At 60.5% G+C, this 57,104-nt stretch carries 54 protein-coding genes and 1 tRNA gene (1 of these 55 running past the window's edge); 26 read left to right on the top strand and 29 right to left on the bottom strand.

What is annotated here, in order from left to right:
• The 3 genes in view from A6U87_RS10940 to A6U87_RS10930 are tightly spaced (at most 33 nt apart) and all read left to right on the top strand, a layout consistent with a single transcriptional unit that may run on beyond the window.
• Positions 1-1,536 carry the 3' portion of a DEAD/DEAH box helicase gene (locus A6U87_RS10940; RefSeq protein ID WP_065691297.1) on the top strand. The gene continues 384 nt to the left of window position 1, outside the view, so 1,536 of the gene's 1,920 nt are visible here — the last part of the coding sequence; its start codon lies off the left edge, out of view; the stop codon is at positions 1,534-1,536.
• Positions 1,537-1,569: 33 nt separating this feature from the next.
• Complete coding sequence (locus A6U87_RS10935) at positions 1,570-2,004, top strand: GNAT family N-acetyltransferase (RefSeq protein ID WP_198928695.1); 435 nt, start codon at positions 1,570-1,572, stop codon at positions 2,002-2,004.
• A gap of 4 nt (positions 2,005-2,008) precedes the next feature.
• Positions 2,009-2,662, top strand: coding sequence for a methyltransferase (locus tag A6U87_RS10930; protein WP_065691295.1), 654 nt, complete (start codon positions 2,009-2,011; stop codon positions 2,660-2,662).
• Here A6U87_RS10930 and A6U87_RS10925 read toward each other — a convergent pair.
• The 6 genes from A6U87_RS10925 to A6U87_RS10900 form a co-directional block, all read right to left on the bottom strand.
• A complete protein-coding gene (locus A6U87_RS10925) occupies positions 2,659-3,096 on the bottom strand; it encodes an ACT domain-containing protein (RefSeq protein ID WP_065691294.1) in 438 nt (145 codons plus the stop codon). The two genes, A6U87_RS10930 and A6U87_RS10925, sit on opposite strands and share 4 nt — an antisense overlap.
• 61 nt (positions 3,097-3,157) lie before the next feature.
• Positions 3,158-4,381, bottom strand: a complete 1,224-nt coding sequence (gene glp, locus A6U87_RS10920; protein ID WP_065691293.1) for a gephyrin-like molybdotransferase Glp — start codon at positions 4,379-4,381, stop codon at positions 3,158-3,160.
• A complete protein-coding gene (moaC, locus tag A6U87_RS10915; protein WP_065691292.1) occupies positions 4,378-4,878 on the bottom strand; it encodes a cyclic pyranopterin monophosphate synthase MoaC in 501 nt (166 codons plus the stop codon). Before moaC ends, glp begins: the two co-directional genes overlap by 4 nt.
• A gap of 1 nt (position 4,879) precedes the next feature.
• Positions 4,880-5,692, bottom strand: coding sequence for an indole-3-glycerol phosphate synthase TrpC (gene trpC / locus A6U87_RS10910; RefSeq protein ID WP_065691291.1), 813 nt, complete (start codon positions 5,690-5,692; stop codon positions 4,880-4,882).
• Positions 5,693-5,701: 9 nt separating this feature from the next.
• A complete protein-coding gene (gene trpD / locus A6U87_RS10905) occupies positions 5,702-6,718 on the bottom strand; it encodes an anthranilate phosphoribosyltransferase (protein WP_065691290.1) in 1,017 nt (338 codons plus the stop codon).
• Between the two features lie 14 nt (positions 6,719-6,732).
• Positions 6,733-8,625, bottom strand: a complete 1,893-nt coding sequence (locus A6U87_RS10900; protein WP_065691289.1) for a peptidylprolyl isomerase — start codon at positions 8,623-8,625, stop codon at positions 6,733-6,735.
• 219 nt (positions 8,626-8,844) lie between these two features.
• Here A6U87_RS10900 and A6U87_RS10895 point away from each other — a divergent pair, with 219 nt between their 5' ends.
• Complete coding sequence (locus A6U87_RS10895) at positions 8,845-9,126, top strand: hypothetical protein (RefSeq protein WP_065691288.1); 282 nt, start codon at positions 8,845-8,847, stop codon at positions 9,124-9,126.
• Between the two features lie 71 nt (positions 9,127-9,197).
• Here the strand turns inward: A6U87_RS10895 and A6U87_RS10890 are convergent, their stop codons facing one another.
• Positions 9,198-9,449 (bottom strand): GlsB/YeaQ/YmgE family stress response membrane protein, encoded by a 252-nt coding sequence (locus A6U87_RS10890; RefSeq protein ID WP_065691287.1) that lies wholly within the window; start codon positions 9,447-9,449, stop codon positions 9,198-9,200.
• A gap of 715 nt (positions 9,450-10,164) precedes the next feature.
• Between A6U87_RS10890 and A6U87_RS10885 the strand changes: the two genes are divergently transcribed.
• Both A6U87_RS10885 and A6U87_RS10880 read left to right on the top strand, forming a co-directional pair.
• Positions 10,165-10,371 (top strand): hypothetical protein, encoded by a 207-nt coding sequence (locus tag A6U87_RS10885; protein ID WP_065691286.1) that lies wholly within the window; start codon positions 10,165-10,167, stop codon positions 10,369-10,371.
• A 213-nt stretch (positions 10,372-10,584) separates the two neighbouring features.
• A tRNA-Ser gene (locus tag A6U87_RS10880) sits at positions 10,585-10,674 on the top strand.
• A 180-nt stretch (positions 10,675-10,854) separates the two neighbouring features.
• Here the strand turns inward: A6U87_RS10880 and A6U87_RS10875 are convergent.
• Both A6U87_RS10875 and A6U87_RS30430 read right to left on the bottom strand, forming a co-directional pair.
• The gene (locus A6U87_RS10875) at positions 10,855-11,256 is read right to left on the bottom strand and encodes a DUF6428 family protein (protein WP_244499470.1); all 402 of its coding nucleotides are present in this window, start codon (positions 11,254-11,256) and stop codon (positions 10,855-10,857) included.
• A complete protein-coding gene (locus A6U87_RS30430; RefSeq protein ID WP_244499467.1) occupies positions 11,228-11,389 on the bottom strand; it encodes a hypothetical protein in 162 nt (53 codons plus the stop codon). The genes A6U87_RS10875 and A6U87_RS30430 overlap by 29 nt, the downstream gene beginning before the upstream one ends.
• A 42-nt stretch (positions 11,390-11,431) precedes the next feature.
• On the opposite strand from A6U87_RS30430, the gene A6U87_RS10870 reads away from it, so the two are divergent.
• Genes A6U87_RS10870 through arsH form a run of 4 tightly spaced genes read left to right on the top strand, consistent with a single transcriptional unit; the run spans position 11,432 to position 13,610 of the window.
• The gene (locus tag A6U87_RS10870; protein ID WP_065691285.1) at positions 11,432-11,806 is read left to right on the top strand and encodes a helix-turn-helix transcriptional regulator; all 375 of its coding nucleotides are present in this window, start codon (positions 11,432-11,434) and stop codon (positions 11,804-11,806) included.
• Positions 11,806-12,513 (top strand): MIP/aquaporin family protein, encoded by a 708-nt coding sequence (locus tag A6U87_RS10865; protein ID WP_065691284.1) that lies wholly within the window; start codon positions 11,806-11,808, stop codon positions 12,511-12,513. The genes A6U87_RS10870 and A6U87_RS10865 overlap by 1 nt, the downstream gene beginning before the upstream one ends.
• Positions 12,485-12,907, top strand: coding sequence for an arsenate reductase (glutaredoxin) (gene arsC / locus A6U87_RS10860; RefSeq protein WP_065691283.1), 423 nt, complete (start codon positions 12,485-12,487; stop codon positions 12,905-12,907). The genes A6U87_RS10865 and arsC overlap by 29 nt, the downstream gene beginning before the upstream one ends.
• Positions 12,882-13,610, top strand: coding sequence for an arsenical resistance protein ArsH (gene arsH, locus A6U87_RS10855; RefSeq protein WP_065691282.1), 729 nt, complete (start codon positions 12,882-12,884; stop codon positions 13,608-13,610). The genes arsC and arsH overlap by 26 nt, the downstream gene beginning before the upstream one ends.
• 440 nt (positions 13,611-14,050) lie before the next feature.
• Here the strand turns inward: arsH and A6U87_RS10850 are convergent, their stop codons facing one another.
• The 3 genes from A6U87_RS10850 to A6U87_RS10840 form a co-directional block, all read right to left on the bottom strand.
• On the bottom strand, positions 14,051-15,277 hold the full coding sequence (locus A6U87_RS10850) for an HlyD family secretion protein (protein ID WP_065691281.1): 1,227 nt from the start codon (positions 15,275-15,277) through the stop codon (positions 14,051-14,053).
• 2 nt (positions 15,278-15,279) lie between these two features.
• Positions 15,280-15,738, bottom strand: coding sequence for a hypothetical protein (locus A6U87_RS10845; protein WP_065691280.1), 459 nt, complete (start codon positions 15,736-15,738; stop codon positions 15,280-15,282).
• Positions 15,739-16,309: 571 nt separating this feature from the next.
• Positions 16,310-16,984, bottom strand: coding sequence for a VIT family protein (locus tag A6U87_RS10840; protein ID WP_065691279.1), 675 nt, complete (start codon positions 16,982-16,984; stop codon positions 16,310-16,312).
• A gap of 48 nt (positions 16,985-17,032) precedes the next feature.
• Between A6U87_RS10840 and A6U87_RS10835 the strand changes: the two genes are divergently transcribed.
• Complete coding sequence (locus A6U87_RS10835; protein ID WP_342587885.1) at positions 17,033-17,353, top strand: hypothetical protein; 321 nt, start codon at positions 17,033-17,035, stop codon at positions 17,351-17,353.
• Between the two features lie 19 nt (positions 17,354-17,372).
• Here the strand turns inward: A6U87_RS10835 and A6U87_RS10830 are convergent, their stop codons facing one another.
• The 3 genes from A6U87_RS10830 to A6U87_RS10815 all read right to left on the bottom strand — a co-directional run bounded on the left by A6U87_RS10830 (position 17,373) and on the right by A6U87_RS10815 (position 21,089).
• Positions 17,373-18,530 (bottom strand): AI-2E family transporter, encoded by a 1,158-nt coding sequence (locus A6U87_RS10830; RefSeq protein ID WP_065691277.1) that lies wholly within the window; start codon positions 18,528-18,530, stop codon positions 17,373-17,375.
• Positions 18,531-18,590: 60 nt separating this feature from the next.
• Complete coding sequence (ppk2, locus tag A6U87_RS10825) at positions 18,591-19,421, bottom strand: polyphosphate kinase 2 (protein ID WP_065691276.1); 831 nt, start codon at positions 19,419-19,421, stop codon at positions 18,591-18,593.
• Positions 19,422-20,618: 1,197 nt separating this feature from the next.
• Complete coding sequence (locus A6U87_RS10815) at positions 20,619-21,089, bottom strand: hypothetical protein (protein ID WP_065691274.1); 471 nt, start codon at positions 21,087-21,089, stop codon at positions 20,619-20,621.
• Positions 21,090-21,354: 265 nt separating this feature from the next.
• Between A6U87_RS10815 and aspT (A6U87_RS10810) the strand changes: the two genes are divergently transcribed.
• The 4 genes from aspT (A6U87_RS10810) (at position 21,355) to A6U87_RS10795 (ending at position 29,564) form a co-directional block, all read left to right on the top strand.
• Complete coding sequence (gene aspT / locus A6U87_RS10810) at positions 21,355-23,046, top strand: aspartate-alanine antiporter (RefSeq protein WP_065691273.1); 1,692 nt, start codon at positions 21,355-21,357, stop codon at positions 23,044-23,046.
• A gap of 144 nt (positions 23,047-23,190) precedes the next feature.
• Entirely contained in the window at positions 23,191-25,902 is a 2,712-nt protein-coding gene (locus tag A6U87_RS10805; protein WP_065691272.1) for a decarboxylase, read from the top strand.
• Between the two features lie 133 nt (positions 25,903-26,035).
• On the top strand, positions 26,036-27,727 hold the full coding sequence (gene aspT / locus A6U87_RS10800; RefSeq protein ID WP_065691271.1) for an aspartate-alanine antiporter: 1,692 nt from the start codon (positions 26,036-26,038) through the stop codon (positions 27,725-27,727).
• Positions 27,728-27,845: 118 nt separating this feature from the next.
• Positions 27,846-29,564: a SulP family inorganic anion transporter gene (locus A6U87_RS10795; protein ID WP_065691270.1), complete on the top strand. Its 1,719-nt coding sequence runs from the start codon at positions 27,846-27,848 to the stop codon at positions 29,562-29,564.
• Positions 29,565-29,636: 72 nt separating this feature from the next.
• Here A6U87_RS10795 and A6U87_RS10790 read toward each other — a convergent pair whose 3' ends face one another.
• The 3 genes from A6U87_RS10790 to A6U87_RS10780 all read right to left on the bottom strand — a co-directional run bounded on the left by A6U87_RS10790 (position 29,637) and on the right by A6U87_RS10780 (position 34,611).
• Positions 29,637-31,238 carry a bifunctional aspartate transaminase/aspartate 4-decarboxylase gene (locus A6U87_RS10790; protein WP_065691269.1) on the bottom strand — a complete coding sequence of 534 codons (1,602 nt, stop codon included), beginning with the start codon at positions 31,236-31,238 and terminating at the stop codon, positions 29,637-29,639.
• Positions 31,239-31,344: 106 nt separating this feature from the next.
• Positions 31,345-32,538, bottom strand: a complete 1,194-nt coding sequence (locus A6U87_RS10785) for a porin (RefSeq protein ID WP_244499466.1) — start codon at positions 32,536-32,538, stop codon at positions 31,345-31,347.
• Between the two features lie 264 nt (positions 32,539-32,802).
• Positions 32,803-34,611, bottom strand: a complete 1,809-nt coding sequence (locus A6U87_RS10780) for a hypothetical protein (protein ID WP_065691268.1) — start codon at positions 34,609-34,611, stop codon at positions 32,803-32,805.
• Positions 34,612-34,723: 112 nt separating this feature from the next.
• Here A6U87_RS10780 and A6U87_RS10775 point away from each other — a divergent pair, with 112 nt between their 5' ends.
• From A6U87_RS10775 to A6U87_RS10750, 6 genes are all read left to right on the top strand, one after another.
• Complete coding sequence (locus A6U87_RS10775; RefSeq protein ID WP_065691267.1) at positions 34,724-35,170, top strand: potassium channel family protein; 447 nt, start codon at positions 34,724-34,726, stop codon at positions 35,168-35,170.
• Between the two features lie 201 nt (positions 35,171-35,371).
• Positions 35,372-35,734 carry a hypothetical protein gene (locus tag A6U87_RS10770; RefSeq protein ID WP_083199345.1) on the top strand — a complete coding sequence of 121 codons (363 nt, stop codon included), beginning with the start codon at positions 35,372-35,374 and terminating at the stop codon, positions 35,732-35,734.
• Positions 35,735-36,057: 323 nt separating this feature from the next.
• Positions 36,058-37,113, top strand: a complete 1,056-nt coding sequence (locus tag A6U87_RS10765) for a septal ring lytic transglycosylase RlpA family protein (protein ID WP_065691266.1) — start codon at positions 36,058-36,060, stop codon at positions 37,111-37,113.
• 81 nt (positions 37,114-37,194) lie between these two features.
• Positions 37,195-38,391, top strand: a complete 1,197-nt coding sequence (locus A6U87_RS10760; protein WP_065691265.1) for a D-alanyl-D-alanine carboxypeptidase family protein — start codon at positions 37,195-37,197, stop codon at positions 38,389-38,391.
• Between the two features lie 126 nt (positions 38,392-38,517).
• Complete coding sequence (gene tmk / locus A6U87_RS10755; protein WP_065691264.1) at positions 38,518-39,198, top strand: dTMP kinase; 681 nt, start codon at positions 38,518-38,520, stop codon at positions 39,196-39,198.
• Positions 39,195-40,220: a DNA polymerase III subunit delta' gene (locus A6U87_RS10750; protein WP_065691263.1), complete on the top strand. Its 1,026-nt coding sequence runs from the start codon at positions 39,195-39,197 to the stop codon at positions 40,218-40,220. The genes tmk and A6U87_RS10750 overlap by 4 nt, the downstream gene beginning before the upstream one ends.
• Positions 40,221-40,230: 10 nt before the next feature.
• Here the strand turns inward: A6U87_RS10750 and A6U87_RS10745 are convergent, their stop codons facing one another.
• Positions 40,231-41,028, bottom strand: a complete 798-nt coding sequence (locus A6U87_RS10745; protein WP_065691262.1) for a sulfite exporter TauE/SafE family protein — start codon at positions 41,026-41,028, stop codon at positions 40,231-40,233.
• Positions 41,029-41,264: 236 nt separating this feature from the next.
• Between A6U87_RS10745 and metG the strand changes: the two genes are divergently transcribed.
• Genes metG through A6U87_RS10730 form a run of 3 tightly spaced genes read left to right on the top strand, consistent with a single transcriptional unit; the run spans position 41,265 to position 44,440 of the window.
• On the top strand, positions 41,265-42,815 hold the full coding sequence (metG, locus tag A6U87_RS10740) for a methionine--tRNA ligase (RefSeq protein WP_065691352.1): 1,551 nt from the start codon (positions 41,265-41,267) through the stop codon (positions 42,813-42,815).
• Positions 42,816-42,822: 7 nt separating this feature from the next.
• Positions 42,823-43,605, top strand: coding sequence for a TatD family hydrolase (locus A6U87_RS10735; RefSeq protein WP_065691261.1), 783 nt, complete (start codon positions 42,823-42,825; stop codon positions 43,603-43,605).
• A gap of 4 nt (positions 43,606-43,609) precedes the next feature.
• Positions 43,610-44,440 (top strand): MBL fold metallo-hydrolase, encoded by an 831-nt coding sequence (locus tag A6U87_RS10730; protein ID WP_065691260.1) that lies wholly within the window; start codon positions 43,610-43,612, stop codon positions 44,438-44,440.
• Between the two features lie 34 nt (positions 44,441-44,474).
• Here the strand turns inward: A6U87_RS10730 and atzF are convergent, their stop codons facing one another.
• The 10 genes from atzF to A6U87_RS10680 are packed head-to-tail and all read right to left on the bottom strand — an operon-like array spanning position 44,475 to position 54,897.
• Positions 44,475-46,301: an allophanate hydrolase gene (gene atzF, locus A6U87_RS10725; RefSeq protein WP_065691259.1), complete on the bottom strand. Its 1,827-nt coding sequence runs from the start codon at positions 46,299-46,301 to the stop codon at positions 44,475-44,477.
• Complete coding sequence (locus A6U87_RS10720; protein WP_065691258.1) at positions 46,298-46,651, bottom strand: cupin domain-containing protein; 354 nt, start codon at positions 46,649-46,651, stop codon at positions 46,298-46,300. The genes atzF and A6U87_RS10720 overlap by 4 nt, the downstream gene beginning before the upstream one ends.
• Positions 46,644-47,312: a cysteine hydrolase family protein gene (locus tag A6U87_RS10715; RefSeq protein WP_065691257.1), complete on the bottom strand. Its 669-nt coding sequence runs from the start codon at positions 47,310-47,312 to the stop codon at positions 46,644-46,646. The genes A6U87_RS10720 and A6U87_RS10715 overlap by 8 nt, the downstream gene beginning before the upstream one ends.
• Positions 47,312-48,862, bottom strand: a complete 1,551-nt coding sequence (locus tag A6U87_RS10710; RefSeq protein ID WP_065691256.1) for an ABC transporter ATP-binding protein — start codon at positions 48,860-48,862, stop codon at positions 47,312-47,314. The genes A6U87_RS10715 and A6U87_RS10710 overlap by 1 nt, the downstream gene beginning before the upstream one ends.
• Before the next feature lies 1 nt (position 48,863).
• Complete coding sequence (locus tag A6U87_RS10705; protein WP_065691255.1) at positions 48,864-49,916, bottom strand: ring-opening amidohydrolase; 1,053 nt, start codon at positions 49,914-49,916, stop codon at positions 48,864-48,866.
• Complete coding sequence (locus A6U87_RS10700) at positions 49,916-50,617, bottom strand: cysteine hydrolase family protein (RefSeq protein ID WP_065691254.1); 702 nt, start codon at positions 50,615-50,617, stop codon at positions 49,916-49,918. Before A6U87_RS10700 ends, A6U87_RS10705 begins: the two co-directional genes overlap by 1 nt.
• Positions 50,618-50,629: 12 nt before the next feature.
• Entirely contained in the window at positions 50,630-51,646 is a 1,017-nt protein-coding gene (locus A6U87_RS10695) for a formamidase (protein ID WP_065691253.1), read from the bottom strand.
• A gap of 42 nt (positions 51,647-51,688) precedes the next feature.
• Positions 51,689-52,615 carry an ABC transporter permease gene (locus A6U87_RS10690; protein WP_018899850.1) on the bottom strand — a complete coding sequence of 309 codons (927 nt, stop codon included), beginning with the start codon at positions 52,613-52,615 and terminating at the stop codon, positions 51,689-51,691.
• Entirely contained in the window at positions 52,615-53,754 is a 1,140-nt protein-coding gene (locus tag A6U87_RS10685) for an ABC transporter permease (protein ID WP_065691252.1), read from the bottom strand. The genes A6U87_RS10690 and A6U87_RS10685 overlap by 1 nt, the downstream gene beginning before the upstream one ends.
• A gap of 18 nt (positions 53,755-53,772) precedes the next feature.
• Complete coding sequence (locus A6U87_RS10680; RefSeq protein WP_065691251.1) at positions 53,773-54,897, bottom strand: BMP family ABC transporter substrate-binding protein; 1,125 nt, start codon at positions 54,895-54,897, stop codon at positions 53,773-53,775.
• 322 nt (positions 54,898-55,219) lie between these two features.
• Here A6U87_RS10680 and A6U87_RS10675 point away from each other — a divergent pair, with 322 nt between their 5' ends.
• Both A6U87_RS10675 and A6U87_RS10670 read left to right on the top strand, forming a co-directional pair.
• Positions 55,220-55,900: a GntR family transcriptional regulator gene (locus tag A6U87_RS10675; protein WP_244499465.1), complete on the top strand. Its 681-nt coding sequence runs from the start codon at positions 55,220-55,222 to the stop codon at positions 55,898-55,900.
• 446 nt (positions 55,901-56,346) lie between these two features.
• Entirely contained in the window at positions 56,347-56,928 is a 582-nt protein-coding gene (locus A6U87_RS10670; RefSeq protein WP_244499464.1) for an FkbM family methyltransferase, read from the top strand.
• Positions 56,929-57,104: the final 176 nt, after the last annotated feature.

Raw genomic sequence — 57,104 nt, 5'->3', positions numbered from 1 at the left:
GTGGGCACGCCTGGCCGCCTTTGCGACCACATCCGCCGCAGAGCGCTCGACATGTCGTCGCTCAAGGCCGTCGTGCTTGACGAGGCCGACGAAATGCTCGACCTCGGCTTCCGCGAGGATCTGGAGTTCATTCTGGAAGCCTCGCCGGACGATCGGCGCACGCTGATGTTTTCGGCAACCGTCCCGGCCGCGATCGCCAAGCTCGCGAAGAGCTACCAGAAGAACGCCGTTCGGATCGCCACAACCACCGAAGAAAAACAGCACGTCGACATCGAATATCGCGCACTGGTCGTTCATCCGAGCGATCGTGAGAACGCGATCATCAATGCCCTGCGTTTCTATGAAGCAAGCAATGCGATCGTGTTCTGCTCGACGCGTGCGGCGGTCAATCACCTTACGGCGCGCTTTCACAACCGCAATTTCAACGTTGTCGCCCTGTCGGGTGAGTTGACGCAAAACGAGCGAAGCCATGCGCTGCAGGCGATGCGCGATGGCCGTGCCCGCGTCTGCATTGCAACCGACGTTGCCGCACGCGGCATCGACCTTCCCGGCCTCGATCTTGTGATCCATGCCGACCTTCCGACCAATCCGGAAACGCTGCTTCACCGCAGCGGTCGCACCGGTCGCGCCGGGCGTAAGGGTGTAAGCGCTCTGATCGTACCGCTGAACGCTCGTCGCAAGGCCGAGCGGTTGCTCGACAACGCAGGCATTGCTGCGGCCTGGGGTCGCCCGCCGTCGGCAGAAGAGGTGATCGGCCGCGATGAAGAGCGTCTGCTGGCCGACCCGATTTTCGCCGAAGCACCGCGCGAAGAAGAGCAGGAGCTCGTCAAGCGTCTGCTGGACACGCATGGCGCCGAGAAGCTCGCCAACGCCTTCGTCAATCTGTACCGCTCCAATCAGTCCGCACCGGAGGACCTCATCGAGGTGGCCGTGCAGGACGACCGTGGTCGCAAGCGCCGCGACAACGCCGATGGGCCACGCGAGCCCAGCCAGAAAGGCCCACGCGACGATTTCGGCGCCAGCATCTGGTTCTCTGTTTCCGTCGGCCGCAAGCAGAACGCTGAGCCGCGCTGGCTGATCCCAATGCTTTGCCGCAACGGCAACGTGACCAAGCGCGAGATCGGCGCAATCAAGATGCAGCAGGACGAGACCTTCGTGGAGATCGCCGCTGACAGCGCGGATGCCTTCCTGCAGGCGATCGGACCCAACAAGGCTCTCGAGCGCGGCATTCGTGTCACCCAGCTGAACGGCACGCCGGACTTCCACAGCCGGCCTTCCGCGCCGAAGCCCTATGCCGGCAAGAAGACTTTCGATGACCGTCGCGACGAACGTCCGAAGGATGGTTTCAAGAAGGGCCCGCGCAGTGACGCTGCTCCTGCACAGGGACCCAACGACGATCGGCGTGACAGCAAGCCGTGGGCGAAGAAGTCCGGCAAGCCAAAGTTTGAAGGCAAGCCGAAATTCGAAGGTAAACCCAAATTCGAGGGCAAGCCGTCCAACGGTCCGAAGCCGAAATTCACGAAGAAGAAGGGCTGACGTCTGTAACGTCTCACCGGCGCAAAGGAGGATGTGATGAATGACGTAGTGATCCTGACGGTTCCGCTCTTCAGCACCCTCTGCAACGAAGGTTTCAAGCTTCGGCGCGAGGTCTTTATTGCCGAGCAGAAGGTTCCGCCGGACGAAGAGTTCGATACTTACGACCTGACCGCACATCACGTCGTTGCATTGGCAGCGGGCGAGGTGTGCGGCACACTCCGCGTGCTCCACGCGGAGGAACACGTCAAGATCGGGCGCGTGGCCGTTGCGATGGCTTGGCGGGGGCAGGGCATCGCCAGTCGAATGATGGACTATGCGATGACCGAACATCGCGCGGCCCGCGGCAATCGGTTTTACCTGACGGCCCAGAGCGACAAGGTGGGGCTGTACGAGCGGCTCGGCTTTGTTGCCTACGGCGACGAGTTTCTGGACGCCGGGATTCCGCATCTTGCGATGAAGAACTATTGAGCGAATGAAGCCATTCGCCGAGGATGTTCGGGCTTTCATTCAGGCGAACCTGCGCCTCCAGCCGGTGCCAGGCTTGTCTGGCATATCGCTCTACATGGCTCATCCCGGCAGCGGCCTCTCGCGGCTTGCTAAATGTGATGACGATCCAGCGCCCTATTGGGCCTATTGCTGGGCAGGCGGTGCCGTGCTCGCGCATCATATCCTCGCAAATCCGGCACTAGTCCGGGGACGCCGCGTCCTCGATCTTGGGGCGGGCTCCGGAATTGTCGCAATCGCCGCAGCCAGGTGCGGTGCTGTTGCCGTCAAGGCCGTTGACATCGACGCGAATGCCATCGCTGCAATCGCCCTCAATGCCGAGGCAAATGGGCTTTCCATCGAAGCGATACAGACGGATATGCTCTCCGGAGAACCGCCGGACGTCGATTTCATTCTCGCAGGCGATGTGTTCTATGATCGCCGGTTGGCGGATCGTGCATTGCCTTTTTTTGGCAGGTGCGCGTCAGCGGGGATTGATGTGCTTATTGGAGATCCGCGTCGCGCGCCATTGCCCACGAAGCAACTGCGTCTGATCGCCGAGTACGCGGTAGCTGACTTCGGCGATGGTGCACAGAATACCGCAAAAGTTAGCGGCGTGTTCTCCATCGACCAGCGGGTTTAGCGGCCGAACCCTGCCGAGGTGGCGGATTGCTGCAATTCCCGCAGAACATCGATCGCCGTGCCGGCCATGTCCGCGGGCACGAAGACGTGGTCGTGGTGATAGGCGGCCACCATGTTGCAGGGGATTTGATGGGCGGTGAGGGCCGTGGCAACCGCCGCTGTCAATCCAATGCCTTCCAGCGAGGAGAAGACCTCGAGGATGATCCGGCGCATCGGCAGGCTGCAGTCGAAACCCATCTCGGCTGCTTGGTTTCTCTCGATGATGAACGAGATGCCTTCATCTTCGCGAAACCGCGCCATGGCAATATCGCCAATGCGTTCCGCCAGGTGCTCGTCTCTCATGGTGCAGAATATGAACTCTCCCTCGACGAGCTTCGGCCTCATGCCTGATACCATCGACTGTGTATCGCGTACTGGCTGTTGCGTGGTGGTCATCGCCCTCTTCCGGTCGTTGTGCTGAAATCCGATGACAAGACCATACCACGACCTGGAGAGGTCAGCCGATAAGGTCTGGACGCAAGAGTATGACAGGGCAGGGACTGCCAGCCGGAAGTTCAGCCGCATGCGGCGGGCGCACGATCAGGCAATCGGCATAGGCAAAGATCTTCATCATCGAAGAGTCCTGCTTGTTGAAGGGCTCAACGAGCAGCGAGCCGGACGGGGATCGCGTCAGCCGCGCCCGAACATAGTCCTGGCGCTGGTCATTGCCGCGCAATACCACTGCGCTCTCTGCGGTTGCCTCTCGTTTGACTGGAGGCAGGCTTGCCAGCTTGCGGATCAGTGGCTCGAGGAAGAGCAGCCCGCACACGAGGCTGGAGACGGGATTGCCCGGCAAACCGAGGACATGGGTCTCTCCGAGGCTGCCGACCATCAGCGGCTTGCCGGGCCGCATGGCGATGCGCCAGAAATCAAGCTTCATGCCCGCCGCAAGCAGCGTTGCCTGCACCAGATCATGATCACCCACGGATGCGCCGCCGAGTGTTACGATGACGTCCGCTTTTGCATTTCGTGCCCGCGAGACGGCTTCTGTGATCGCTATCGTGTCATCCGGTACAATGCCGAGATCGAGGACCTCCGCGCCCGCCTTGCGGGCGAGCGCCGCGATGCCGAAGGTGCTTGAAGCGATGATCTGCGCGTCCGCAAGCGTGCTTCCCGGAGGCAGCAATTCGTCACCGGTGGCAAGAAGGGCGACCAGCGGCCTGCGCAATACCGGCAACGTCGCGTGGTTCATGCCGGCCGCTACTGTCAGCCTGGAAAAATCGAGCACGGTGCCGGCCGGGAGAACGGTCTCTCCTTCCACGAAGTCCTGTCCGCGTGGTCGGATATGCTGGCCTTCGCGCACCGGATAGTTCGTCCGTATGCCGCCATTGACCTTCTCGGCATCCTCCTGCAACAGCACGCTGTCGACACCTGCTGGAACCGGAGCGCCGGTGAAGATGCGAACCGTCTCGCCTTCGCCGATCGTGCCATCGAAGCCGTGGCCGGCTGACGATGTTCCGATGAGTGCCAGTGCAGCGCCGGGTTCCGCTGCATCCGCATGCCGCAAGGCGTACCCATCCATCGCCGAGGCATCGAAGGGCGGTTGCGTCAGTCTCGCGGCCAAATCCTCCGCAAGCACGCGCCCATCGCCTGCGGCAAGCGCAACAGACTCCGACAGTTGGATCGGTCGAGCCCGCGACAGCAGCCGTTCCTGCGCCTCCGCGACCGGGATCAGGCTCATTTCGAATGCTCCGGATGCAGGAAATCACCGGACTTGCCGCCCGATTTCTCAAGCAGCCGGATGCCGCCGATTTCCATCGTGCGGTCCGCGGCCTTGGCCATGTCGTAGATCGTCAGGCAGGCGACGGAAACAGCCGTCAGCGCTTCCATTTCGACGCCGGTTCGCCCGGTCAGCTTAGCGGTTGCTGTCACGCGCAACCCCGGCAGATTGTCGTCCTCGGTGATGTCGACCGAAACCTTGGTCAACATGAGGGGATGGCAGAGAGGAATAAGGCTACTGGTCTGCTTGGCCGCCATGATGCCCGCAAGACGTGCGGTGCCAATGACGTCGCCTTTCTTGGCGTTGCCTTGGCGGATCAGCGCAAGCGTTTCCGGCGCCATCTTCACGCAGCCCTCGGCGGTCGCGACACGCACCGTCTCGGCCTTGTCACCGACATCGACCATGCGTGCCTCTCCCGAGGCATCGATATGCGTGAGTTCGGCTCGACCGCCGCTCATGTTACTCGGCCGCCATCGTGGCGTTGTCGAAGAGCAGGGCGCGGGTCGCGGCCGTCACATCGTCCTTGCGCATCAGGCTTTCACCCACGAGGAAGGTGTTGATGCCGACAGTGTGCAGCCGCTTGCAATCGGCATTGGTGAAAATGCCGCTTTCGCCGACGAGCAGCCGATCGGCCGGCGCCATGCCAGCAAGCTCTTCGCTTACCGTCAGGCTGACTTCGAAAGTCCGCAGATTGCGGTTGTTGATGCCGACCAGCGGGGAGGAGAGATTCAGGGCGCGTTCCATCTCTTCGGCATCGTGAACTTCGACCAGAACGTCCATGCCGAGGCCAAACGCTTCGTCCTGCAGGCGTTCGGCATCGCTGTCGGAGAGCGAGGCCATGATCAGCAGAATGCAATCAGCGCCCCATGCACGGGCCTCCTGCACCTGGTAGGTGTCGAACATGAAGTCCTTGCGGAGTGCAGGAAGGTCGCAGGCGGCCCGCGCGGCGGTCAGGAGTTCCGGCGCACCCTGAAAGCTTGGGGTATCGGTCAACACCGACAGGCAGGCCGCACCGCCCAGTTCATACGCCTTGGCGAGCGCCGGCGGATCGAAATCGGGGCGGATCAATCCCTTGGAAGGGCTGGCCTTCTTGATTTCCGCGATCAGGCCGAAATTGCCGGCTTCACGCTTGTCCACGAGTGCCTTGTGGAAGCCGCGGGGAGCGGATTGCCCGGCTTGCATCGCCTTGAGGTCTGCGAGCGAAACCTTCGCCTTCGCAGCGGCGATCTCCTCCAGCTTGTAGAGTTCGATCTTCTTGAGAATATCCGTCATATCACGATCCTAGTCGATATCGTTCGACACGGCGATGAGTTTGTCGAGCGCCGCCGCGGTGGCGCCGCTATCCAGCGATTCAGTGGCGAGCCGCATACCGTCGCGCAAGACCTCCGCCTTGCCAGCGATCACGAGGGATGCAGCTGCGTTGGCCAGCGCGATATCGCGATAGGCATTCTTGGCGCCGCTGAGGACCTCACGAAGTGCCGCCGCATTCACAACGCCGTCACCGCCCTTGATCGCTTCCAGCTTGACCGGCTGCAGGCCGAAATCCGCCGGAGACAGCTCGAAGGTACGGATCTTGCCGCCCTCAAGGACTGCAACATTCGTACTGCCGGTCGTGGTGATCTCGTCGAGACCGCTGCCATGGACGACCCAGACGCTTTCCGAGCCGAGATCACGCATGACTTCGGCGATCGGAACCACCCATTGCGGGGCATAGACGCCGAGCAGCTGGCGGCGCACGCCGGCCGGATTGGAGAGCGGACCGAGAAGGTTAAAGATGGTGCGCGTGCCGAGCTCGACGCGCGACGGGCCGACGTGGCGCATCGCGGAGTGGTGCTGCTGGGCGAACATGAAGCCGACGCCGGCTTCATGGATGCAGCGCGAGATCACTTCCGGCGGAATGTCCAGCTTGACGCCGAGTGCGGCGAGGCTGTCGGCGGCGCCGGATTTGGAGCTCAGCGCACGATTACCGTGCTTGGCGACCGGAACACCGGCGCCGGCGACGATCAGCGCCGCCAGCGTCGAGATATTATAGGTACCGCTGGCGTCGCCGCCGGTACCGACGATGTCAATCGCATCGGCAGGTGCCTCCACGGTCAGCATCTTTGAGCGCATGGTGCTGACCGCGCCGACGATCTCGTCGACGGTCTCACCACGCACACGCAGGGCCATCAGAAAGCCGCCGATCTGCGAAGGTGTCGCCTGACCGGACATCAGGATGTCGAACGCCTGGCGCGCTTCCTCGCGTGTCAGCGGTTCGCGGTTCGCAGCCTTGGCCAGAAGCGGCTTCAGATCGGTCATGCGGTTCGCTCTCCCTAGCGGACGGTTGCTTGTTCTGCCAGCTGCTGGTTGATCGATGCGCCGTACTGCGTCTGCAGCAGGTTGACCATCTGATCGAGAATGTCGTCGCCGGCGGCGTTGGCCATTGTGGTGATTTGCTGGTCCTGGTTGTTGAGCACGTCACCAGTCGCTTCCGGATTGACTTCCGTGACCTTCAGCAGGATCTGTGTCGTTGGGTCGGCGCCGACGGCGTTGGCAACGGTATCGATCGGACCAGCGAATGCAGCCGTGACGCCGGCATTGCCGAGCACCGCATCGTCCATGCCGCGGGTAATGCCGCTCTTGCTTTCGACTGTAATGCCGAGGGGAGCGGCGAGATCGGCAAGGGACGTGCCCTTCTGCGCCTGCTGCTTCAACTCATCGGCCTTCTTGGCGAGTTCGGCCTTCTGCTGTTCCGCGGTCCAGTCGGCGACGGCCTTGTCGCGAACTTCGGCAAGCGGACGGTCGCGCTCGGGCGTCACTTCACGGACGTCGAGCCACAGATAGCCATCCGTGCCGATCGACAGTGAGGGTACATCGGCACCAGCCTCGGTCTTGAAGGCGGCAGCAAGAACCTGCTGCTTGGCCGGAATGTCCTTGACCTCGTTGCCGCTCTTGTCGAGGCCCGTCGAATCCACGGCGTCGATCACGACAGCCTTCAGTTTCAGCTGCGTGGCGATCTGTTCGAGCGTGGAGCCGGAGCTACGGAGATCCTCGATCTGGTCATGAATGTTGATGAGTTCCTGCGAGGCGTTGGTGACCGCAAGCTGCTTGCGGATCTCTTCCTTGACCTCGTCCAGGCTCTTCGTGGATTCCGGCTTGATGTTGCTGATGCGCAGGATGACAGGACCAAAGGAACCTTCGACAACAGCCGTGGTTCCGCCGTTCTTGGTCACCGCGAACGCGGCGTCGGCGACGGTCTGATCCGGAACCTTGTCCTTCGAGAACTCGCCGAGGAACACGTCGCTCGCGGTCTTGCCTTGATCGGTGATCAGCTGATCGAAGGTGGTGCCGGTCTTCAGGGCCGTGGCCGCTGCGTTGGCCAAGTCCTTGTTCTGGAAGGTGAGCTGTTCGACGGTACGGAGCTCCGGCGTGCGATAGCTGTCCTTGCGCTTGTCGAAGTCTTCGCGAATCTGGTCGTCGGTGACGGAGCCGACATCGGCGATGTCTTCCGGCTGCAGCTTCAGATAGGCGAACTTGCGATATTCCGGGGCGCGGAAGCGAGGCTTTGCGCCTTCGAACCACTTTGCGAGCACGTCGTCCGCCGGAGCCTTGATCGGTTCAATATTCGCATTCGTCAGGAGAAGATAGTCGATGCCACGGCTTTCCTGGCGGTACTGCCTCAGAGCGTCGACAAGCGTCTTCGGAGCGGTGAAGCCGTTGGAGACGGCATCCACGATCTGGCTGCGGACAGCAACCTTGCTGCGTTCCTTGATATAGTCGTCTTCGCGGATGCCGGCATTGCGCAGGCGCGATGTGAACAGCGACCGGTCGAACTGACCGTTGACAGCCTTGAAAGCCGGGTCATCACCGATCAGCTGTGCCAGCCGATCCTGCGACAGTCCGAGGTTCATGTCGTCGGCCAGCTGATCCAGCGACGCGCCGGCCACCAGTTGCGCCAGAACCTGCTGCTCGACGCCAAAGGCGCGGGCCTGCTCGGGCGTCAGGCGCATGCCGAATTGCTGGCTGAGGTTTGCCACCTGACGCTGGTAGGCGAGACGGAATTCGTTGACGTCGACATGCTGGTTGCCGACGGTGACGACAGTGGTACTGTTCCCACCACTGATCAGCGAGCGGGAAACGCCCCATATGCCGAAGGAGGCGACCAGGAGAAGCATGAGGAGCTTGGCAACCCAAGTCTGGGCGGCTCTTCGCAGAATATCGAACATCGAAACGCAAACCTCGCATTCTATCGCCCGTTCGCGGGCAAAGCATTTGACGTTCCTTAGAGCAAACCCGTACGGAAATGAAGGGTTATCGCGACAAAAGCTCTGCGTTATATCCGGGCCGGTTCAGACCGTCTGACACGCAACAAAAGAGACCAGCCGCGGGAACCTTTGCAGGGGTTATTTCGTTGACCAAGCATCCCGAGAAAAGAGGAGTAGACAATGGCCGATATGAAAACTGCCTCCGCCCAGTCCGCCGCTACGCGAGCTAAGGTAGAGGTGGCAGCTGACGATCTTTCCGCGCAGGTCGCGGCGCTGCGGGAAGACCTTGCCCGCCTGTCCGAAAGCGTTGTGGCGCTGGGGCAGGGCGCAAAGACTGCTGTCGCAGATGAAGCATCGGTCATGACGGAGCGGGTGCGCGATAAGGTGCGCGAGGAACCGATTTTCGCGCTCGCCGTAACCGCCGGTGTCGCTTATCTGTTCGGATTGATGAGCCGTCGATAGAAAGCGGTTCCAGTATCCCAAAAAGACAAGGCCGGACGCCGAGGCGCCCGGCATTTTTAAATACGTGAAACTCAGCGGCGGATGACCCGCCCGACCGCAATGAGGATGCAGGCGCCGACAAAGCCGGCGATGAGATAACCGATCCATCCGCCGAGAACGACGCCGAAAACGGAAAGGATCGCGTTCGCCACGATCGCTCCGACAATCCCCAGAATGATGTTCATGAACACGCCCATGCTGCTGTTCATGAATTTTTCCGCCAGCCAACCGGCAATCCCGCCGATGATGATGGCTGCAACCCAACCAACGCCTGCACTTTCCATGCGCATGTTCCTTTCTGGAAAAACAAAGAATTGAACGCCGAGTCAGAACGAAGTTGAAACGGTTGGCCGCGCGCGGACCCTAGCCGCGGAATCGATTGTAAAACGCATTGACCGCCCCCTCCGTGGAGAAGGATATGCGATCCGCTACGGCGCGCAAGGCCACCCAATATGCGTTGGTGTTACGTGGACCCGACGCCATTCGGTATTCACACGCTATCGTATAGCGCCATTGATCCGACTGGTCGGGCGAGGTCGCAGGAAATACAACCAAGGCGATATTTTCGGCCGGAGGCGAGGGGCGCCGGTCCGCCACGGGATCGCGAAAACCTTTTCCCGCCGAGTATTTCCTTGCCGTCGCGTTGAAGGAGTAGTGCATGCCTAAGATATGGCTTCGTTATGTCCATATATGCAAATTCTCTTAATTAAAGTACCCGGAAGAACGCTAATTAAATCAACGAAAATTGATCTGCGCGGGCGTTCCTTAGATATCCGCCAGCTTCCCTGACGTTGGCACCAGTCACTGCGCGAAAACGCGTCAAGGGACCTGTTCAGTTCGAAATCTGCGCCGAATCAATCCCGTTCTCGGACGAACGCGTTCGTTGTGATGTAATCGAAAAACCTCACATCAAGCCAAATTTCATCTTTCCTTCAGCAATCGCTTGCTCAACCTGCAATCTATGTCATGGTAGAACCCTGAAAATGAGGGGTGCCAGTCATGATCAATCTCCAATCTGTTCGCAGTGATACCACGCATGACCAACGACTTCTCGATTGCCGCGCGGAGGTCGAGCCAGCGCTTCACGAGATCATCCGGGAGGCGCAACGAAAGGGATGGGCGCCTGCGGAAGTCGCGATGGCGATTGCCGACGCAGCGGACGACTACATCCTGCTTCTGGCCAACAGAAAAACGATCGCGCACTGAACCGCTAGGTCGAATTGTTCTGCGGGCACGTCTCGAGCCATTGATGTCTCGGGGCGTTTGCCCGCAGATTGCGTTCAAGAGGGACAGCCGCGCGGAAGCGGTTGACGCTGCGATCCGAACGGCTATAAAGCCTCATTGTCTGATCTGGTCGCAAGCCGATTGTTCCATCGTCACACGATGGGACGTGGCGATTGGCAATCAAATCAATCTGATGGAAGAGTGTCCGAGTGGTTTAAGGAACCGGTCTTGAAAACCGGCGTGCGGGAAACCGTACCGTGGGTTCGAATCCCACCTCTTCCGCCACAACCCTATGATAGTGTTTGGCAATTTTTGTTGACATGTCAGAAAGGCGTCTAGGCCAATCTGCAACATTGTCAGCAATTACCTGCAACAATGCTGCAACTGCATTTCTGTTGCAGGAGGTTCCGATTCGTGTTGCAGCCGGCCTTGTGGTGAGGGGCGGCAGAATCCGTGCCGCTCCCGTCAGTTTTCTCCTGCTTGGAACTGCCTGCAACAACTGCTGTTGGAAGCAGCCGGCGCGTAGTAAGCAGCCGCCTCCGCAGTGCTCTCGGACAACCAGCGGTCACGTGGCTTGCAGCTTGCCGAACGCGGGAGAAGTTCGACATCGATGCCTCCCGATCGGCATCGATGGCAACGACGCGCAGTAGAGCTGCATTGGTGGATGCCGTCGCTGACCTCGAAGGTCACCCGGGCTGTCCTTGGTAGGCCTACACGTTCGGAGACCTTCCGGATTATCGCGCAGAACTTCCCGGCAGGCATGTGAGTTCTGCCTTCCTCGTCGACGTCCCAGAGCTGAATGAATATCTCTGTCCAACTCTCCGTGTTCGCGCGGCAGTCAAGGGTGTCGAATCGCCCGCTCTTCACCTCCGTCACATGCGGGCCTGACGCTGCGGCCGTCGTATCGGAAGACGAGAGGCAGCGCCTCGATACCGTCCAGCGACCCAAGCAGCGTGCCCAGATCGATGTCCATCGAAAGTGTCTTGTCGATCGTGTCCATTTCGGATATCTCCTGATTCAACATTTCAAGGAATATTGAAATATGGAAGAACGTCAAGCTCTCATGTCCTTTGCGGCCCTCTCACAGGAAACCCGCCTGCAGATCGTGCGCATGCTCGTCGTCGCCGGTCCCGATGGCCTTGCTGCGGGGGCGCTCGCAGAGAAGGCGCGCGTCTCGCCGTCGAACATCTCTTTCCACTTGAAGGAACTTGAACGCTCGGGGCTCGTACTGCAGAAGCGCGAGGCCCGGTCGATCATCTACAGCGCAAGCTACAACGCGCTCGGCGCGCTTGTTCGGTTCCTGCTGGAGGATTGCTGCGCCGGCCATCCGGAGATATGCGCTCCGGCCGCCGACGTCGCGGCCTGCTGCGCGCGCCCCATGGACCGGGCGACGTCGGTGTCTAAGAAAGCGATCTGATGCAGTCGTTTGATCTTCCACGACGGCTGGCTGCCGAAGCCATAGGGACCGCTCTCCTGGTCGCGACCGTCGTCGGTTCCGGCATCATGGCTTCCTCGCTCACGCAGGACACGGCGCTGGCGCTCCTTGGAAATACGCTAGCGACGGGTGCGATCCTCGTGGTTCTCGTCACGGTGCTGGGCCCGATATCCGGGGCGCACTTCAATCCGGTCGTGTCGCTGGTATTTGCCCTGTCGCGTACGCTGACCAAGCGCGATCTGCCTGCCTACGTCGCGGTTCAGATCGTCGGCGGCATCGCGGGCACGGTGCTGGCTCACACGATGTTCGCGCACCCATTTCTCGAATGGTCAACGAAGGAGCGCTCCGGAGCGAGCCAATGGCTCGCGGAAGGGGTTGCCACCGTTGGCCTCGTCTCGACTATTCTCCTCGGCGTGCGCTTCGATCGGAAGTCAGTTCCGTGGTTGGTCGGCCTCTATATCACGGCTGCCTACTGGTTCACGTCTTCGACGTCATTTGCGAATCCTGCCGTCGCCGTCGCGCGTGCGTTCACGAACACTTTCTCCGGAATTCGCCCTGTCGACCTTCCGGGGTTCGTGGCGGCGGAACTCATCGGCGCACTGTGCGCCTTCCTTCTGATCACCTGGCTGCTTCGGACGCCCCCACCGTGGAGACTGCATCATGAACGTCACGATCTACCACAACCCTGACTGCGGCACCTCCCGCAACACGCTGGCTATGATCCGCAATACGGGGATCGAGCCGACCGTCATCGAGTATCTGAAGACGACGCCGTCGCGGGAAGAGATGGTGAAGATGATCGCGGACGCCGGACTGACTGTCCGGGAAGCGATCCGGGAAAAGGGTACACCCTACGCGGCGCTCGGGCTCGACAACGCTGACCTGACGGACGATCAGCTTCTGGATGCGATGTTGCAGTATCCGATCTTGATCAATAGACCATTCGTCATCACGCCTATGGGGACGCGTCTTGCGCGCCCTTCGGAAGTCGTTCTCGACATCCTTCCGGACACTCACCAAGGAGCGTTCAGCAAAGAGGACGGTGAGAAGGTCATTGATGCCGAGGGGAAGCGCGTTGTCTGAAACCATCCCAGTTTTGGAAGAAGCTCACTTCCGGATGCCCGACGCCGAATCCATGCGGCCTGTCTTCGCCACTCATAAGCCGCGCATCCTCATACTCTACGGGTCGCTGCGTGAGGTCTCGTACAGCCGGCTCCTTGCTCACGAATCCCGGCTCCTGCTGGAGCGCATGGGATGTGAGGTCCGCATCTTCGATCCAAAAGGACTTCCGCTTCCAGACGAGCAGCCCGCCACCCATCCCAAGGTGCAGCAGCTTCGCGACCTCTCGGCGTGGTCGGAGGGGCAGGTCTGGATCAGTCCGGAGCGACATGGCGCGATGACGGGCATCATGAAGGCGCAGATCGACTGGATACCGCTCTCGGTCGGCTCCGTCCGGCCGACACAGGGCAAGACGCTAGCGGTGATGGAGGTCTCCGGCGGGAGCCAATCCTTCAACGCAGTCAACCAGCTCCGCGTTCTCGGCCGCTGGATGCGGATGATCACCATCCCGAACCAGTCTTCTGTCGCGAAGGCGTTCGAGCAGTTCGACGCCGAGGGGCGGATGATGCCGTCGTCCTACTACGACCGGGTCGTCGATGTATGCGAGGAGCTCGTCAAATTCACGATCTTGACCCGCGATGCCTCCGCCTATCTGACCGACCGCTACAGTGAGCGCAAGGAGGATGCGGAGAAGCTCGAAGAGCGCGTCTCGCTGAGGTCGATATGAGCACCAAGAGACGTCCCCTGGTCGGCCGTCTTCCTGCTCGGCCTGACCCAGGGCATCGGCTAGGGCACGCTCTCGATGGTCGCTCCCTTGCCTGGAGCGACACCGAGGTAACAGGCTGATAGCGCGCTTGAGCTTGCCATTCTCTGCGTGGATAACCGCTTCTAACGCGAAGTCGCCCCGCTGCTGCGTTACGCACGGCAACAGTCTGGCTTGATGGTCAAATCGCGACTGGCCGTGCATTCTTCCGTGTTGCTTGCTCGCGCTTGCGGCCGTGTTTCCGGCGGGGCGGCCAGCGAGTGCATTCGCAGACAGACCAAATCCATGAGACCGGAGTAGGCGGTAACACAATGCCGGTCTCGGAAAATGGAAATGGATCCGAGCGCTGAACGCGGCCGGATCCATGAGCGTCTTGCAACAAACCTTTGTATCAGGGCCGTGGCTCAGTGCCCGGCGAAGACCAGCGTCTGCACGGGGAGCAGCATCGCTTGCATGCGCAGGATCATCGCGTGCACGAGGCCGACGGTGTCCACCACGTGCAGGAACACCCATTTCGCCGCGCCGATATTCTTGTCGGCAAGCGCGTCGTGGTTGTTCGTGTAGGCGTTGGCAATGCAGCTGCTGCCGGGTGGAATATCATCCAGTCCGCCCTCGAACAGCGGCTGCAGGAAGACCGTAAGCGTACCGGGTTGCGCCAGCTGCTGGACATCCACAAGCTGATCGGTAGGCCGCAATTGGCCGGCCGCGATGACGTCCTGCACCTCGGTGACAACAAGGGGAATGATGGTGAACGGTTTGCCGATGCAGGTGGCCTCGGCGATCATTCCTCGCTTCATGACCTGCGCTTCAATCTGCCCGAAGCCAGCGATCAGCGTGCCCTTGCCAGCTGTCGCCGGCACAAGAATACCTGCGGGTCTGATCATGGTGTTCACGACATCGCCTGGCCGCAGGGTGAATTGTTGAACCGTACCGGCGACGCCGGCCCGCACCAGTGTCTTGTCCAACTCTACCTGCGCCTGAGCAAGCGCCGCTTCCGCGCTCGCTTTCTGTGACGGCAGAAGATCTGTGATTTGGGTCTGGAGGGTATCCTTTTTGGCGATTGCGGCGCTGAGCGTTCCCTTGCGGCTTTCGATCGTGTTGGCGAGGCGCTCGACCTCGCGACGGGCGACGGCATCCTTGGTCAGGAGCTGGGCCTTCATCTCATATTCGTCCACGGCAACCTGAAGCGAACCTTGGGCTTCCTGGATCTGGCCGTCAGCTGTCACCAATTCGGTTTGTGCGACCTTGGCTTGGGCTTCCAGTTCGGCGATTTTCCGGCGCGCCGTCTCAAGCGCTGCCCGCTGCTGCGAGTCATCCAGTCGGAAAAGCGGCGCGCCGGCTTCAACTTTCTGATTGAGGCCGACAAAAACCTCATCGACGCGCCCAACCGTTTCCGGCAGGATGGTCACCGTGCGGAACACCGCCGTCACGTTTTTCGTCGAAGGATGGAAGTAGAAGATTAGTGTGATCAGCGAAATGGTGAGCATGAGGCACGCGGAGATGCCCCAGCGGAGCTCGTACCACATGGTATAGAGGTTGATCTCATAGCCAATTCGCTTTCCCTGGGCATAGCGTCGGTAGAGGTAGTCCGGGAAGATCGTGAGAAGCGAGCAAAGCATCAATTCGAACATGGTCAGGCTCCTTCGCCCTGCGTCTCGCTCTTCGCCGGCTCTTCGGCCTTCGCATGCGCTTCGACGGGTTTGGGGGGCTGGTCGCGGACCAGAGCGGGGTCGTCTGTCGTTTCAACCGTGCGGCCGGACAGCTTGCCCAATGATTGTGCGATCGAATAGAGCGGCGTTGAGAAGTCGGGGATGTGCACGAAGGCGAGCAGCAGACCCGCGATCCAGAACAGGTGATTGTGGGTGAAGAGCGAAATCAGCGCCAACACGGCCACAATTTCCATCTGCACCTTGCTGGTGCGATGTGCCATGCGCTCGGGAACAGCGTGAAGCTGAAAGTAAAGATTGCCGACGATCAAAATCATCAGGATCAGGAAGATAACGACGCCGACGAAAAGGTAGTCGGTCTGACCGGGCGGCGTGATGAAGATTGGCAAGTGCTCAATAGCTGCCGGATGGAGATCTTGCGCCATCGGATTTTCCTTTCTGTAAGAACGGGTGCCTGCCGATCAACACATACTGTTGGCTTTGACCCGGTGCGCCATGGCCGCAGGCGCATAGTGACGATTTCGCAATTTCTCTGATGACCGCCTGACTGCGCTCTTCCGAATCCTCCTGTGGGTTGCCTGAGACACACTACGCATCGAAGATGCGATTTTCTCGTAGCATCGTGTAAGTTACGGAGAGGGCAGGCGGCGTTTTTCCAGGGCGGGCGTATTCTTCTTTGACAACTACTCCCGGAAGCATCGACGCAAGCGTGAATGCGTCAACAATCCCGTGAAGTAGAAACGCCAGACTAATGAGGCGCCTATTCTCATTCAACTATCTAAAGTTACAGCTCTTTTGCGTAGGACAGCCGTTTGAGCGTAAGTCGTTTGGGTAGTCTGGACAACACATCTCGCGCGGTACGACGCCTCGCGGGCAGGCGACGTAGAATCGCATAAACTGCGCAGGACGAAGAGCGTCAGGCCGGGGAATTTTCCGCCAAGACGGGAGCGTGGAGGCCGCCCCTGGCCGGCGGTTACGCTCATCATCTGGCGGTGCTCATCCTCCCAGCAGGACGGCGACGGTGACAAGGATCAGCCCCAGGCCCGTCATCGCCATTCCGACCACGAAGGGCCGGGAACCTGCGAAACGTGCCCATGCGTGGCCCGTTGCATAAAGTAAGCCGACGAGGAGCACGTTGCTGACGCGCAGAGCGAGGTATTTGTCGTCGATGATGAGAAGGGGGATGACGGCCGGGATAGCTGTCGCCGCGACGATCACGAAGACGATGAAAGCTCCGATGAGATCGTCCAGCGAAAAGGTGGTGGTCGATGGCTTCGCGCGCCTGGCCAACGCCAGCATGTAGCCATAGACCTCGTCCTGGTCGCGTTTGTCCAGCGTCAATGGTCCCTCGTCTGGAGGGAATTCCCTGGCAATTGCTGCCAGCGCACTCTTGTCATCCGCGGCGCTGGTGATGGCACGAAAAACACGGGCCCGATCGAGCTTGTAAATGCGGATCCCAATGAGGAACAGAACAGCGTCAATGATACCCCACGCGATATTGCAGCCCAATGTCGCGATGACCAGATCGCGCGCATCGAGTGTCTCGTCGCCAGCGACAAGCCGCGCGCCAACGGTGAAGGTGAGCGCCATGATCAGGCCGAAGAGAACCTCGCCAAGCGCATCGCCAACGTCGATAAATTTCAGGACGCGTCCGATCAGATTGCTGTGCATCTGTTCTCCCAGAGCGGTCATATCGCCGAAATTCTTTTGAAGTGACTCATGGAACGATCCGTCGTGCGCTCCATTGCGTATGTCCTTTTGTCCCGACTGATTGCGAGCAGTCAAATGTATTCACCGAGTCCCGAAAATGGACGAAAGAAGCTGATGCTGAAGCTGCCTGCCTTGCGCGCCCAGCTTCGCAGTCTTGCCGGCGACACCGTGGGCGAACTTTTTGAATCATACGATCTGGCTACCAGCGCGCTTGATGGATTTCGAAGGGAAACGTCGACAAACCCAGGGTTCATCGGCGAGTACGAGGAACTGTGCCGGGAAATCGAATGCGAGGTGTCGCGCTATTGCTATCAGGATGGCACCTCCTAACAAAAGCCCATGCATTTTTTCAGGGGTGCCTTTCGGGTTGGACCTCTCGGGTTTGGTCGGTTTGTTGGCTGCCATCGACAGGTGCAGGTAGGGGCGAGGGCCATACCCACGCGAGAAGAAGGTCGTAGAAGACGCTGAGCACCACCGGGCCAAGAAACAGTCCGAGCAACCCGTGCGAGATCGTCCCGCCGATGACGCCGATCAGAATGACCGGCATCGGCGTGGAGAGGCCCCGGGACATCAGGATCGGCTTGAGAATGTTGTCGACAAGCATCACGGGCACAGCCACGATCGTGAACGAAACGGCCACCCCGAGTGGCCATGAGAACCAGCTCCAGATGATCGCCGGCACCAGGATAAGGCCTGGTCCGATCTGCATGAGGCAGAGGATGAACACCGCGAAAGTGAGAGCCCCCCGCGCCGGCACATCGAAAGCGATGAAAACCAGACCACACAAGAGCGTCTGGAAGAACGCGACACCGATGACGCCACGAGAGACGTTCCTGACTGTGGTACCTGCCAGCTTCGCGAAGCCGACGCCTCGCTCGCCAGCAATCCGGCTTGCCAGGATCTGTATGCCTGCGTTGAGGCGCGGTGCCACGGTGAGCAGGACGCCGCAAAGAAGAATTGACGCGATAAAGCTAAGTATGCCGCCTCCGATCGAGGCCAGTTTTCCGACAATCAGCCCTCCCACTTCGCGGAGTGGGGCCTGGAATGTCACGATCGCAGCGGCCAGATTGTTGGCAGCCTGATTCCATGCCGCGTAAAGCTGCGGCCCGACGAGCGGCCAATCCTTCAGCCGGCCGGGCGCTTGCGGGAGGGTGAAGCTTCCAGCGCCTGCGATCAAGGACTGCAATGTCTCCGCAAAGTTGCTGGCCACCAGCGCGAGGGGACCGATGATCACGAACAGGCAGGCGAAGACAAGAGCAATCGCCGCCAGGAGCCGGCGCCCACCCAGGAGCCGGCTCAGGAAGTCGAAGATCGGGTAAAGCGCAACCGTGAGGATACCCGCCCATACGACAATCAGAGCGAAGGGCGCGACCAGTTGCGCTGACCAGTAGGCGAATACTGCGATGATCCCCAGACGAACGAGATCGCTAACCCGCGCCTCGATCGAGATCTGCCCGGGTCGCGCTGCCGGCGGCGTGTCCTCTTTCACAGTCGCATCGCCATTCATCGTTCTCGCTCGCTACTTCAAAACTGACCGTCCGACCGATGCGGTCGCGCTCTGGAAAGACTATGCCGTGACATCAGGAACGACGCGGCGGAGGCTATCATCCTCGACGTAGTCGTGCGGTCGCTTCTGGCGCTTCCCAAGATCCGGCTCATCGAACTTGACGTGTTCGTAGGGAATGGATTTGAGGATATGCGAGATGCAGTTTATGCGCGCCCGCTCCTTGTCGTCCGAAGGAACAATCCACCATGGGGCATGTTCGGTGTCGGTCATCCGAAGCATCTCGTCATAGGCGCGGGTGTAGTCCCACCAGCGACGATAGGATTCCACATCCATAGGGCTCAGCTTCCACTGCCGAACAGGATCCTCAATCCTCTTTTTGAAGCGTCGCCCCTGTTCCTCCTCGCTGACCGTCAGAAAGTATTTCAACAGCAGCACGCCACTTTCCACGATCGCTGCCTCGAAGCGCGGAGCCAGTTCCAGAAAGCGCTGCGCCTTCTTTTCCGTGCAGAAGCCCATGACACGGTCGACGCCCGGCCGATTGTACCAGCTGCGGTCGAAGATAACGATCTCTCCTGCCGCCGGCAGATGCGCAATATACCGCTGCATGTAAATCTGTGACTTTTCGCGATCGGTCGGCGCCGGAAGCGCGACAACCCGAAAAACGCGTGGGCTCACCTTTTCGAGAATTCGCTTGATCATTCCGCCCTTACCGGCGGCATCGCGTCCCTCGAAAATGATGACAATCCTGAATCCCGATTGCTTGACCCACGCCTGCAGATGGGCAAGCTCGACCTGCAGCTTCTTCATCTGCTTGTTATAGTTGAAGGCTTTTTCTTTGTTTTTTTCTCCTTCAGATCCTGCTTCACGGTCTGAATCGCGCGTCTTGCTCATGCTTCCCTCCGTTGTTGCTTTATTAGGGGTGCCCGACGTTACTTGCGGCGTATCGAGCCAGGCGCATTGCTAATGGGATTCAAGGCTGCAGACGGATGCTATCTCATCCAGCCGTGTATGTGTGACCGCTCCCGTCGGGCGCTGACGCCCACAACCGTCCTCGGTTACAGTCATTTCGTGGCATATTAACTTGGATGGAGCTAAGTGACGTGTAACATCATGTAGTATCTGTGGTGCTTGTGAAACCGGCTTTAGAGGTATGGCTTCGCCGGGATGGCACCGGTTTGGTGCGCTCGGTATTTGCCTCGATTTCGCGTGGCGGGTTGGTTCTTCCGGCCGAAGTGGGAGCCACGTTGAATTGTCTCGATGGTAAGGGAGATCGTCAGGGTCGCCGGCTCGTCTGTATCTTCATGTATAATACGTCCATAAATGGTTTAACTGAAATACGATGATCCATCTCTTGCCGGGGAACCTTGCAGGTGCGCGATGGGGTCTAGCTCAGATAAACCGTTACCTTCACCAGGCCTCGCGGCTGCGCTTGAGCTTTTTCCGGCGCAAGCTCGGCGGATAGAGGATTTATTTGAGTTCGATGAGAGCTTCCGCGGGTTGTGCGAGGATCTTGCGGATGCACAGGCGACCTTGGAGCATATCGTACGGCTTCCAGATGACATCCGTGAGTCACGTCGACTGGAATACCGAGAGCTGGTGACCGCGCTTTCGAGCGAGATTGAAGAGGCTCTGTCCAAGGCCAAAGTCATTCATTTGCACCAGCATCGGCACCCACCTAAACCCTAGTGGCCAGCCTTTTGTGCCCCTGCCGCTCCCACTGTCCAATCACCTTGCAGAGATATCATGATTTCGGAGGCTACGGTCGACGGTCGAGTATCCCCTCTGTGAAAAAGGGGGATGAGGTAGACCTTCCGTTGACGGGATCTGAGTGTCGCCGGCCATGCTCATGCGTTGATGCTGACTGGACGCCGGGCTTTCGATCCAGCCCGGCTGCGTGGCTCTGTTTCAACGACGTATGCCCGGGGACGATTTAGCGCGTTCAGAACGCAACAATCCCCGCGACGCGGTATGTGGGCCAACCCACAAACGCGCCGTCGTCTTCGAGGGCAAAGATCTGCCCCGACACTCGATCGCGTTCAAGCCTCAGCTGTCAAATCGGCGGCGTCAGGCGGGGCAGGTGATAGCGGATCACTCCACCGGCGGTTCCCAGCCGAGGAAGAAGCCGATATCGCCCGGTATTCCGCCGGGGAAATTGATGACCATGGCCTTGAGCGTATAGCCTTGCGGTTTGGCGACGGCCTCAAACAGGTCGTAGACCTCCTTGGCCCTGCCTTGCAGCGTGTTCTGCCATCCCGCCAAGCTGTTGTTGATCGCCCGCCCGCTGTCGGTGCAGAAGCTCGATGGGAAGCTGTAGACCATCGCCTCGAACTTTCCGTCGGCCGCCGCCTTCATCACCAGCCGCTTTATGACTGCGCGTTCGTTGTCGCCGATATGCTTCTTGAAGAAGTCTTCGACAAACTCGGCGTGCTTCTTGGCCTCGCGCTCCTTGATCTTGTCCTCGCGGTCCATTTCCGCGAGTTGAAGCTCCAGCGCACGCTTCCTCAGGTCTTCCGCGCTCTCGATCGTCGAACGGGGACCATCTGCTTTTGGTTCTACCATCACACCATGCCTCCATCTAACCATCGGCACGATAGGCCGTGTGGATAAGCGAGGGGAGTAAGATACACGTCCCGTCCGGTATAATACGGTATTTTACTTCGCAAGCGGCGGTTGTTGGAGGACCTTTAGGGCAGCATCACGGTGGCCCGGAGGTCATGCGGGATCGGAGGAGAGTATTCGTTAAAAAATATTTGGTGGGGTGCACTTCGGGGCCGGATTGCCTCGTGATGTTGAGCATCCCGCAATCCCAATGAGAGAGGGCCCGATGATCGACTGGTTTGTCAGCACGCTTCGCACCTATCCGGAAATTGCAATTTTCCTGTCACTCGGGCTGGGTTATTACTTTGGGTCATTCACCTACAAGGGGCTGGGGCTCGGCGCGGTAACCGCGACGCTCATCGCTGCGGTCCTGATCGGCCAGCTCGGCATTACTATCTCACCGCCGCTCAAGCCGACGTTCTTCCTGATGTTCCTGTTTGCAATCGGCTACGGCGTCGGGCCACAATTTGTGCGCGGGATAGCGAAAGACGGGATTCCACAGGCGCTTTTCGCCGTTGTGGTCTGCGTCTTCTGCCTGGGGGCAGCCTATTTTGGTGCCTTGCTTGCAGGCTACGATATCGGTTCCGCGGTCGGGCTTTATGCCGGCTCGCAGACGATTTCGGCCTCGATGGGGCTTGCCACCGATGCCATCAATCGCCTCGGTCTGCCGCCGGAGCAGAGCAAGGCCATGCTGGACGCGATGCCGGTCGCATACGCTGTCACCTATATTTTCGGCACGGTCGGCTCGGCCATCGTCCTTGCGCTCTTCGGCCCCGCGATGCTCAACATCGATCTGGAAGCCGAATGCAAGCGTTATGAGGAAGAGCAGGGGGGCAAGAAGGCTCTCGGTGGCGCCGGAACAGCCTGGCACAACTTCGAGCTACGCGCCTACAGGGTTAAGGAAAACGGCAAGATCGTCGGTCTGACGGCGCTTGAGGCTGAGGGCCTCTTGCCCACCGAGCGCGTCTTCATCGAGCGCATTCGCCGCGCAGGCGTGGTGAAGGACGCCACGGCAGATACCGTGATCGCGGCTGGAGACATCGTCGCCGTGGCCGGCCGCCGCGAGGTTCTTGTCGATCTCATCGGCAGCGTCGCCGACGAAGTGGACGACCGCGAGCTTCTCGCTGTTCCCGCCGATGGCGTAGATGTCTTCGTCACCAACAAGGACGTGGACGGAAAGACGCTTGCGGAGCTCGCAGCTCGACCAGCCTCTCGCGGCGTATTCCTGCGCAAGATCGTCCGCGGGGCAACGGCTACCGAGATACCGATCCTGCCAAACACCAAGATCCATCGCGGCGATATTCTCACGATCGTTGGCCGAACACAGGATACCGCGGCTGCAACGCGCGATCTTGGCCGTCCGGATGCACAGACGGATGTTGCCGACGTCGCCTTCATCGGTGCGGCTATCACCATCGGCGCCTTGGTCGGTGCGCTAACCTTCAAGATTGGTAGCGTTCCGCTGACGCTTTCGACATCGGGCGGTGCGCTTATCGCGGGCCTCTTCTTTGGCTGGCTGCGCTCCGTTCGTCCGACCTTCGGCCGTATCCCGTCCCCAACCGTCTGGTTCATGAACTCCGTCGGTCTCAACGTGTTCATTGCCGTCGTCGGCATCTCGTCGGGCCCGGGTTTCGTCGCCGGTCTGCAGCAACTCGGCTTCAGCCTGTTCCTGTGGGGGATCGTGGTCACGACCGTGCCACTGGTTCTGGCCATGTACGTTGGCAAATACGTGTTTCGCTTCCATCCGGCGATCCTGCTCGGATGCTGCTCTGGTGCCCGCACCACGACCGCTTCGCTTGGGATGATCAACGACCGCGCGAAGAGCCAGATCCCCGGCCTCGGCTACACGGTGACATACGCCGTCGGCAACACGCTGCTGACCATCTGGGGCATGGTGCTCGTGATGCTGCTCGCCTGAGCAGCGCACGTTGGGAGGTCGGCTCGATCATCGAGCTGACCTGCCGTCAACACCAGCGGATCAAGCGCCATCGGCAGACCCTGCGGGAGCGCAAGGCTGCGGGGACGGCGGAATTGCAATCAGAACCCACATCTGGAGACCGGGATGCCAAGCAAGAGCGCACATATCGATCAGTTTCTGCTGATACATTCGGCGCGTGCAGACAACTGGCGCGCAGTGACCAGCCTAGCCGACGCCTGGGCCAGCAAGCGCGGAGACAGGGCGGCATTGGAGGCAGCACTGGCGGACTTGGCAGCTGTCGAGGAATATCACGCCTATCCCGGATCGCGATTGCTGACAGCGTTGAGCGAGCGCATCGCGACCAACGACGCAGGTGGAGCCGCACGACTGGCGCGGCGGATTTCCAACGGTCTGCTGACACATGCCTATCGCGGCCGCGCGGCCGAATGGGATGCCCACGAAGAGATGTCACCGAACGAGGTGGCGGACATGATGCCGCCGGCGACCGGTGAGCTAGGCGGACACCGCCCCTATTTCGAGGTGCTGTTCGTCAACAGCCAGCCGGCAGCGCGCTGGCCCGCCTTCGCCAGAGAGATCCGCAGGCTGCGCCGCCCGGAAGATGCCTTCATCTATGAACCCGTCATTGTCGGCTCCTTCGAGGATGCCGTCTGTGCCGCGGCCTTGAACCCTGACATCATCTCGGTTGTCCTTGCAGAAGGTTTCCCTTACCGCTCGCGGCATGATGCACCAGTGCTCCGCTCGGTTCTAGATCCGCTCGGAGAGTCCGACAGTCCTGACATGTCTGCGCTCCGCCTAGCACGCGCGTTGCGGCGGATCCGTCCGGAACTCGACGTCTATCTACTCTCTGACCGCCAGGTCGAGAAGATCGCCGGAGACCCGGCAGCCGATGCCATCCGCCGCATTTTCTATGCGGTCGAAGAAATGCTCGAATTGCACCTGGCGGTCCTGGAAGGGGTCCAGGCGCGCTTTGAAACGCCGTTCTTCGACAATTTGAAAAAATATGCGCGCCGACCGATTGGCACGTTCCATGCGCTGCCGATCGCTCGTGGCAAGTCGGTCTTCAAGTCCGACTGGATCCGCGACATGGGGGAGTTTTACGGTCTCAATCTGTTCTTGGCGGAAAGCAGTGCGACGACAGGCGGCCTCGACAGCCTTCTGGAGCCGACGGGAAACATCAAGCGCTCCCAGGAGATGGCGGCGCGCGCCTTTGGCGCCGATCATGTGTTCTTCGTCACCAACGGCACATCGACCTCCAACAAGATGGCGGTCCAGGCGCTGCTTGCGCCGGGTGACATCGCCGTGGTCGATCGCAACTGCCACAAGTCCCATCACTACGGAATGGTGCTTACCGGGGCTCAGCCTTATTACGTCGAAGCTTTCCCGATGACGGAATACTCGATGTACGGCGCCGTGCCGCTTGCCACGATCAAGCAGGCATTGCTGGCGCTTCGCGCGGAAGGGCGGCTCGATCGGCTGAAGCTGCTTGATCTCACCAACTGCACCTTCGACGGGCACATGTACAATGTCAGGCGGGTGATGGAGGAGTGCCTCGCCATCAAGCCAGACCTCATCTTCCTTTGGGACGAAGCCTGGTCGGGTTTTGCCCGTTTCTCGCCATTCCTGCGTCCGCGCACGGCAATGGGTGCCGCAGCCGACCTCGAGGAATGGCTACGTGACCCCGCATCCGTAACGGCTTACGAAAAGCAGCATGCCGAACTGGGTGATAATCCGCCGGACGAAACGCTGCTCGCCACCCGCCTGATCCCCGATCCGCGCCTCGTGCGCCTTCGTGTCTACCAAACCAACTCGACGCACAAGTCGATGTCTGCCATCCGCCAGGGTTCCATGCTGCTGGTCAAGGACGTGGACTTTCATACGGTCGAGGCCCAATTCCACGAAGCGGTCTTCACGCACGCTTCGACGAGCCCGAACCAGCAGCTCATCGCCAGCCTCGATGTCGCTCGCCGGCAGATGGAGCTCGAAGGGTACGGGCTGGTGATGAACGCGATCGAGATCGCGCTCAAAATCCGGCAATCGATCAACGAACACGAATTGATCTCAAAGTATTTCCGTGTCCTCGGCGCCGACCAGATGATCCCTGCGGCCTACCGCCAGTCGGGCTTCAAGGACTACCTCGCGCCGGGTTCCAGTTGGGCAACGGCCGTCAAGGCTATGCAGGAGGACGAATTCTATCTGGACCCGACGCGCATGACGTTGGTTTGCGGCACTGCCGCCTTCGACGGAACGCAGTTCAAGGGACTGCTGGCAAAAGAGTACAATATCCAGCTCAACAAGACCTCGCGTAACAGCGTGCTGCTGCAATCGAACATCAACAACACGCGCAGCGATGTTGCCCACCTCATCCGCGTCCTCGTCGAGATCTGCCATGGCATCGAAAAGCGCCTAGCGGACGGCGGCGAGGCCGAGCGTGCGGCGTTTGAGGCGCGCGTCAAATCGCTGATGACAGATGTGCCGGACCTTCCCAATTTCAGCCACTTCCACGAGCTGTATCGCAGCGATGCTGGCCGCACGACGCCAGAGGGCGACATGCGAAGCGCCTTCTTCAACGCTTATGATGCCTCGTTGTGCGAGTATGTGCCGCTGAACGGTGCCGAGTGCGATCGAAGACTGCGCGAAGGCCCCGAAATGGTCTCGGCGAACTTCGTCATTCCCTATCCACCGGGATTCCCGATCATGGTGCCGGGCCAGGTGCTGACGCAGGAGACCATCGACTTCATGCGCAAGCTCGATGTGAAGGAGATCCATGGCTACGAAAAGGCGAGGGGGCTGAAGCTGGTCAAGCCCGATGCCGTCGCCGCGAAGGTGAAGCGCTGAGGAGGCGGAGCCGGCGGCGAGATCTTCGCGGGCCAATTTAAGGCGCCGCGGCAGGCGCCGGGAAAGGTAAAAGCTGCCGGCGCCGCACCACCGACGCCGGCCCAAGGCACGCTCGTGGGTTGGGGGCATAGTCATGGTGTGGATTGAGCAAATTCTGGTCAAGTATCCTGAGCTCGCCGTGTTCCTTGCAATCAGCCTCGGATATCTGATTGGCGGGGTGAAACTCGGCGGGTTCAGCCTGGGGCCCGTCACCGGCTCCCTTTTCGCTGGCATTTTCATTGGGCAAGTCGCTGAAGTGCCGATCGCCGGAATGGCGAAGTCGTTCCTGTTCCTCCTATTCCTTTTCGGTATCGGCTATTCCGTCGGGCCGCAGTTCTTGCAGGCTCTCAAGCGGGACGGCATGAAGCCGGTGCTGCTCGCCGTCGTCGTCTGCGTGAGCGGCCTACTCACCGCCATCGTCGTTGCCAAGATCCTCGGGCTTGACCCGGGCTTTGCGGCGGGCCTGGTTTCCGGTGCGCTCACGGAAAGCCCGGCGATGGGCACCGCGACCGAGGCGATCAATGCATTGCCGCTACCGGACGCGGATCGAGCCCGTTTCGTTGCACACGTGGCTGTTGCCGACGCCGTCTGCTACGTCTTCGGTGCGGTCGGAGTGATCCTTTTTTGCAGTCTCGTCGGCCCGAAGCTGCTGGGCGTGGACTTGAGTGCCGAGGCGCTGAAGCTGGAACGAGAGCTGGGGATCACCCGCACGACGGCCGGTGTCGCGTCCGCTTGGCGCAGATTTGAGGTTCGCGCGTACCGCATCGCCCAAGGTGCGCCCATCGTCGGCATGTCGATGGCGACTGCGGAAGCCTCGTTCCCCGAACATCGGCTTTTCGTTCAGCGGTTGCGAAGGCAGGGCACGATACTGGAGGGCTCATCGGAGATCCGGTTCGAAGCCGGTGACATAATCGCCGTGTCGGGATCGCGGGAGGCGCTGATCACTGTGCTTGGGCCGCGCGCCGAAGAGGTCGAGGACAGCGCACTGCTCGATATACCGGTCTCTGTGGCGGATGTCCTGGTGACGTCTCGAAATTTCGTCGGTCGGACGATCGACGGGCTGTCAAAGGAGAGCTGGGCACGGAGCCTCTATCTCCGCGGGATCACGCGTGGTGGCCAGGAAATTCCCTTGGCGTCGGGCGTGGTCATCGAACGCGGAGACATCGTCCGTCTCGTCGGCCCTGAGAACGTCGTTTCGCAGGCCGCCAAGCAGATTGGGGTGGTCGTGGCGCCGACCACGACCACGGACTTTTTTGTTCTTGGGCTGGCGATATTCCTCGGTGGTCTTGTCGGGATCATCGTGACCGTTCCAATCGGTGACATGCGGATATCTCTCAGCACCAGCGTGGGCACATTGCTTGCCGGCCTGCTCGTCGGGCATCTGCGCACCCAGTTTCCGCTGTTTGGCAGAATACCGGATGCAGCTGTATCCCTCATGACCGCGCTTGGCCTCGCCGCCTTCGTGGCAATGACCGGTCTGCATGCCGGGCCCGTCTTCGTCTCCGCCATTGCTGAGGCCGGGGTCGGCCTGTTGCTGGGAGGTATGGTCGTCACCGCTATCCCCATGCTCGTCGGTCTCTATTTCGGGCGCTACGTGCTGCGCATGAATCCCATTCTGCTGCTCGGGGGATTGGCCGGTGCCCAGACGATGACGGCCGGCATGGCGGCGGTCCAGGACAGGTCGGGAAGCAGCGTTGCCGTTCTTGGCTACACGCCGACGGTACCGATCGGCCACATCTTGCTTACGACCTGGGGAACCGTGATCGTCGGCGTTATGGCGGGATAAAGCGGCCGGTGCTGCGGACATTTGTCTGGCCGCCGCGCCATGCCGGGATTAGAATCATGGGCGCGTGGGCTGCGGCTGGCGCGCTTTCCGAGACGCCTTGATACGGAAAGAGAACATCATGCTTCGGTCATCAGATACTGCGCAGCCAATCGGGCCATCAGCAGGGACGCTGCGGCCGGATATTGTTGCGGGTCTGACGGCAGCGGCGGTCGTCCTGCCGAAGGCCATGGCCTATGCGACGGTGGCCGGTCTTCCTGTGAGCGTGGGCCTCTATACGGCCTTCGTGCCGACCGTTGTCTATGGGCTGCTAGGAACCTCGCGCGTACTGAGCGTCAGCTCGACGACGACACTGGCAATCCTGACCGCTGCGGAACTCGCCCTCGTCGTTCCTGACGGCGACCCCGCAAAGCTGCTCACGGCCACTGCGACGCTCACGGCACTCACCGGCGTCCTCCTGATCCTTGCGTCTGCGTTGCGCCTGGGTTTTGTCGCGAATTTCATCTCCTCGCCTGTGCTGACCGGCTTCAAGGCCGGTATCGGGCTGGTGATCGTGCTGGACCAGATACCGAAGCTGCTTGGCATTCACTTCACCAAGGAAGGCTTCTTCCGCGATATTCTTAGTCTTTTGCAACACGTTCCCGAAACGTCGATCACAACGGTGCTTGTCGGCGCGATCGCACTTGTCCTGTTGCTGTTCATGGAGCGCGCGTGGCCGCACTCGCCTGCGCCCCTCGCGGTCGTCGCCGGCGGTATCGCGGCATCATGGCTGTTCGGCATGAGCAATCACGGCGTCTCCGTCGTTGGCCACATCCCCCAGGCGCTGCCGTCGCTGACGCTGCCGCACGCCGACCTGATCAGACAGTTGCTGCCGGGCGCGATCGGCATCGCCTTGATGAGCTTCACCGAGACCATCGCCGCAGGGCGCGCGTTCGCAGATCAGTCGGACCCGCCGATCCGCGCCAACAGGGAACTGATTGCGACCGGTGCTGCCAACCTGTCCGGCGCCTTCTTCGGCGCGATGCCCGCGGGCGGCGGGACATCACAAACCGCCGTTGTGCGTGCAGTCGGCGGCCGAACGCAGAAGGCGTCGTTCGTGACTGCGGCCGCGTCAGCCGCGACGATGCTGGTACTGGCGCCTTTGCTCGGCCTCCTGCCGCAAGCGGTGCTTGCCGCAATCGTCATCGTCTACTCCGTTGGCCTCATTCAGCCCGCTGAGTTCGTCTCGATCCGCAATGTACGGAAGATGGAATTCCGCTGGGCCGTAGCGGCGTTCCTGGGCGTGCTTGTCTTTGGCACGCTTCAGGGCATCGTCGTCGCCATCATCCTCTCCCTGGTCGCATTGTCCAGCCAGGCCGCAAACCCACGTATCCATGTGATCGGCCGCAAGCGAGGCGGGGACGTCCTGCGACCGGTTTCGCCAGAGCACCCCAACGACGAGACAGTCGAAGGGCTGCTGATCTTGCGACCGGAAGGCCGGCTCTTCTTCGTCAATGCGCAGCATGTCGCAGACACGATCCGCGAGTTGGTCGTTCTGAACAAACCCCGGGTGCTCATGCTGGATCTGAGGGCGGTGTTCGATATCGAATATTCCGCGCTCCAGATGTTGATCGAAAGCGAACGAAGCCTGGCCGAGCGCGGCATCGTGCTCTGGCTTGCAAGCCTCAATGCGGATGTTCTCGACTACGTCAGGGTGTCAGGATTTGCCGAACGGCTTGGTGAGAGCCGCATGTTCGCCTCGGTTCATGCCGGCATTCGGCACTACCAGGAGAGTGCGGTGCCCATATCCGGACGCTCGCCGCCGACGCCTGATGCCGAGGCACCTTCTGACGAGACCTGAAGCATTCGGATTGCAGAAATAGAAAGACCGCGTACCTTGGAGGACGCGGTCTTTCTAATTCAGTGTCTTGCCTTACTTTTTCGATGCGTTGAACCGATCGACATAACCACGTCCAACCGCACGCACGGCCCGGCCGATATCGTCATAGACGTCATCCGGCAGGTTGGCGAAGGAGACGCGAACGCTCCAGTCAGGCGCTTCAAATCCGCCGCCGTTCAGCAGCACGATCGAATGATCCTCTGCCAGCCTGTAGACGAGATCGAGAGGATGGACATGCTCCTTGAGCCAGGTCACCATATCCTCGCCGACATATCTGCGGAGCCAGAATTCGAAGTCGATCGTTCCGTAGTAGGCGGCGAAATTGGCGTTGGGCTGCAGATCGAGGGGAAGTCCCTCGAGAAGCGTGTTCACGCGTTTGTGGCAAATGGCCATGCAGGCCTGCTGATAGACCTTTTCGCTGTCGATCAGTTCGCTCATGGAGAACATGGTCATCATCACCTGCTGCGGCAGGGATAGACCGGCGGTGTGGTTCAGCGCCACGTCCCGGCTGTCGGCAACGATGCGGTCGATCATCTTCAGCTTGCGTGGCTCAAGCGTGATCGAAATGTAGCGCTTGTCCAGCGCCTCCAACTCCTTGGCCGGAAGCTCCTTGAGGCGGTCATCGAGAATATTCTTCTCGTTAATGCCGATCACGCCGAGGCGCCAACCGGTGCAGCCGAAATACTTGGAATAGGAATAGACGCAGATCGTGTTGTAGGGCAGTTCCGCCATCAATGAGCGAAAATGCGGAACGAAGGTGCCATAGACGTCATCCGTCAGGAGGATGAGATCAGGCCGCTTGGTCTTCACCAGGGTGACGATCTTCTTCAGCGTCGGGGCATCGATGGCCATCGAGGTCGGGTTGCCTGGATTGACGATGAAAAATGCCTTGATCTTGGGGTCTTCGAGCTTCTTGAGTTCCTCGTCGGAGTACTGGAAGCGGTGTTCCTGCGTCGCGCGGATGTGAACGGCGTGGAACGCATAGTCCTCCAGCTCCGCAATCTCGATGTAGGGGGTGAAGATCGGGGTTCCCATGGCGATCGTGTCGCCCTTCTTGAGAATCCGGTTGGCCATCAGCGACTTGAAGATGTAGCACATTGCCGCAGTGCCGCCTTCGACCGCATAGAGGTCAAATTTTCCGACGGACTGATCGGCGCCCATCGCCCACAGGAGATAGCGGTGCGCGACCTGCTCTGCGTGCACCAACATCCGATCCGGAACCGGGTAGTTGTCGCCGATGATCGAATCCGTCAGCTCGTGTACGAAGGCGTCCGCGTCGAAACCGAATGCCTTGACGCCGTGGTCGACGATTTTCGAAATGAAGGCCGCGCCCGGCTCGTCCGCATGCTTGCCGAGCCACGCCGTGAGCCTTGCCGCAATGCCGCTCATCTGTGGCATGCCGGCGAGACCGGCCACCGGATTGTCCATGGTGCGCCGGCATTCGGACAATGCAAACTGCCCGAACAGGAAGAAGCCTTCACGCGGCGTCGTCGCCACCCAGTTCGGATTGCCGCGTCCGGCATTGAGCAGGGCGTGCGCGGATTTCTGAGAGCTGCGCTTGGCAAGCTTCATCAACCCGTCCTTGATTTCAAACGGGCTCATATGCTCGTATTCGCGATAGTCGATCTCGGTCATGCTACATCCTCCCGTGATACGGCTTAAGCGCCGCCATGGTTGGCGGTTCGCTGCCTCTTCCAGTTGAAGGGTCCGTCGCGCCCGAACCTTTGAGCGCGAAACATCGCTAAAATTTCAGTCTGGCGCCTGCGAGCACTGCATAGCTGTCTTGGACGCTGGCGACTTCGTCGTCATACGAATAGGTGCGCGCGCCGACGTAGAGTTCGGTCTGGAGATAGTCGAGATTCTGGACGACCTGCACACCGTAGGAATCGCTATTGGTACCCTTGGCTTTGATGTCCTTGCCAAAATAGGCGTCGACGGAGAAGGCGGTCTTGCCGACCTCGAAGATATCCGTTTGGTAGCCAAGCTTGGCATAGCCGTAGCGGCCATCGATCGCTTCCTTGTCGGAATAACCCGCCGCAAGCGTCAGGCTAAGGCCAGTCGGCTGATGCAACAGGGAAACCGAGGCGTCGTAGATCGAGTTGCTGTCGCCCGGCCTCGAAAAGGCCAATGCGCCACTGACTTTGACGTCCTCAATCGTCTGGTCGTATCGCAAGGCGATGTCCCACACGGCGACGTCCGTCGGATCAGGTACGACTTGCGTTCCGACCGACGATGACACGCTGAACCCGCCGAACGACGGTGTGTCGTAGCGGAAGCGCAGTTTTCGGCTGAGACCGTCGTAGTTGGTGAAGGCGTCCTTGACGCGTATCGAGGAAAGCGTTCCATCGTCCAGCCTTAGGAATGGTCCACCAGCCATGTCGGAAATAAGCGAATAGCCTACGACGCTGGTGCCCGACAAATCGACTTCGGCGGTACCATCGGAAGCCATGCTGCCTTGGCCGAACCAGAACTTCCCGTACTCCTTCGAGTCCATATAAACTTCCGCCTTTCGCAGAAGGTTGGCCTCCCAATCGTAGTGATCCTTATTGAGCTGATTGACGCTTGTGGTCGAATACGGTGTCCATTCCCATTCGAGATTGCCGCCGACCGACCAGTTGTTCTCCATCTTGGTGGAGAACCGAAGACCAGCGCGCGTCGACGAGTTGCCGTTGTCCACAGGGAAGTAGTTGTCGGTGGAACCGCCGTCGTCATAGACCAGCAGGCCTTTGTTGATCTGACCGTAGAGCTCTACATAGGAGTTGTCGTCTCCGAGCCGCAGTTTCGGAATCCAATGCTCCTCGGCCTTGCTGGTCTCAGCCGGTTTGTCTGCCGGTTTCGCCGCCTCTTGGGCAAGAGCGGATCCGACGGGCAGGCACAATGCAAGAAGAGAATAAATCGGCGCATGCACGGCACTGCACTTTGCTCGTCGCATCATGTGTCCCCCAAGCGTTTCGTCAGTAATAGGATGAGCGTCGACGTCGCACACCCTGGCACCCCAAATGCCAAACCACGAATTCGACCTCGCCATCGCAATCACGCCGTAGCTACTGGACCTACGCTTCCCATATAGGCCGGTGCGGGCGAACAGGGCAGTAAGATACAGGCCATTTCCGGTATGATACGGTAAAATACCTCGCATCTACTGGTTGCGGCTTCGCTGCGGTGGATCGGCATACCCTAAATACGGGAGAAGGTTCCGCTACTGCGTCGAAACCGGTGCGTCGGATGATGCAACAGGCGTGCCGGCTGCTCTCAGGCCGGCAAAGAAGCGCTCCTGATCTTCTTTTCGTTGAAGCCGTATCGAAACTTCCTTGCGGATGCTTTTCATGAGCGCCGGCGCATTGGCCTGAAGCCAATCCTGCTGTTGCTTGCCTTCTTCGCGTTTCCCGGCCGCACCAAGGATCGACAGCAGCACGAGGCGGTGTATCGGATTGTATTCCAGGTCGGACATGCGCGACCACAGTTCGGCGGCTTGAAGGTCGCCACGCATGAAGGCGCAAAGCGCCATGCCGACTTCGTAATAACCCTTGGGACCGGCGCTCTTGTTTACCGCGCTCGACACCAGTTCGCAGCCGGACTGCCATTTCCCCGACATCGACAGTCGCAGACCGTATTCGCCGGCCACCTCCGCATCGTTCGGGTTGGCGGCGTAGGCGGCAGCGCCTGCGCGCAAGGCCGTATCGATGTCATTCTCGAAGAAGCTCACCAGCATCAACGCCTGCAGGGCGCGCGAGTTCTGAGGGTCGATACTGATCGCCTTCTGGGCCGCTTCGACGGCGCGTTGAAGCGGGGCGGGAGAAGACGGTCGCCCAAGCTTGAACGCGAACCTGAACTCGTCGAGATTGGTCAGTGACAGCAGCGCCCAATAGGTCGCTTCGTTCGGATTGCGCTGCGTGGCCTTCTGTAGGCAGTCCTTCGCGGCGTCATGACTGGTCGCGCTCATGCTCATGCGATAGCTGTAATATGCCAGCGTGCATGCGTAACTGTCGAAGCTGCCACTGGTTCGCTCCTGGGCGAGCGCACCGGCATCCGTTTGGAAGATGGTGCCATAGGGCTGGGCGACCGTGGTTGCGACACGCTGTGCAATATCCTCTTGAATCTGAAAGATTCCTTGCGATCGCATGTCCCCGTCGTAGCTGTTTGCCCAGACGACGGCGCCATCAGCCGTACGGACAAGGCGGACCAGCGAGCGCAGCTGGTTTTCCTCAAGCCGGACGCTGCCCTGCAAGGCATAGCGGGGCTCTTCGGTGGTGCTTTCGTCCCTCGCCGCCGGATTTGCGATGACAACGATATCCTTGAACTTCACGAGTTGCCCGATGACCTCGTCTCTCAGGCCTTGCGCCATATCGGACGTTGCCTCTGATCCGGCGCCATTCTGGAATTGCTCGACGAGGATTTTCGGAGGGCTCGCGTCAGCGACCGCTGTGGGGTGCGAGGCGCCTAGCATCGGCGCGAGCAAGGACGTGAGCGGCGTATGGGCGGCTACCGCGAGTGCAGCGAGGAACGCGCCTGCCGGCAATGCGTATTTCACCCAGGAACGGGTGGGAGCAGTAACGAGTGGAGCCGGCGAGGGCAGGAGCGGCGCCGAGCCAGTCTCCTTTGCCAAGACCGTGTCGGATAAAGGTTGCGGGCCAGTCGCCTTGTCGCTCTCAGCATAGGTGAACGACGGCACATAACCGCCTTTTGGTATCGTGACGACCACCCGATCGTCACGACCAACGATCAGATAATAGCGTTCCAGGGCTCGGCGCATCCGGCCCGCTTCGATGCGTACGACAGGGTCGTTTTGCGCATCGAATGACACGTTTCGGCCGAACACGATATTGGCAATCGTGAACGCCTTCAGGAACTCCGAGCGTCCCGCCAGCGTCTCGTCCACGATGAATTGCAGGAACGCGCGGCCTCGCTGCGGAGAGTGAAACTCGGCGCTCGCAAATATCCGATCCAACTGCTGGCGTATCTCCACCTCAGTCGGTTGATCGGCACACGGCAGGTTTGCAAGTTCCATGGCTCCCTCGGCATAGAATTAAGCATTCCTAATTTGCTATTGTTATATATCGGTTTTATTGCAATAACAACCATAGGCCGCAACTGACGCGAGTTTCGGAGGGGCAATCGCGGTGATCCTTGTCGTTCTGATAGCTGCCAGCCTTTTGCTCGGCACGATCATCGTTCACGGCATTGCCGTGATAGTTCTCTATGGCTTTAGTCTGAAGCCGCTCGCCAAGGCTGCCGGCCTGTCGAACGCGATGCGGCTAGGTTACACCTACGTGTTCGTTCTCGGCTTTGTCGTTGCACACTTTATCGAGATCATGATCTGGGCGCTGGCTTATTGGCTGACCGGAGCGCTCGAGAATATGGAGGAGGCCGTCTATTTCTCGGCGGTCACCTTCGCCACCATCGGCTATGGTGATGTTACGCTGACGGGTCACTGGAGGATCGCCAGTGCCCTGGAGGGCGTCAACGGCATACTTCTGTTTGGCTGGACGACCGCCTTCCTTTTCAAGCTCTCAGGCATGTTGTGGTTTCCGGAGGGCTCGGCGCCTGAAGTCTCCGACCGAGAGTAGCGATGCAGAATTCGGCCGGCGACCGGCGACTTGTCCGCGAAAAGGTTTGAGTTATTGTTGTCGAAACGGTGGGTCTTCAGCATAGGCCTGGTGAATTTCTCCTATCCGGTAAGCTTGCCGTCGCCACTCACTTCTACAGCATACTCAGAACGTAATCGGACACGCGTTTGATTCATCGAAAAGTTGAGGGAGTCTGAGATAATGGCATACCTATCGATTTGGAAAATGCTGCGTGCTGCCCCGGTCAGAAGCGCCGGACTCTTGGTCGCGGCCTCTGCGTCCCTGCACCTAACGTCAGTCACGGCGTCGGAAGCTGCCGGTGATCAGTTTGATAAGTTTCCCTTTGTGATCAGCTGCGAATACAAAGGGATGTTCCACGCTTTCTATCTTTCACGAATTACGCCTGAAGGATTGGCGACCTATGTCGCGTCGGAACGTCTTGCAGGCACGATCTCCCTTGACGGCCATGCGAAAGCGGTTGGCGGATCCAACGGTGGAAATTGTCTGGGCAAGACGCTCGACCAGTTGCAGGAATCTGGTCAGGCACATTTTATAAAGCCGTAGCGCGGGAGACATCGCGGCGGCCTGAGGCGACAAGGACGTCCGGCGAAATATCCATTCCTTTAGGTCGTCGCACGGATCGGGATTTGCGGTTCCTCGACTGAGAGCGGGTCGCCGCGTCCCATGTCGGGACGTGCGGTTATAGATCGTTAAATTAGCAGTTTATTAACCATATTAATTAGAATTGTCTCTATCTCGGCGAAAGTCTTCGCAAATTTGCCACGAACGCATCATGATTAAAGTCTCGTTAGGTTGATGGAACTAGGGGTGTCTTGCCCGCAAGGGCGGATTTCTTAACCATAACGGTCTTGAGCGGCGTGGGACATATGAGGCGAGACGGCGGGGCAATGTCATTTGCGACGGGAATGCGATGGGTAGGGCTGTCGCTGATCTGTGCAACGGTTACGGCATGTGGCACGGCGCCTGCGCCGACCAAGCCTAAGCACGGCAAAGAGTATTTCTCCGAGAAGGAATATGGCGTCAAGGCGAGCCCGCGGGTCGCGACCGGCGACAATATCCCCAAGGGCGGCGGCCGCTACATGGTCGGCAACCCCTACACGGTCAAGGGTAAGATGTATTACCCGAAAGAGGATTTCTCCTACAATAAGGTCGGTATCGCTTCCTGGTACGGCTCAGCGTTTCATGGTCGGTTGACCGCCAATGGCGAAGTCTATGACCAGATGCACCTATCTGCCGCTCACCCGACATTCCCGCTTCCAAGCTATGCCCGTGTAACGAACGTCGAGAACGGCTCGTCCGTTATCGTGCGTGTCAACGATCGTGGCCCTTATCATGAGGGCCGTATCATCGACCTGTCGAACAAGACGGCCGATATGCTCGATCTGCAGCACAGCGGCACGGGCAATGTCCGCGTGCAGTATGTCGGTCGCGCCCGCATGGACGGCCACGACATGCCGTATCTGATGGCCTCCTATGTGCCCAAGGGCAGCCGTATCCCGGGCATCAATCCGGGTGAGGGGCAGATCGCTAGCGGCGTCATGGTAGCGTCCAACAGCAAGCGCATAACTGCCGACGAGATCCAGACATTTGGCGGCTACGCGCCCACGCCGGCCTCCGTTCCTGTGCCGATGTCGGCGACCTCGTATGCCGGTTCGACGCCTAGCGCCAAGTACAACGCCGTGCCGACCCCGATGGCGTCGCCTTTCTCGACCGGTGCGTCGCAGTCGTACGAGCAGATGGTTGTTCTCCCCGATATCGGCCCCGTTCCTTATGAGCGGCCCTATGGTGGCGGCATGGCGATGGGCTATCAGGAAGAGATCAAGACGGTGACGGTTCCACTGGCTTTCGATGCCGTCATGGTGCGTAACGACGGGCTCACGCAGGATTCGATCCTCGCTTCGTTCAAGCGCCAGAAGCGGTAACGCTGGCGCCAGTGGTGCGGCGGTCGAACGCCGTTTATGTCGTCTCCCATGGGCAAGGTTGCCTGATTGGTGGGGTTGTTGATGCTGAAGCGTATGCTTCGTCTTTGTGCGTTCTTGTTGCCGGTTGCTGCAAATGCCGCGCCGGCTGCCAATGAGCCGGCGCCGGCCTTCGGCACAAAGGCAGCACAGGCCTACATGATCGAGGCGTCGACCGGCACAGTCCTTCTGGCCAAAAACGAACACCAGACGTTTTCGCCGGCATCCCTTGCCAAGCTGATGACGGTCGAACTCGTCTTTGATGCCCTGACGAAAAACCAGATCACCCTCGACACGCAATATCCTGTCTCCGAGTACGCCTGGCGCACCGGTGGAGCGCCGTCGCGCACGGCAACGATGTTTGCGGCGTTGAAATCGAATGTGCGCGTTGAGGATCTGGCAAAGGGCATCGCCATTCAGGGCGCGAACGACAGCTGCATCATCCTTGCGGAGGGCATGAGCGGCGGCGAGCCGGCCTTTGCTGAAGCGATGACCCGCAGGGCCAAGACACTCGGCATGCAGCACTCGCTCTTTGGTAACTCGACCGGCCTTCCTGACGGGAAGAGCAAGACGACGGCGTTCGACATGGTCACGCTTGCCGTTCAACTCCAACAGGCCTATCCGAACTTCTATCCCTATTTCGCGCAGCCCGATTTCCAGTGGAACAAGATCTTCCAGCGGAACCGCAATCCGTTGTTGGGCTTCGGTCTTGGGGTTGACGGGCTCGCGACCGGGTTTGCCGAGGGAGAAGGATATTCCATCGTCGCGTCCGCCGTGCGCAACGACCGCCGGCTGTTCGTGGCACTCGGCGGTATTGCATCCGACAAGGAGCGAACCGAAGAGGCCAAGCGCATCATCGAGTGGGGGCTGGGTTCATTCGAGAGCCGGCAGTTGTTCGCAGAAACCGAAGTCATCGGTGCGGCCAGCGTCTACGGTGGCGCCGAGCGCAACGTCGATCTTGTCGCGAAGGCCCCTGTCAGCGTCTATATCCCGGTCAACAATCCCGATCGCCTGGCCGCGCGGATCGTCTATCGCTGGCCCTTGATGGCGCCAGTGGCCGCCGACCAGTCCGTGGGCACGCTTCGCATCTTTGCCGGCAGCCGACTTCTGCGGGAGGTTCCCCTCTACACGAAGAACGCGGTTGAGGTCGGATCGCTGAGCAGCAGAGCCGTCGATGCGCTGCTCGAAGTCGGTGAATCGCTGCTCTTTTCCTGGCTCTGGAACAAGCCCGAGCCCACGTGATCGCCATATTCGCTGTTCATTGTGGGGCAACACACGGAGTTGACCCGCAAGCAGTTCCGCTCGTCGGCATCTTCCGCTAGATGTACGGCAGTGGCGGCACCGGCGCCGAAATGCAGGAACGTATTATTGTCATTCCATACTGGGTTGTTTGTTACATTTGAAGGCGGCGAGGGCGCTGGTAAATCGACGCAAATCCGCCTGCTGGCGGAAGCGCTTCGGGCGGCTGGACACACCGTTCTGCTGACTCGCGAACCAGGTGGCTCCCGCGGAGCGGAGGCCGTGCGCCACGTGCTCCTGTCAGGCGCCGCGGAGGCCTATGGCACCCGAATGGAGGCAATCCTGTTTGCTGCTGCGCGTAATGATCACGTCGAGGAACTGATACGGCCCGCGCTGCTGCGTGGCGAGGTCGTTCTCTGCGATCGGTTCATGGATTCGTCCCGGGTCTATCAGGGCGTGACCGGCAATCTCGAGCCGGAATTCGTCGAGACGCTGCAGCGGGTTGCTGTGAACGGCGTCGTTCCCGATTGTACGGTGATTCTCGATCTGCCGGCACGTGCCGGTCTGGAGCGCGCCCAGAAGCGCGGCGCAGCCGGAGATGTGGCGCCCGACCGGTTCGAGAAGGAAGAGCTGGAGACACACGAGAAGCGCCGCGAGGCTTTCCTCGATATCGCCGCGCGCGAACCGGAGCGTTGCCATGTGGTCAACGCGATGCGCAGCCAGGACGTCATCTCTGCCGATATCCTGTCGATCGTCGAGCAGCTCCTTGCATCAGGAATAGTATCGAAGACAACGGAAGCGGCGCCATGAGTGACGAACGCCCGGGTCTGCTCGACGGCGCCATCTGGCCAGCGGAAAACACGAAGCTCTTCGGCCATGAAGATGCGGCTGCATTTCTCGCCCAATCCTACCACTCGGGCAAAAGCCATCATGCGCTATTGATCGAAGGGCCGTCGGGGATCGGCAAGGCGACGCTGGCGTTTCGTTTCGCAAATCACGTCTTGTCGCATCCGGATCCGGCCGGCGCGCCGGAGCTGATGGCCGACCCCGATCCGGGCTCGCCGGTGACCCGTCAGATCGTCGCGGGCGCCTCGCACAATCTCTTGTATCTTGCCCGACCGGTGGATGAAAAGACCGGGAAGCAGAAGTCGGCGATCACGGTCGATGAAGTGCGCCGGGCCGGAAAGTTCTTTTCCCAGACCTCGGGTACCGGAAATTGGCGCATCGTCATCATCGATCCCGCGGACGATATGAACCGCAGCGCGGCCAACGCCATCCTGAAAATCCTCGAAGAGCCGCCGAAGCGGGCGCTGTTCCTGCTGATTTCGCACGCGCCGGGCAAGCTCTTGCCCACCATCCGGTCCCGCTGCCTGCCGTTGAAGCTGTCACCGCTCGGGGATGAGGCGCTTGGCGCTGCGCTTGCGCACCTCGGCGTCCGGGTCGACGATAGCGACCTCCTTGCTGCCGCGAACGGCAGTGTCGGCGAGGCGTTGAAGCTCGTCAATTACGGTGGCGGCGAGATCATCGCGGCCTACAACGAGGTGCTGGCGTCGCAGGGGCCATCCGCCCGAAAGGCAATGCATCGCCTCGCCGATGCGCTCTCGGGCAAGGAGAGCGACACCATCTTCGAGTTTTTCTCCAGCCATGTCGGCGATGATCTGATGGGCAAGGCACGAGCGGCTGCAATGGCGGGGCAGGTGGCTGCCGCGGAGCGCTTGTCGCGGCTCCACTCCGATATCATCGAGCGGCTGGCGGTATCGGATGCCTACAATCTGGATCGCAAGCAGACGATCCTGAGCATCCTCGGCGATATCAAACAGCCAGGTCCCTGATCAGGCGAGGTCAGCTCGCCAGCAGTTTCCAGGCAACGACGGCGAGCGTCAGAGCAAGCACGATGCGGATCGTGCGCTCGTGGAGCTTCGGTGCGAACAGGCTGCCGATGATAATGCCGGGAATGGAGCCGAGGAGCAGGGCCAGCAACATGCCCCAGTCGATCTCGCCGATCATCCAGTAGCCCATGCCGCCGATCAACGTCAGCGGGACGGCGTGGACGATATCGGAGCCGACGATCTCGCGAACGTCCAGCCGCGGGTAAAGGATCAGCAGGACAGTCACGCCAAGGGCGCCTGCGCCGACGGAGGTAAGCGTCACAAGGACACCGAGCGCCAGGCCCAGCAGGACGGTGAGGGTGGAGATCGTTGCCGGGCGCATCGGGCGCCGGTCGCCGATGGAGCGCTTGGCGAAGTCGAGCACCTGGCGCCGAAACACCAGCATGAATGCTGTCATGACCAGGAGCCAGCCAAGAGCTGTAGTAATCGTATGCGCGACTTCTATGCTCTTGCGATCAACGCCAGCCATGAGCCAGAGCATCAGCAATGCGGCCGGCACGCTGCCGGCGGCCAGACAGCCGACGACGCGCCAGTTGATGCGGCCGTGTATGCCGTGAACGGCGGTGCCCGCGCTCTTGGTCACGGCGGCATAAAGTAGATCAGTGCCCACGGCAGTTGCCGGGTGTACGCCGAAGAGCAGTACGAGGATCGGCGTCATCAGCGAACCGCCGCCGACACCGGTGATTCCGACAAGCGCGCCCACGAGGAGCCCGGATAGCGAGTAGAGCGGATCGAAGCTGGATAGGGTCAAACGGTGAGCCTCGAGCCTGCGCGCGAAACGTTGCTGAGGGATGCCTGAAGTGTCACGTTGCTGTCACCCTGTCTTCTTTGCCTCTGCGTAGAATGCGAGAAAAAGCGAGTCAAGGTCGCGCGGGCTCTGCCCCTGAAACCGCCAACCGTTTCGAAACTTAATGTTTCGCTTCGCCGCCACATGCGCTAAGGAGCGGCTGATCGTTTTTATAGAGTTAGACGGATACGATGGCCGCCATGGCAGACAAGACTCCTTTCTACATCACCACCGCGATTTCCTATCCCAACGGCAAGCCGCATATCGGCCATGCCTACGAACTGATCGCGACCGATGCGATGGCACGCTACCAGCGGCTCGACGGCAAGGACGTGTTCTTCCTGACGGGCACCGACGAGCACGGGCAGAAGATGCAGCAGACGGCGCGGGCTGAAGGCATCACCCCGCAAGAGCTCGCCGACCGCAACTCCGGCGAATTCCAGGCCATGGCGAAACTACTGAATGCGTCGAATGATGATTTCATTCGCACGACGCAGGAGCGCCATCACGAGACCTCCCGCAATATCTGGAACCTGATGGCCGACGCCGGCGACATCTACAAGGATTCCTACGCCGGCTGGTACTCGGTGCGCGACGAAGCCTACTACCAGGAAAACGAAACCGAGCTGCGCGCCGATGGCGTGCGCTACGGGCCGCAGGGCACGCCGGTCGAGTGGGTTGAGGAAGCGAGCTACTTCTTCAAGCTCTCCGAATACCAGGACAAGCTGCTCGCGCTCTACGAAGCCAATCCCGATTTCATCGGTCCGGCCGAGCGCCGCAACGAAGTCATCTCGTTCGTGAAGTCGGGCCTGAAGGATTTGTCGATTTCGCGTACGACCTTCGATTGGGGCATCAAGGTTCCGAATGATCCCGAGCATGTCATGTATGTCTGGGTTGACGCCCTGACCAACTACATCACCGCGACCGGCTATATCGAAGACAAGAATGGCCCACGGGCGAAGTATTGGCCTGCGGACGTCCACATCATCGGCAAGGACATCATTCGCTTCCACGCGGTCTACTGGCCGGCCTTCCTGATGTCCGCGAACCTGCCTCTGCCCAAGCGCGTCTTCGCGCACGGCTTCTTGCTCAACAAGGGTGAGAAGATGTCGAAGTCGCTCGGCAACGTCGTCGATCCCGTCAATCTCGTGAACCATTTCGGTCTTGATCAGGTGCGCTACTTCTTCCTGCGCGAAGTCTCCTTCGGCCACGATGGCAGCTACAGCGAAGAGGCAATCGGCACGCGCATCAACTCTGATCTTGCAAACGGCATCGGCAACCTCGCCAGCCGCTCGCTGTCGATGATCGTCAAGAACTGCGACGCTAAGATCCCGGAATGCGGTCCCTTGACCGACGAAGACAGGGCAATGCTGGCCGCTGCAGACGCCCTGCACGCTTCGACGCGCGAGGACATGAACAAGCAGCTGATCCATCGCGCACTGACGTCGATCATTGCCGTTGTGTCCGAGACAGACCGCTATTTTGCCGGGCAGCAGCCTTGGGCATTGAAGAAGACCGACCCGGCGCGCATGGCCACCGTACTCTACGTGACAGCCGAGGTTGTCCGTCAGATCGCGATCATGTTGCAGCCATTCGTGCCTGAATCGGCCGACAAGCTGCTTAATCTCGTCGCGGCACCTGCCGACAAGCGGGACTTTGCAGCCCTTGGTGAAGCAGGCCGGCTCGCGCCGGGCACGCCGCTTGAAGCGCCGACGCCGGTATTCCCGCGTTACGTCGCACCCGAGGCGTGAGACCACCATGCTGATCGATACGCATTGCCATCTGGATTTCGCCGATTTCGAGGAGGAGCGTGACGACATCGTCAAGCGCGCCCAGGATTCCGGCGTCAAGCAGATGGTGACGATCTCCACGCGGGTCCGCAAGCTCGACACTCTGCTGGCCATCACCGAAAAGTATCCATCGGTGTTCTGCTCCGTCGGCACGCATCCGAACAGCGCAAACGAAGAACTCGACATCCAGACCGAAGACCTCGTGCGCCTTGCCAATGCGCACGAGAAGGTCGTCGCGATCGGCGAAGCCGGGCTCGACTACTTCTACGACACGCAGAAACCCGAGGATCAGAAGACCGGTTTCCGCCGTCACATCGCCGCAGCGCGTGAGACAAAGCTTCCGCTGGTCATCCATAGCCGCAGCGCCGACGAAGATATGGCTGCGATCCTGACCGAGGAAACGGGCAAGGGTGCATTCCCATTCATCCTGCATTGTTTCTCGGCCGGTCCGGAGCTTGCAAGAACCGGCGTGGAGCTCGGCGGCTACATTTCCTTCTCGGGCATCCTGACATTTCCGAAGTCGCAGGATCTGCGCGACATCGCCAAGACCATTCCGCATGATCGGCTGCTGGTCGAAACCGACGCGCCTTACCTTGCGCCGAAGCGCTGGCGCGGCAAGCGCAACGAGCCATCCTATGTGGTGAACACCGCCGAAGTTCTGGCTGAAACGCTGGATGTCAGCTACGCCGAGATCTCGAGGATCACGACGGAGAACGCATTCCGCTGCTTCTCGAAAATGCCAAGGATCTGACGCGGTGGTCCATCGGCGACGGTTCACCATTCTAGGCTGTTCATCGTCGCCCGGCGTACCCCGTATCACCGGCGATTGGGGTGCTTGCGATCCGGCTAACCCAAAGAACCGGCGCACCCGATCGTCCTTCATGGTCCAGCAATATGATGACAACGGCGGCGTGACCACCGTTGTTATCGACACCGGGCCGGACTTTCGCGAACAGATGATCGCAGCGCGTGTCGATAACGTCGATGCGGTCCTCTATACGCATGCCCATGCCGATCATATTCATGGTCTCGACGATCTGCGCGGGTATTACTTCGGTTCGCAACAGCGCGTTCCGATCTATGCCACGCCGGTCACGATGGACCGGATCCGGCAGGGGTTCGGCTATTGCCTGGAAACACCTCCCGGCAGCAACTACCCTCCGATTGTCGAGGCGAGGATTATCGAGGATATCGGTGCGCCGCTTCGCATCAGCGGTGCCGGGGGCACGATCACGTTCCGGCCGCACATACAGCAGCACGGCGATATCGTTTCGCTGGGATTTCGTATAGGCGATATCGCTTATTGTAGCGATATCAGTGATTTCCCGCCGGAAACTGTTGTGAAACTCGAGGGTCTGGACATCCTGATCATCGACGCTCTGCAATACCGATACCATCCGAGCCACCTTTCACTGGAGCAATCGCTCGACTGGATCGAACGCCTGAAGCCGAAGCGGGCGATCCTGACCCACATGCATACGCCGCTGGACTATGACACGGTGATGGCAGAGACGCCGGAGCACGTCGTTCCGGCCTACGACCAGATGAGCTTCGACGTCGAGTTGACCGAACCCGAAATCGCCTGAAGGGATCAGACGGTTTTGCGTTTTTGCCGGCGGATCAGCCGGCGCTTCGAGCCCGTCGCTCTGGCGCGCTGGCAACATAGTTGCGCCAGCCACCATAGGCCGTAATGTCGATCGCGCCGGCAATTGCCGCGGGCTCGACCAGAAATCCCTTTGCTGAGGTGCCGTCGGACAGGTGAACCGTGCCGATGCCAAGCGGCGAGGGGATTGCCGCGACGAAGGCGCCGAAGGCGGCCGGCGTCAGTCGCCAGACTTCGACATCGATCTTGCCGCCTTGCCCCGCCTCTACACGGATCATTCCCGGCTTAGCCGGAACCTGGCCTGCAAGGGCATAAAGGCGGTAGGCATCCGACGTCTGTGCCGTCCTGGAGAAGCGTGCATCGAGGTCGCGCAATTGCACGTTCAGCTGCATGCTGGACAGATGCGCCCCGACGACGACCAGATCGATCAGCCCGTGATCGCTGTCGGCGGAAGCCTTTGCGGCGGGCGGCAGAGGCCAGCCGGTGGCGCCGACTGTCAGGTCAGTCGTCTGATGAAGGTCGCGGGCAAGCGCCGCTGTCAGCCCATCACGGCCGGATGAGGCAAGCAGCGTGACGCTGGCCGGTAGACCATCGGCGCGCGTGCCTGTCGGAACGGCAATGCCGCACATATCCAGCAGGTTGACGAAATTGGTGTAGGTCCCAAGCCGCGAGTTTTCACGGATCGGCTCGGCCTCCAGATCGGCAAGCGTGTAGTGGCTCGGCGCCGTCGGCACGCAGAACAGATCGACGGAGGCGATCACGGGCTGCAGCGTTTGCTTGAGCGCCTGAAGCGCATAGAGGCCATTGAACGCTTCGGCCGCCGTCAGCGATTTCGCGGCACTGTAAATTTTCCGGGTTACCGGATGGAATCTGTCTTCTCTCGCGTCGAAGAAATCTTTGACCGCGGCATAGCGCTCGGCGACCCAGGCACCTTCATAGAGAAGATTGGCGACCCGGTAGAAGTCACCGAACGGAACTTCGACAAGCCGATGGCCCAGCCCGGACAAGGTCGCCAGCGCAGCCTCGTAGGCCGCTTCCATGGCTGTATCTCCAAAGAATTGCCGGTCGTCCTTGGCAGGAACGCCGATCGACAGTACGGGCGGCAGCGAGCCATAGCCGGTGGCCGGGATCGTCTTCGAATAGGCATCCGCCGGATCATGGCGTGCGGCGACGCCGAAGACGGTCCAGGCGTCGTCGACCGTTAATGCGAAGACGGAGACGCAATCCAATGTCCGGCAGGCCGGCACGACGCCTGTGGTAGAAAAGGCGCCGACGCTCGGCTTGAGCCCGACGATATTGTTGAGCCCTGCGGGAATACGCCCCGAACCGGCAGTATCGGTGCCCAGCGCAAAGCTGACAATTCCTTGCGCGGTGGCAACCGCGGAGCCGGAGCTCGAGCCGCCGGGAACGAGGCGCGCATCGATGGCATTGCGTGGGATCGGGTAGGGAGACCGAACACCGACGAGGCCGGTCGCGAACTGGTCGAGATTGGTCTTGCCGATGACGAGCGCCCCGGCGTCTTTCAGCAAGCGGACCACCGTCGCGTCGTTTTCGGCGACATAGGCATAGTCAGGGCAGGCCGCCGTGGTTGGCATGCCGGCAACATCGATGTTGTCCTTGACCGCGAAGGGAACGCCCCACAGGGGTTTCGTGATGGGATCGAACGCGCCAAGCGCTTCCGCCTCAGCTGCCAGCTTGCTTCTATCCGCGAGATGAAGAAAGATCCCGGGGTCGTTGACCGCGGCAATGCGCGCAAAGACCTGATCGAAGATGTCAGCGACGGTGCCGCCGTCGGCGTAGAAGGCGTGCAGCGATGCGATGTCGAATGGCGGTCCCGCGGTCATGCTCTTTCCTCTTCCAGTATTTTCACCGGCCGATCCCATTGGATCAACACCACGCAGCCGGTATCGCTCCAGACCGAGTGCTCCGTGCCGGCGGCATTGACGATATAGCTACCGCGACCATAGTCACCAGCTTCGTCCGATTGCGTGCCCTCGAGCACGAGAATGGTCTCCAGCCCCTCGTGGCGGTGGCGCGGTACCGAGGCGCCGGCCTCGTATTTCAGCAGCGCTACGCCCGGCTGATCGCCCTCGAAGGGCCGGATCCAGTGGATCGTCACCTCTTCACGAAACGGAGAGAAAGTCAGGTCTTTCCAGCCGCCTAGCGTCAGAATCTCGCGTGTCGTCTCAGGCATGACCGATCACCTCCAATATGTCGTCCACATGTGCCGTCCATCCGACGATCGCGCCTTGGGCGCGGATCATGGCGATGGCGGCGTCCTTGAATTCTGGAAAATAGCTCTCCGTGGCCTCTTCTGCGAGAAGGCACTCATATCCGCGATCATTGGCTTCGCGCATCGTCGTCTGCACGCAGACTTCCGTCGTGACGCCTGCGAACACCAGCTGCGTGATGCCTTTTTCCTTCAGAACGTCGCCAAGTTCGGTGGCGTAGAAGGCGCCTTTCCCGGGTTTCTCGATGACGGTCTCGCCATCGATGGGCGCAAGTTCAGGCAAAATCGCCGTGCCCGGCTCGCCCGCGATGAGGATCCGCCCCATCGGTCCATCGTCGCCGATGCGCAGGCTCGGCTTGCCGCGGTTGCGCTTGGCGGGCGGAAGATCGGAGAGGTCGGGCTTGTGGCATTCCATCGTGTGGATGACAGGCAATCCCGCGTCGCGAAACCCCTGAATCAACCGCTTGACGTCGGGCACGATCTTCGTGATGCGCCCGACATCGTTGCCGAGACTGGCGCCGAAGCCACCGGGTTCGGCGAAGTCGCGCTGCATGTCGATGACGACGAGCGCCAGCTCACCTGGCTTCGCAGGGAAGGCGAAAGGTTGGGCTTTGATCTCCGTCATCAATGGTGTCCCGCCATGTGAGAGCCGATAACGGCAATGTCAGCTGCGAGCGCCGGCGTCTCGTAAACCAGCTTGCCTTCCGAGATGACCATGATCCGGTCGGACATCTCCAACAGCTCGTCGAGGTCTTCCGACAACAGCAAAACGGCGGCACCCGAATTGCGTGCCCGCATGATCCGCGCCCGGATCTCCGCCACCGCCGAGAAATCAAGCCCGAAGCATGGGTTGGAAACGATCAGCAGATCGACCTCGCCGGTGAGCTCGCGGGCCAGCACCGCCCGCTGCACATTCCCGCCCGAAAGGGCTGCGATCGGCGAGGACGACGATGCGGTCTTCACCTTGAAATCGGCGATCAGATCGGTGGCGCGTTTGCGCATCTTGCCCTTGCTGAGCCAGATCGCATCCTTGCCGTCGGCCTTGAGGTCGAAGGTGCGGAAGGCAAGGTTCTCGCTGACTGTCATCTTTGGCGCGCAGGCGTTCTGCAGCGGCTCCTCGGGAATGAAGCGCACGTTGTTGCGCCGCGTTTCCGGCCGCGTCGCGCCATAGGCGTCGCCATTGACCTCGACGGTGCCGGCATCCGTCGGCCTCTGGCCGGCGAGGATCTCCGTGAGTTCCTTCTGGCCGTTGCCCGAAATGCCGGCGATGCCGACGATCTCGCCGGAGCGCACCGTCAGGTTCTCGATCTCGATGGTTTTCAACCCCGACCGGTCCGGCGCCTTGACCTTTTCGACCTTGAGGACGGATTTCGCCGTCGAGGAGACTGGCACGCGGGTATCCAGCTCTGCCAGCTTCACGTCGCCGATCATCATCGAGGCCATGTCTGATGTGGAGAGTTCACCGACCTTTCCGCCGCCGACCAGCTTGCCGCGGCGCAGGATCGAGACGGCATCGGCGAACTTCGTCACCTCGTGGAACTTGTGCGAGATCATCAGCACGGTCAGTTCGCCGCGCTCGGTCATCCCGCGCACCAGCCCGAGCATCTCGTCGGCCTCGGCAGGCGTCAGCACCGAGGTCGGCTCGTCCAGCACCAGGAAGGAGCGGCCTAGATAGAGCTGCTTGACGATCTCCAGCTTCTGCTTCTCGCCGGCCGCCAGTTCGCTGACGGGCCGGTCGAGCGGAATCTTGAACGGCATGCGTTCCATGAGGGCGGCGAGATCCTTGCGCTCCCTGGCCCAGTTGATCACCGCCGGCACGACGGCGCGGCTGATCACGAGGTTTTCGGCCCCGGTCAGCGACGGCACCAGCGTGAAGTGCTGGTAAACCATGCCCAGCCCGTAGGCGGCGGCATCTCTCGGTGAGCCCACGGCGACTTCGCGGCCATCCACCGACAGCGAGCCCGATGTCTGGTGGTAGAAACCCATGATGCATTTCACCAGCGTCGACTTGCCGGCGCCGTTTTCGCCGAGCAGCGCGTGGAAGCTGCCCGCCGGGATGTCGACCGAGACATGGTCGAGCGCCGTGAAGCTGCCGAAGCGCATGGTCATGTCGAGAGTCTGGATGCCGACGGCCTTGCCGGCCTGTGGAAGAGGCGTGTCGCGGACTATGCTCACTTCAGGTCTCCTTTTCGACGATGATTGCCACGGGACCGCCGCCAGGCGGCCCCTGATGCTCGGCGCCACCCGAGACGTAGAGATCGGTCATTCCGAACACGCCTGACAGCACGCCGCCGACGAAGGCGCGGGCATGGCGCGTGCCGGATATGTCGGAATCGCCGAGCATGGTGTGCCGGTTGCCGCGCACCTGACCGCTCGGATCCGGCTCCGCCTTGGCCAGCACCGCCGCCAGCTTGCCTTCGGGCAGTCGCGCATAGGCTGCCGTGACTGACTGCACATCGATTGCGTCGCGCATGACGGCATGGTCGATCTGAAGCGGGCCGGACCACCTGGAACTCATGCCGAGCACGACGATCTCGTGATCCAGCAACTCGATGCCGGCCGACGCCGAAGCGCAGCGCGAATAAAGTTCGTGTCGCGTGCCGATATCGCCATCGGTGATCTCGTCCGCATCGACCTCGCCAAGCGCGACCGCCACGCCAAGCGCAGACGCGCCGCGTGAAAGCCCCATGGATTTCAGCGTGTCACGCGTGGCAACGGTCTTCCCTGTTGCTTCGACCCTGGCGATCCGCTGCGTGGTCAGAAGCGGGCACTTGATCTGCACGAAATGCACGTCCGCCATATCCTCGATCCCGGCATCCCGGATTGCGGCCTTCACGGCATCGGCCACCATCAGCACTTGTGCACGGTGCCCAAGATCATGCGAGGGCAGGGCAGGTGTGCGCGCCGCCCCGATCGCCAGCGCCCGCGTCGCCGGTGCGTCGGTCTCCTCGCGGGCAAACACCGTCCAGTGCGGCGACAGCGCTCCTTCGGTGCCGCCGGACATGACGATCGACACGCCCTCGACACCGTGTTGGTGAAACAGCGTCTCAAAGCTCGATGTCGCGTAGCCACGAGTGAAATCGTTGACGCAGCCATTGCCCTCGGTCTCGCCGAGGATGGCGACCACATTATCCGGGTTCAAGCCGGCAGCAAACAGCGCCTCGACGCCGGAGACATCATCCGGCCCGTCGGCCGGCACGCGAAAGACTTGGGCACGCATCGATGGCATCAGACGAGCGCCTCGATCAAAGCCGTGGAATTGGATACCGAGCCGAACACGCCGCCCTGCATCTTCACCATGTGGATGGCGGCGAGGTGGTTGTTGTAATCGGTGGCGCCGCAGCAATCCTCGAGCAACAGGCATTCGAAGCCGCGATCATTGGCCTCGCGCATGGTGGTGGAGACGCAGACGTCGGTGGTGATGCCGGTGAGGACGATGTTTTCGATGCGCTTCTGGTTGAGGATCAGTTCCAGATCCGTGGCGCAGAACGAGCCCTTGCCCGGCTTGTCGATGATCACTTCGCCCTCAAGAGGATAGAGTTCGGGAATGATGTCCCAGCCCGGCTCTCCACGCACGAGGATGAGGCCGCAAGGCCCGGCATCGCCGATGCCGGCGCCGATCCGCTGCGAGCGCCAGCGCTTGTTGGCCGGCAGGTCGGCGAGGTCGGGCCGGTGGCCTTCGCGGGTGTGGATGATGTGGTATCCCTTGGCGCGCATCGCCGTCAGCACCGACTTGATCGGCTCGATCGGCGCCTGCACCAGAGCGAGGTCGTAGCCCATGTGATCGACATAGCCGCCCTTGCCGCAGAAGTCGGTCTGCATGTCGATGATGATGAGCGCGGTATTGTCGGGCCTTAGCGCCCCGTTATAGGGCCAGGGGTAGGGATCGGCCTTGACGTAATGCTCTTTTGCCTCGGTCATCATGTCCATCGTCCGTCTCCTCTATTCGCCCGCAAGCTTGAATGTTTCGCCATAGCGCCTCGCCGGCTTGTCGAAGCCGCAGGAGGTGCCGTCGGTGATCTTGATGTCCGCCTCCCAAGGCAGCTTGTACTGGCCAGCGATCAGGTCGTGCATGTAGCTGTAGGGCGCGTCGCCCGCGCCGCCCTCGACAGCGACATAGCCGCGATGGCCGAACTGGTAGATGTTGTTCTCGACGCCCCAGCCGAGCCGTGCCTCGCGCACCAGATCGGGCCTAACTTCGGCGGTGATGATCTCGTTGACCCGGCCAGACGTCCCGTGGGCGATAGTCGAGCCGTCGAAATTGCAGATCATGCCTTCGCCCATGCTGTCGAAGGTGCCATCAGAGCCGCACATGCACACGCTCGCCGTAACCATGAGGTTGCAGAAGGCGTTGGACTGGTTGGTGAATTTCCAGCTTTCGCGGATCGGCGCGGTATAGCCCGCCGTGCGGATCATGATCTCGGCGCCCTTGTAGGCGCACTCGCGCGCCATCTCCGGGAACATGCCGTCATGGCAGATGATCAGCGCCAGCTTGGCGCCCTTGGGGCCATCGATGACGGGAATGCCGAGATTGCCCGGCTCCCATGGCTCGACCGGCACCCAGGGGTGCATCTTGCGGTAATAGAGCTTCAGCTCGCCCGTATCGTCGATGACGATGCCTGAATTGTAGGGCATGCCGCCGGGATTGAATTCCATGATCGAGAAGCAGCCCCAGATCTTGTTGTCCAGGCACGCCTTCTTGAACGCCGCGACCTCGGGCCCATCCATCCGGCACATGATGTCAGGGTTGATATCCATCGACAGCCCGTGCAGCGCATATTCGGGGAAGACGACCAGATCCATGCCCGGCTGATTGCGCCGCGCTTTGCCGACGAGATCGACTATGAGCTGCGTCTGCCGCGCCAGATCATCCTTGGTGACAGTCACGGGGAGTTGCAACTGCACAAGGCCGATGCCGACGCCGTGTTCGGATTTGTTGAGGCCGCCGAGACCGTTCATGGCTAAATCCCTATTTCAAAACAGAATTACTTGGTGAGTGACTTATTTCGTGAGTGACAGGGCCCCCGGCGCACCCGCAAGCGAGCGGGTCGGCGAGGAGGTGGCGATCAAGATGGCGAGCGTCAGCACGTAGGGCGCTGCGTAGAACAGGTAGTACCCTTGCGTGACGCCGACCGATTGCAGGGCAGGGCCAAGCGCGCCCGCACCGCCGAAGAGCAGCGCGGCCAGGAAGCAGCCGATCGGGTTCCAGCGCGCGAAGATGACCAGCGCCACCGCCATCAGCCCCTGGCCGGATGAGATACCCTCGTTCCACGACCCCGGGTAGTAGAGCGAGAGATAGGCCCCGCCGACCGCGGCGAGCGACCCGCCCGCCGCTGTCGCGAGCAGGCGAACGCGATCCGGATCGATGCCCATGGCGCGCGCCGCATCCGTGCTGTCGCCGACGACGCGCAGGATCAGCCCGACGCGGGTATTCTTGAACGCCCACCACAGCGCTACCGCCAGCAGCGCGCCGATGACGAAGAGCACATTGATGTTCAACGCCGCCTGCACCTGCGGCAGGCTCGACCAGCCGCCGAGCGGGATCGAGGGCAGATGCGGTGCCACCGGCTTGATGAAGGGCTTGCCGAGGAAGAAGGCCATGCCGAGGCCGAACTGCATCATGGCGATGCCGATCGCGATATCATTGACCTTCGGCCACTTGCAGATCCAGCCGTGCACGAGGCCGAAGACGGCGCCCGTCGCCATCGCCGCGAGCACGCCGAGCCAGGCCGAGCCGCTCATGACGGCAACCGCGTAGGCCGTCATCGCGCCGAACACCAGCGTTCCCTCGAGCCCGAGATTGATGCGCCCGGATCGCTCGGTGATCGTCTCCCCGAGGCTGACGAAGATGAAGGGTGTGGAGACACGGATGGCGCCGGCGAGGATCGCCAGCGGTACACCCCATATGCCGATACCGGTCTCGTCCATCACGGGTTCCTCTTCCAAAGGTCGGGGTTGAAGATCTTGAAGCGGCCGTAGAAGGTCTCGAACAGCAGGATGACGACGAACAGCGTCCCCTGCAGCACCAGCACGGTCGCATCCGGCAGGCCCATGCGCCGCTGGATCAACCCGCCCGAGGCATCGATGCCGCCGAGAAGGATGGCGACGGGAATGATCGCCAGCGGATTGTGTCGCGCCAGGAAGGCAACGAGGATGCCGGTATAGCCGTAGCCGGCCGCGATCGAGGCATTGGCGCTGCCCTGGACGGCGGCGACTTCGATCATGCCGGCAAGCCCGGCGAAGCTGCCGGCGATACCAGTGAAGCCGACGATCAGTCGCCCCACCGGCAATCCCTGGATCTGCGCGGCGCGCACATTGCCGCCAGCGATGCGGGCCGCGAAGCCGTAGCTCGTCACCTCGATCAGGATCCAGGAGACAATGCAGGCAACGATACCGATCACCAGACCCCAGTGCACGTCCATGCCCGGTATCTTGCCCATCATGTATTCCGCCGGCAGCGGCGCGGTGGAAGGCTTGTTGAGGCTGGCCGGATCGCGCAGCGGCCCCTCGACGAACTGGTTCATCAGCGCGATCGCGATATAGGCAAGCAGCAGCGAGGAGATCGTCTCGTTCACCCCGCGATAGTGGCGCAGGAGGCCGGCGAAGCCGATCCAGATGCCACCGACCACCATGGCCGCCGCCGCCATCAGAAGCAGCACCAGGATGGCGGGCAGGGTGCCGATGAAGGGAAGGGCGATTGCTGCGGCAGCCACGCCGCCAAGCACCACCGCTCCCTCGCCGCCGATGATGGTCAGCCCGAGCCGCGCCGGCAGCGCCACGCAGAGCGCCGTCAGAAGCAGCGGCGCGGAACGGCTAAGGCTGTTCTGCACCGAAAACCAGCTGCCGAAGCCACCGGTATACATGAGCTGGAAAAGGACGGCCGGCGATTTGCCGACCGCCATGATGAAGAGCGAGAAAAGCGCCAGACCGACCAGGATCGCGCCGAGGCTGATGACGACGGGTTCTGCCCGCCGCGCCAGCCATTCCAGCAACGGCCCCAGGACGGACCGCGCCGGCGTATCGGAGATTGCGGGCGATAGGGATGGAGTGTTCGCCTCGATTGTCATGACGCTTCTCCCTCTGGCTTAAGCCGTGGATCCGACGACGCCCTCGACCAGATAGTCCATGCTCTCGAGCTCGATCGCGTCCTCGCCGAGCGCCTTGTCGGCGGCGACGATGATGTTGCCCTTGTTGTCCTTCATCGGTCCCTTGAAGACCGAGAACTTGCCGCTCATGATCGCGGCATGGACGGCCTCGAACTTGGTGCGGGCTTCAGCCGATACGGCCGGTCCGAGCGGGCTCATCTTGACGAAGCCATCCTTCAGGCCGCCGCGCACGAAATTGCCGAGCTTATCGCCGGCCTGCGCCTTCTTGACGAAATCGGTGTAGACGTTGCCCCAGGCCCATTCCGCGCCGGTGAGGTACTTCTCGGGCGCCAGCGGGCTCTGGTTGGCGTGGTAGCCGCAGACGAAGGCGCCGCGACCGGCCGCGGTCTCGACCACGACCTTCGGGCTGTCCACATGGCAGGTGATGACGTCGGCGCCCTGGTCGACCAGCGCGTTGGTGGCTTCCGCTTCCTTGACGGCCAGCGACCATTCGCCGGTGAAGATCACCTGGCAGGTGATGGCGGGATCGACCGAGCGGGCACCGAGCAGGAAGGAGTTGATGTTCTGCAGCACCTGCGGGATCGGCTTGGCGGCGACGAAGCCGATCTTCTTGCTCTTCGAGGCGTAACCAGCCGCGATGCCGTTCAGATACTGGCCCTGGCCGATATAGCCGAAATAGGAGCCGGTATTCATGGGGTTTTTGCCCTCCTGCCAGAGGCCGCCGCAATGGCGGAACTGGATGTCGGGATATTTCGCGGCCATGGCCAGCATGTGGGGGTCGAAATAGCCGAACGAGGTCGGGAACAGCAGGGTCGCGCCATCGAGATTGATCATCGACTCCATCGTCTTCTGGACATCGACGGTTTCAGGCACATTTTCTTCTTCGACGACGGTGATGCCAGGCATTGCCTTGACGGCTGCGGCACCTTCGGCATGCGCCTGGTTATAGCCGTAGTCGTCCTTGGGGCCGACATAGATGAAGCCGACAGTCAGCGCCGTCTGGGCGAAGGCGCGGCTCGGGAGCAAGCCAGGCATAAGAGCGAGTGCGCCGGCTGCGGAAGCCTGAAGGAAATGGCGGCGATTCATGGAAAGGAGTTTGGTCATCGGAATGCTCCTTGCGGCCAGGGCCGGTTCGAAAAACGTTACGAAAAAGTGTATGCAATGGCTGTGCCAAACTTTATCTATTTGTTTTATCTATATAAAAATCACGCCAGGCAGCCGAAAGGATAAAGTGTATGCAGATTTGTGCTGCATATGCTGAAAAAATATTCACGGATTACTTTTAGGGCGATCACCCGATCGATAACGCAAGAATATCTTGGTTATCTTTATAAGGAAGCGGGCGTAAAACACGAAAAAACATAAAATATTTGACTTTTTTTCGGGTCGCGTACATCTGTATGCAATCAGGAAGGCAGATGAAATTGTGAAGCAAATCAGGCGTCGAGAAGTGATCAGGGCAGGGACGACCGTAGAGCAGATGGTGCGTGCCATCGCTGACATGATCGTGACCGGTGTGCTGTCGCCGGGTGAGCGCCTCGACGAGATATCGCTCGCAGCCCGGTTCGATGTTTCGCGCACGCCTGTACGCGAAGCCTTGCGCGAACTGGGCGCCATGGGGCTGGTGGAGCGCGAGCCGAACCGCAGCGCCGTCGTTGCCAACGTCACCGAGAGCTACCTTCATTCCATGTTCGAAGCGATGTCTGAGCTGGAGGCGATCTGTGCGCGGCTGGCCGCGGAACGGATGACCGTCGATGAGCGACGGACGCTCGAGCTCGAGCACCGCGCATCGGCCAAGCTCGTGCACGCCGGTGCCGACGAGGACTACGCCGCCCACAACACGGAATTTCACAGCCAGCTCTATCGTGGAGCCCACAACGATCACATCTACGAACTGGTGACACAGACCCGCGCGCGGCTCGCTCCATTTCGGCGCGCGCAGTTTAGATTGCCTGGACGATTGGCCAAATCTTACGATGAGCACGACGTTATCGTGACCGCGATTATGCGGGGCGATACCGTCGCAGCGAGCCAGGCGGCATATGCTCACGTCGCGATTGTGAGCGACGCAAGTATTGTTTTTGCCACAGCGAAGAGCATTCGATAACTACGTTCGATGCTCGAACGCGTTCCTCATATACTTTAGATTTTGGTGATGTATTGTCACTTGGTGCGATACGCTAGTCGCGCATGTCTATCAGTTGCATGCAGTTGCCTAAAATTCTTTCGGTGGTTGGTTCCTGTCTAGTATTTCCTCATTCCTGGAAGAACAGACAGAGCTCAATGTGAAAAGGTGCCAGTATGGTAAGCCTAAAAAAGCTTACTCTTTCCGGAATGGCTGCTCTTTGTAACAAGGTGTTGAAGAGCACGTCGACCCAGACTCTGTTGTTCAATTCGATAAGACTGAACCGATCGGAGGTTTCCCAGGCGCTGGAGAACGAGGAAGCACGGTTTCTCGGCTATTGTTTCTCCCGAAGAGATTACGCCAGATCACAGATATTGCAGGATTTATGGGTATGTTTCGAGCTCGGCGAGAAACGGGACGGGTTCTTTGTGGAGTTCGGAGCCACAAACGGGCTGAAGAACAGCAATACGTGGCTCCTCGAGACGAAATTCGGCTGGAAGGGCATTCTGGCTGAGCCCAATCCAATCTGGCACGACGAGCTGTTCGCCAACAGGCGCGCGAGTATCGAGCGCATGTGCGTCTCATCGACGTCAGGCGATGTCGTGACGTTTGTTGCGACCGACACGTCCGATCCGGAACTGAGCGCCATTGCCAGCTTCTCCGACGGCGATCATTTTGCCGCCGTGCGCAGCAAAGGCCGGCGCATTCAGGTCGAGACGATTTCCCTGGACGATCTGCTCGACAAGTATGATGCGCCACCGGTGATCGACTACATGTCGATCGATACGGAAGGAAGCGAACTGGCAATCCTGCAGGCGTTCAGCTTTAATCGCAAAATCAAACTGCTGTCGGTCGAGAATAATCCGAAGACCGAACCGGAAATCGATGCGCTGCTTCGGCGCAAGGGATACGTCAGGGTCTTTCGTCAGTTCTCACAATGGGACGGCTGGTACGTGTCGGAAGAGCTGAGGGTCAATCAGAAGCGAGAGATCATCGCGCCGGCGGCATAAACAGCGTATCGTCAGTTACGATCTGCGGATATGATTATGTTCCATAATCTATCTTATCCGATCTTTGTGTGTAGCCGGGTACATTCTATTTCCAAGTGCGACATGCCAATGATTTCAACGGCTTCACTTTGGAGATTTTGGCATGTCCCGATGCTATACGCAGCTTGCTCTCGCCG

Source organism: Rhizobium sp. AC44/96 (assembly GCF_001692185.1).
Lineage (GTDB): Bacteria > Pseudomonadota > Alphaproteobacteria > Rhizobiales > Rhizobiaceae > Rhizobium.
Note: the sequence above shows the minus strand (reverse complement) of the source record. Positions and strands in the feature narration are given on the sequence as shown.

Coding starts and splice junctions, on each gene's coding strand:
- A6U87_RS10930 (WP_065691295.1), top strand. CDS start 2,009: ATGAAGCCATTCGCCGAGGATGTTCGGGCTTTCATTCAGGCGAACCTG.
- A6U87_RS10925 (WP_065691294.1), bottom strand. CDS start 3,096: ATGACCACCACGCAACAGCCAGTACGCGATACACAGTCGATGGTATCA.
- glp (WP_065691293.1), bottom strand. CDS start 4,381: ATGAGCCTGATCCCGGTCGCGGAGGCGCAGGAACGGCTGCTGTCGCGG.
- moaC (WP_065691292.1), bottom strand. CDS start 4,878: ATGAGCGGCGGTCGAGCCGAACTCACGCATATCGATGCCTCGGGAGAG.
- trpC (WP_065691291.1), bottom strand. CDS start 5,692: ATGACGGATATTCTCAAGAAGATCGAACTCTACAAGCTGGAGGAGATC.
- trpD (WP_065691290.1), bottom strand. CDS start 6,718: ATGACCGATCTGAAGCCGCTTCTGGCCAAGGCTGCGAACCGCGAACCG.
- A6U87_RS10900 (WP_065691289.1), bottom strand. CDS start 8,625: ATGTTCGATATTCTGCGAAGAGCCGCCCAGACTTGGGTTGCCAAGCTC.
- A6U87_RS10895 (WP_065691288.1), top strand. CDS start 8,845: ATGGCCGATATGAAAACTGCCTCCGCCCAGTCCGCCGCTACGCGAGCT.
- A6U87_RS10890 (WP_065691287.1), bottom strand. CDS start 9,449: ATGGAAAGTGCAGGCGTTGGTTGGGTTGCAGCCATCATCATCGGCGGG.
- A6U87_RS10885 (WP_065691286.1), top strand. CDS start 10,165: ATGATCAATCTCCAATCTGTTCGCAGTGATACCACGCATGACCAACGA.
- A6U87_RS30430 (WP_244499467.1), bottom strand. CDS start 11,389: ATGGACACGATCGACAAGACACTTTCGATGGACATCGATCTGGGCACG.
- A6U87_RS10870 (WP_065691285.1), top strand. CDS start 11,432: ATGGAAGAACGTCAAGCTCTCATGTCCTTTGCGGCCCTCTCACAGGAA.
- A6U87_RS10865 (WP_065691284.1), top strand. CDS start 11,806: ATGCAGTCGTTTGATCTTCCACGACGGCTGGCTGCCGAAGCCATAGGG.
- arsC (WP_065691283.1), top strand. CDS start 12,485: ATGAACGTCACGATCTACCACAACCCTGACTGCGGCACCTCCCGCAAC.
- arsH (WP_065691282.1), top strand. CDS start 12,882: ATGCCGAGGGGAAGCGCGTTGTCTGAAACCATCCCAGTTTTGGAAGAA.
- A6U87_RS10850 (WP_065691281.1), bottom strand. CDS start 15,277: ATGTTCGAATTGATGCTTTGCTCGCTTCTCACGATCTTCCCGGACTAC.
- A6U87_RS10845 (WP_065691280.1), bottom strand. CDS start 15,738: ATGGCGCAAGATCTCCATCCGGCAGCTATTGAGCACTTGCCAATCTTC.
- A6U87_RS10840 (WP_065691279.1), bottom strand. CDS start 16,984: ATGCACAGCAATCTGATCGGACGCGTCCTGAAATTTATCGACGTTGGC.
- A6U87_RS10835 (WP_342587885.1), top strand. CDS start 17,033: ATGGAACGATCCGTCGTGCGCTCCATTGCGTATGTCCTTTTGTCCCGA.
- A6U87_RS10830 (WP_065691277.1), bottom strand. CDS start 18,530: ATGAATGGCGATGCGACTGTGAAAGAGGACACGCCGCCGGCAGCGCGA.
- ppk2 (WP_065691276.1), bottom strand. CDS start 19,421: ATGAGCAAGACGCGCGATTCAGACCGTGAAGCAGGATCTGAAGGAGAA.
- A6U87_RS10815 (WP_065691274.1), bottom strand. CDS start 21,089: ATGGTAGAACCAAAAGCAGATGGTCCCCGTTCGACGATCGAGAGCGCG.
- aspT (WP_065691273.1), top strand. CDS start 21,355: ATGATCGACTGGTTTGTCAGCACGCTTCGCACCTATCCGGAAATTGCA.
- A6U87_RS10805 (WP_065691272.1), top strand. CDS start 23,191: ATGCCAAGCAAGAGCGCACATATCGATCAGTTTCTGCTGATACATTCG.
- aspT (WP_065691271.1), top strand. CDS start 26,036: ATGGTGTGGATTGAGCAAATTCTGGTCAAGTATCCTGAGCTCGCCGTG.
- A6U87_RS10795 (WP_065691270.1), top strand. CDS start 27,846: ATGCTTCGGTCATCAGATACTGCGCAGCCAATCGGGCCATCAGCAGGG.
- A6U87_RS10790 (WP_065691269.1), bottom strand. CDS start 31,238: ATGACCGAGATCGACTATCGCGAATACGAGCATATGAGCCCGTTTGAA.
- A6U87_RS10785 (WP_244499466.1), bottom strand. CDS start 32,538: ATGATGCGACGAGCAAAGTGCAGTGCCGTGCATGCGCCGATTTATTCT.
- A6U87_RS10780 (WP_065691268.1), bottom strand. CDS start 34,611: ATGGAACTTGCAAACCTGCCGTGTGCCGATCAACCGACTGAGGTGGAG.
- A6U87_RS10770 (WP_083199345.1), top strand. CDS start 35,372: ATGGCATACCTATCGATTTGGAAAATGCTGCGTGCTGCCCCGGTCAGA.
- A6U87_RS10765 (WP_065691266.1), top strand. CDS start 36,058: ATGAGGCGAGACGGCGGGGCAATGTCATTTGCGACGGGAATGCGATGG.
- A6U87_RS10760 (WP_065691265.1), top strand. CDS start 37,195: ATGCTGAAGCGTATGCTTCGTCTTTGTGCGTTCTTGTTGCCGGTTGCT.
- A6U87_RS10750 (WP_065691263.1), top strand. CDS start 39,195: ATGAGTGACGAACGCCCGGGTCTGCTCGACGGCGCCATCTGGCCAGCG.
- metG (WP_065691352.1), top strand. CDS start 41,265: ATGGCAGACAAGACTCCTTTCTACATCACCACCGCGATTTCCTATCCC.
- A6U87_RS10735 (WP_065691261.1), top strand. CDS start 42,823: ATGCTGATCGATACGCATTGCCATCTGGATTTCGCCGATTTCGAGGAG.
- atzF (WP_065691259.1), bottom strand. CDS start 46,301: ATGACCGCGGGACCGCCATTCGACATCGCATCGCTGCACGCCTTCTAC.
- A6U87_RS10720 (WP_065691258.1), bottom strand. CDS start 46,651: ATGCCTGAGACGACACGCGAGATTCTGACGCTAGGCGGCTGGAAAGAC.
- A6U87_RS10715 (WP_065691257.1), bottom strand. CDS start 47,312: ATGACGGAGATCAAAGCCCAACCTTTCGCCTTCCCTGCGAAGCCAGGT.
- A6U87_RS10705 (WP_065691255.1), bottom strand. CDS start 49,916: ATGCCATCGATGCGTGCCCAAGTCTTTCGCGTGCCGGCCGACGGGCCG.
- A6U87_RS10700 (WP_065691254.1), bottom strand. CDS start 50,617: ATGGACATGATGACCGAGGCAAAAGAGCATTACGTCAAGGCCGATCCC.
- A6U87_RS10695 (WP_065691253.1), bottom strand. CDS start 51,646: ATGAACGGTCTCGGCGGCCTCAACAAATCCGAACACGGCGTCGGCATC.
- A6U87_RS10690 (WP_018899850.1), bottom strand. CDS start 52,615: ATGGACGAGACCGGTATCGGCATATGGGGTGTACCGCTGGCGATCCTC.
- A6U87_RS10685 (WP_065691252.1), bottom strand. CDS start 53,754: ATGACAATCGAGGCGAACACTCCATCCCTATCGCCCGCAATCTCCGAT.
- A6U87_RS10680 (WP_065691251.1), bottom strand. CDS start 54,897: ATGACCAAACTCCTTTCCATGAATCGCCGCCATTTCCTTCAGGCTTCC.